49 protein-coding genes are annotated in these 57,671 nt (G+C 63.6%); 15 read left to right on the forward strand and 34 right to left on the reverse strand.

Features of this window, described 5'->3' with window-relative positions; translation table 11 throughout:
* Positions 1 to 26 precede the first annotated feature (26 nt).
* The 23 genes from FKM97_RS23660 to FKM97_RS23770 form a co-directional block, all read right to left on the reverse strand.
* A complete protein-coding gene (locus FKM97_RS23660; RefSeq protein ID WP_144294940.1) occupies positions 27 to 542 on the reverse strand; it encodes a hypothetical protein in 516 nt (171 codons plus the stop codon).
* A gap of 138 nt (positions 543 to 680) precedes the next feature.
* Positions 681 to 1,211 carry a hypothetical protein gene (locus FKM97_RS23665; RefSeq protein WP_144294941.1) on the reverse strand — a complete coding sequence of 177 codons (531 nt, stop codon included), beginning with the start codon at positions 1,209 to 1,211 and terminating at the stop codon, positions 681 to 683.
* Between the two features lie 28 nt (positions 1,212 to 1,239).
* Entirely contained in the window at positions 1,240 to 1,731 is a 492-nt protein-coding gene (locus FKM97_RS23670; protein WP_144294942.1) for a hypothetical protein, read from the reverse strand.
* Positions 1,732 to 1,882: 151 nt separating this feature from the next.
* The gene (locus FKM97_RS23675; protein ID WP_144294943.1) at positions 1,883 to 2,983 is read right to left on the reverse strand and encodes an LLM class flavin-dependent oxidoreductase; all 1,101 of its coding nucleotides are present in this window, start codon (positions 2,981 to 2,983) and stop codon (positions 1,883 to 1,885) included.
* 12 nt (positions 2,984 to 2,995) lie between these two features.
* The gene (locus tag FKM97_RS23680; protein WP_144294944.1) at positions 2,996 to 3,748 is read right to left on the reverse strand and encodes an SDR family NAD(P)-dependent oxidoreductase; all 753 of its coding nucleotides are present in this window, start codon (positions 3,746 to 3,748) and stop codon (positions 2,996 to 2,998) included.
* 11 nt (positions 3,749 to 3,759) lie between these two features.
* Entirely contained in the window at positions 3,760 to 4,509 is a 750-nt protein-coding gene (locus FKM97_RS23685) for an ABC transporter ATP-binding protein (RefSeq protein WP_205015292.1), read from the reverse strand.
* The gene (locus tag FKM97_RS23690; RefSeq protein WP_144294945.1) at positions 4,510 to 5,295 is read right to left on the reverse strand and encodes an ABC transporter ATP-binding protein; all 786 of its coding nucleotides are present in this window, start codon (positions 5,293 to 5,295) and stop codon (positions 4,510 to 4,512) included.
* Positions 5,295 to 7,028 (reverse strand): branched-chain amino acid ABC transporter permease, encoded by a 1,734-nt coding sequence (locus tag FKM97_RS23695; RefSeq protein ID WP_144294946.1) that lies wholly within the window; start codon positions 7,026 to 7,028, stop codon positions 5,295 to 5,297. The genes FKM97_RS23690 and FKM97_RS23695 overlap by 1 nt, the downstream gene beginning before the upstream one ends.
* A 45-nt stretch (positions 7,029 to 7,073) precedes the next feature.
* Positions 7,074 to 8,192, reverse strand: coding sequence for a branched-chain amino acid ABC transporter permease (locus FKM97_RS23700; RefSeq protein ID WP_246105245.1), 1,119 nt, complete (start codon positions 8,190 to 8,192; stop codon positions 7,074 to 7,076).
* A gap of 112 nt (positions 8,193 to 8,304) precedes the next feature.
* Positions 8,305 to 9,564: a branched-chain amino acid ABC transporter substrate-binding protein gene (locus FKM97_RS23705; RefSeq protein ID WP_246105246.1), complete on the reverse strand. Its 1,260-nt coding sequence runs from the start codon at positions 9,562 to 9,564 to the stop codon at positions 8,305 to 8,307.
* A 465-nt stretch (positions 9,565 to 10,029) separates the two neighbouring features.
* The gene (gene infA / locus FKM97_RS23710) at positions 10,030 to 10,305 is read right to left on the reverse strand and encodes a translation initiation factor IF-1 (protein ID WP_144294947.1); all 276 of its coding nucleotides are present in this window, start codon (positions 10,303 to 10,305) and stop codon (positions 10,030 to 10,032) included.
* Between the two features lie 38 nt (positions 10,306 to 10,343).
* Positions 10,344 to 10,550: a cold-shock protein gene (locus tag FKM97_RS23715; RefSeq protein WP_144294948.1), complete on the reverse strand. Its 207-nt coding sequence runs from the start codon at positions 10,548 to 10,550 to the stop codon at positions 10,344 to 10,346.
* A gap of 164 nt (positions 10,551 to 10,714) precedes the next feature.
* Entirely contained in the window at positions 10,715 to 11,491 is a 777-nt protein-coding gene (locus FKM97_RS23720; RefSeq protein ID WP_144294949.1) for an enoyl-CoA hydratase/isomerase family protein, read from the reverse strand.
* A gap of 119 nt (positions 11,492 to 11,610) precedes the next feature.
* Positions 11,611 to 12,525: a cupin-like domain-containing protein gene (locus FKM97_RS23725; protein WP_144294950.1), complete on the reverse strand. Its 915-nt coding sequence runs from the start codon at positions 12,523 to 12,525 to the stop codon at positions 11,611 to 11,613.
* A 1-nt stretch (position 12,526) separates the two neighbouring features.
* The gene (locus FKM97_RS23730) at positions 12,527 to 13,678 is read right to left on the reverse strand and encodes a GNAT family N-acetyltransferase (protein ID WP_144294951.1); all 1,152 of its coding nucleotides are present in this window, start codon (positions 13,676 to 13,678) and stop codon (positions 12,527 to 12,529) included.
* A gap of 100 nt (positions 13,679 to 13,778) precedes the next feature.
* A complete protein-coding gene (locus FKM97_RS23735; RefSeq protein WP_144294952.1) occupies positions 13,779 to 14,432 on the reverse strand; it encodes a MarC family protein in 654 nt (217 codons plus the stop codon).
* A 54-nt stretch (positions 14,433 to 14,486) separates the two neighbouring features.
* A complete protein-coding gene (rpmF, locus tag FKM97_RS23740; RefSeq protein ID WP_144294953.1) occupies positions 14,487 to 14,672 on the reverse strand; it encodes a 50S ribosomal protein L32 in 186 nt (61 codons plus the stop codon).
* Between the two features lie 425 nt (positions 14,673 to 15,097).
* Complete coding sequence (locus FKM97_RS23745; RefSeq protein WP_170241110.1) at positions 15,098 to 16,699, reverse strand: 5-guanidino-2-oxopentanoate decarboxylase; 1,602 nt, start codon at positions 16,697 to 16,699, stop codon at positions 15,098 to 15,100.
* 43 nt (positions 16,700 to 16,742) lie between these two features.
* Positions 16,743 to 17,753 carry a dipeptide ABC transporter ATP-binding protein gene (locus FKM97_RS23750; RefSeq protein WP_144294955.1) on the reverse strand — a complete coding sequence of 337 codons (1,011 nt, stop codon included), beginning with the start codon at positions 17,751 to 17,753 and terminating at the stop codon, positions 16,743 to 16,745.
* Positions 17,750 to 18,754: an ABC transporter ATP-binding protein gene (locus FKM97_RS23755; protein ID WP_144294956.1), complete on the reverse strand. Its 1,005-nt coding sequence runs from the start codon at positions 18,752 to 18,754 to the stop codon at positions 17,750 to 17,752. Before FKM97_RS23755 ends, FKM97_RS23750 begins: the two co-directional genes overlap by 4 nt.
* Positions 18,754 to 19,668, reverse strand: coding sequence for an ABC transporter permease subunit (locus FKM97_RS23760; RefSeq protein ID WP_144294957.1), 915 nt, complete (start codon positions 19,666 to 19,668; stop codon positions 18,754 to 18,756). The genes FKM97_RS23755 and FKM97_RS23760 overlap by 1 nt, the downstream gene beginning before the upstream one ends.
* Before the next feature lie 4 nt (positions 19,669 to 19,672).
* Complete coding sequence (locus tag FKM97_RS23765; protein WP_144294958.1) at positions 19,673 to 20,683, reverse strand: ABC transporter permease subunit; 1,011 nt, start codon at positions 20,681 to 20,683, stop codon at positions 19,673 to 19,675.
* A gap of 219 nt (positions 20,684 to 20,902) precedes the next feature.
* Positions 20,903 to 22,474, reverse strand: coding sequence for an ABC transporter substrate-binding protein (locus FKM97_RS23770; protein ID WP_428977937.1), 1,572 nt, complete (start codon positions 22,472 to 22,474; stop codon positions 20,903 to 20,905).
* Between the two features lie 214 nt (positions 22,475 to 22,688).
* On the opposite strand from FKM97_RS23770, the gene FKM97_RS23775 reads away from it, so the two are divergent.
* From FKM97_RS23775 to ispG, 3 genes are all read left to right on the forward strand, one after another.
* Positions 22,689 to 24,053 carry an alpha/beta hydrolase gene (locus tag FKM97_RS23775; RefSeq protein WP_144294960.1) on the forward strand — a complete coding sequence of 455 codons (1,365 nt, stop codon included), beginning with the start codon at positions 22,689 to 22,691 and terminating at the stop codon, positions 24,051 to 24,053.
* A 123-nt stretch (positions 24,054 to 24,176) separates the two neighbouring features.
* Positions 24,177 to 24,614 (forward strand): transcriptional repressor, encoded by a 438-nt coding sequence (locus tag FKM97_RS23780; protein WP_170241111.1) that lies wholly within the window; start codon positions 24,177 to 24,179, stop codon positions 24,612 to 24,614.
* 95 nt (positions 24,615 to 24,709) lie between these two features.
* Entirely contained in the window at positions 24,710 to 25,981 is a 1,272-nt protein-coding gene (gene ispG / locus FKM97_RS23785) for a flavodoxin-dependent (E)-4-hydroxy-3-methylbut-2-enyl-diphosphate synthase (protein WP_144294962.1), read from the forward strand.
* 149 nt (positions 25,982 to 26,130) lie between these two features.
* Here ispG and FKM97_RS23790 read toward each other — a convergent pair whose 3' ends face one another.
* Positions 26,131 to 27,021 carry a polyprenyl synthetase family protein gene (locus FKM97_RS23790; RefSeq protein ID WP_144294963.1) on the reverse strand — a complete coding sequence of 297 codons (891 nt, stop codon included), beginning with the start codon at positions 27,019 to 27,021 and terminating at the stop codon, positions 26,131 to 26,133.
* 168 nt (positions 27,022 to 27,189) lie between these two features.
* Here FKM97_RS23790 and mtgA point away from each other — a divergent pair, with 168 nt between their 5' ends.
* The 4 genes from mtgA (at position 27,190) to FKM97_RS23810 (ending at position 35,942) form a co-directional block, all read left to right on the forward strand.
* Entirely contained in the window at positions 27,190 to 27,879 is a 690-nt protein-coding gene (gene mtgA, locus FKM97_RS23795) for a monofunctional biosynthetic peptidoglycan transglycosylase (RefSeq protein ID WP_144294964.1), read from the forward strand.
* Positions 27,880 to 27,985: 106 nt separating this feature from the next.
* Complete coding sequence (locus FKM97_RS23800; RefSeq protein WP_144294965.1) at positions 27,986 to 29,287, forward strand: MFS transporter; 1,302 nt, start codon at positions 27,986 to 27,988, stop codon at positions 29,285 to 29,287.
* A 458-nt stretch (positions 29,288 to 29,745) separates the two neighbouring features.
* Complete coding sequence (locus tag FKM97_RS23805; protein WP_144294966.1) at positions 29,746 to 31,644, forward strand: autotransporter assembly complex protein TamA; 1,899 nt, start codon at positions 29,746 to 29,748, stop codon at positions 31,642 to 31,644.
* Positions 31,644 to 35,942: a translocation/assembly module TamB domain-containing protein gene (locus FKM97_RS23810; RefSeq protein ID WP_144294967.1), complete on the forward strand. Its 4,299-nt coding sequence runs from the start codon at positions 31,644 to 31,646 to the stop codon at positions 35,940 to 35,942. The genes FKM97_RS23805 and FKM97_RS23810 overlap by 1 nt, the downstream gene beginning before the upstream one ends.
* Positions 35,943 to 36,169: 227 nt before the next feature.
* Here FKM97_RS23810 and mdoH read toward each other — a convergent pair whose 3' ends face one another.
* Complete coding sequence (gene mdoH, locus FKM97_RS23815) at positions 36,170 to 38,041, reverse strand: glucans biosynthesis glucosyltransferase MdoH (protein ID WP_144294968.1); 1,872 nt, start codon at positions 38,039 to 38,041, stop codon at positions 36,170 to 36,172.
* The gene (locus FKM97_RS23820; RefSeq protein WP_144294969.1) at positions 38,029 to 39,570 is read right to left on the reverse strand and encodes an OpgD/OpgG family glucan biosynthesis protein; all 1,542 of its coding nucleotides are present in this window, start codon (positions 39,568 to 39,570) and stop codon (positions 38,029 to 38,031) included. The genes mdoH and FKM97_RS23820 overlap by 13 nt, the downstream gene beginning before the upstream one ends.
* A gap of 406 nt (positions 39,571 to 39,976) precedes the next feature.
* Here FKM97_RS23820 and FKM97_RS23825 point away from each other — a divergent pair, with 406 nt between their 5' ends.
* Positions 39,977 to 41,545, forward strand: a complete 1,569-nt coding sequence (locus tag FKM97_RS23825; RefSeq protein ID WP_144294970.1) for a bifunctional aminoglycoside phosphotransferase/ATP-binding protein — start codon at positions 39,977 to 39,979, stop codon at positions 41,543 to 41,545.
* Positions 41,545 to 42,891: an NAD(P)/FAD-dependent oxidoreductase gene (locus FKM97_RS23830; protein ID WP_144294971.1), complete on the forward strand. Its 1,347-nt coding sequence runs from the start codon at positions 41,545 to 41,547 to the stop codon at positions 42,889 to 42,891. The genes FKM97_RS23825 and FKM97_RS23830 overlap by 1 nt, the downstream gene beginning before the upstream one ends.
* A gap of 160 nt (positions 42,892 to 43,051) precedes the next feature.
* Here the strand turns inward: FKM97_RS23830 and FKM97_RS23835 are convergent, their stop codons facing one another.
* Positions 43,052 to 43,882, reverse strand: a complete 831-nt coding sequence (locus tag FKM97_RS23835; protein ID WP_144294972.1) for a universal stress protein — start codon at positions 43,880 to 43,882, stop codon at positions 43,052 to 43,054.
* 169 nt (positions 43,883 to 44,051) lie between these two features.
* Between FKM97_RS23835 and FKM97_RS23840 the strand changes: the two genes are divergently transcribed.
* Positions 44,052 to 44,780 (forward strand): pyridoxine 5'-phosphate synthase, encoded by a 729-nt coding sequence (locus tag FKM97_RS23840; protein WP_144294973.1) that lies wholly within the window; start codon positions 44,052 to 44,054, stop codon positions 44,778 to 44,780.
* Between the two features lie 221 nt (positions 44,781 to 45,001).
* Here FKM97_RS23840 and copM read toward each other — a convergent pair whose 3' ends face one another.
* From copM to hutC, 3 genes are all read right to left on the reverse strand, one after another.
* A complete protein-coding gene (copM, locus tag FKM97_RS23845; protein ID WP_144294974.1) occupies positions 45,002 to 45,358 on the reverse strand; it encodes a CopM family metallochaperone in 357 nt (118 codons plus the stop codon).
* Positions 45,355 to 46,380 carry a histone deacetylase family protein gene (locus FKM97_RS23850; RefSeq protein WP_144294975.1) on the reverse strand — a complete coding sequence of 342 codons (1,026 nt, stop codon included), beginning with the start codon at positions 46,378 to 46,380 and terminating at the stop codon, positions 45,355 to 45,357. The genes copM and FKM97_RS23850 overlap by 4 nt, the downstream gene beginning before the upstream one ends.
* A gap of 420 nt (positions 46,381 to 46,800) precedes the next feature.
* A complete protein-coding gene (hutC, locus tag FKM97_RS23855) occupies positions 46,801 to 47,574 on the reverse strand; it encodes a histidine utilization transcriptional repressor HutC (RefSeq protein ID WP_170241112.1) in 774 nt (257 codons plus the stop codon).
* 212 nt (positions 47,575 to 47,786) lie between these two features.
* Between hutC and FKM97_RS23860 the strand changes: the two genes are divergently transcribed.
* A complete protein-coding gene (locus tag FKM97_RS23860) occupies positions 47,787 to 48,512 on the forward strand; it encodes an SDR family NAD(P)-dependent oxidoreductase (RefSeq protein WP_144294977.1) in 726 nt (241 codons plus the stop codon).
* Positions 48,513 to 48,521: 9 nt separating this feature from the next.
* Here FKM97_RS23860 and FKM97_RS26595 read toward each other — a convergent pair whose 3' ends face one another.
* On the reverse strand, positions 48,522 to 49,022 hold the full coding sequence (locus FKM97_RS26595) for a BA14K family protein (protein ID WP_205015293.1): 501 nt from the start codon (positions 49,020 to 49,022) through the stop codon (positions 48,522 to 48,524).
* 270 nt (positions 49,023 to 49,292) lie between these two features.
* Here FKM97_RS26595 and FKM97_RS23870 point away from each other — a divergent pair, with 270 nt between their 5' ends.
* Complete coding sequence (locus tag FKM97_RS23870) at positions 49,293 to 50,507, forward strand: aromatic ring-hydroxylating oxygenase subunit alpha (RefSeq protein WP_144294978.1); 1,215 nt, start codon at positions 49,293 to 49,295, stop codon at positions 50,505 to 50,507.
* Positions 50,508 to 50,519: 12 nt separating this feature from the next.
* Here FKM97_RS23870 and FKM97_RS23875 read toward each other — a convergent pair whose 3' ends face one another.
* Both FKM97_RS23875 and FKM97_RS23880 read right to left on the reverse strand, forming a co-directional pair.
* On the reverse strand, positions 50,520 to 50,978 hold the full coding sequence (locus tag FKM97_RS23875) for a GNAT family N-acetyltransferase (protein ID WP_144295000.1): 459 nt from the start codon (positions 50,976 to 50,978) through the stop codon (positions 50,520 to 50,522).
* 116 nt (positions 50,979 to 51,094) lie between these two features.
* Positions 51,095 to 51,685, reverse strand: a complete 591-nt coding sequence (locus FKM97_RS23880; protein WP_144294979.1) for a 5-formyltetrahydrofolate cyclo-ligase — start codon at positions 51,683 to 51,685, stop codon at positions 51,095 to 51,097.
* A gap of 244 nt (positions 51,686 to 51,929) precedes the next feature.
* Here FKM97_RS23880 and FKM97_RS23885 point away from each other — a divergent pair, with 244 nt between their 5' ends.
* The 3 genes from FKM97_RS23885 to FKM97_RS23895 are packed head-to-tail and all read left to right on the forward strand — an operon-like array spanning position 51,930 to position 57,382.
* A complete protein-coding gene (locus FKM97_RS23885; protein ID WP_205015294.1) occupies positions 51,930 to 53,060 on the forward strand; it encodes an efflux RND transporter periplasmic adaptor subunit in 1,131 nt (376 codons plus the stop codon).
* Complete coding sequence (locus FKM97_RS23890; RefSeq protein ID WP_144294981.1) at positions 53,057 to 56,155, forward strand: efflux RND transporter permease subunit; 3,099 nt, start codon at positions 53,057 to 53,059, stop codon at positions 56,153 to 56,155. Before FKM97_RS23885 ends, FKM97_RS23890 begins: the two co-directional genes overlap by 4 nt.
* A gap of 39 nt (positions 56,156 to 56,194) precedes the next feature.
* The gene (locus tag FKM97_RS23895; protein ID WP_144294982.1) at positions 56,195 to 57,382 is read left to right on the forward strand and encodes an acetyl-CoA C-acyltransferase family protein; all 1,188 of its coding nucleotides are present in this window, start codon (positions 56,195 to 56,197) and stop codon (positions 57,380 to 57,382) included.
* A gap of 85 nt (positions 57,383 to 57,467) precedes the next feature.
* Here FKM97_RS23895 and FKM97_RS26435 read toward each other — a convergent pair whose 3' ends face one another.
* Positions 57,468 to 57,638: a hypothetical protein gene (locus FKM97_RS26435; RefSeq protein WP_170241114.1), complete on the reverse strand. Its 171-nt coding sequence runs from the start codon at positions 57,636 to 57,638 to the stop codon at positions 57,468 to 57,470.
* Positions 57,639 to 57,671 lie beyond the last annotated feature (33 nt).

The following is a 57,671-nucleotide window of genomic DNA, read 5'->3' on the forward strand; positions in this document are numbered from 1 at the left end:
GGACCCTTCTCTGCTTCGGCGCACCCTCACGCAAGTGGCCTGCTTTTACTCCGCCGCAGTGGCCTGGAATTGCTCCGCCGTTGACACTGCTCGGTCAGCCGTTGCGCGTCGATCGTTTGCGTGAGCTTCGTTGCGGCGTGTTCCAGGGTGCTGGTGAGATGGTCGTTCCCTGCCGCGGTGCCGAAGTGGTGGTTGGCCGTCAGAGACGCCGATCTGAGGAATGCGGTGGTCTCTCCGGGCGCGATGCCAAGATCATCGGACTGGGCGACAAGATCCTCTCGGATGTCGAGTGCCTGCTCCATGATGGCCGCCGCCGTCTGGCGGATGTCCTGAAGCTTGGCCAGCGAACCGGCGGGATCGGCAGCATCCGATGCCAGTCCGCGTTCCGCTTCGGCCACGGCGTCCAAAAGTGTTTTGCGATACTCGATCAGCTTCTGCGTGTAAGCGCCTTTGGTGAGTTCCAGGGCATGATGTGCGCGGGCTGAGTTCAGCAGCTCGACGGGCCAGCCAAGAGGGCTAGATGCAACAGAATTGATGTCCATCACTGACTCCGAGAAAAATTCCGCATCGGATACGGACTTCTTCCATCGGCTCCTGGTTGGCGTTGAATTCGGCGATACCGAGGCGATCGGCTCCAGATCTGCAACCTTGTCTCGCCGGAGGTGAGACCGGCTCCGCTCTCATCCCACTGCGTACAGCAGGTCCGAGGCCCAGTCCCTCGAGTCCAGACGGCCCTCGAGATGGGACCAGCGCCAATCCTCCTGCGGGAGAAAGTCCGGCCACATTGCCTCCACCGGACTTTGACCAGGGGGATTGAAGCATCCTGTCCCGCTCGTGGACGTGGTGGAGGGATCGCGGCCTGGTCGATGGACATGAAGATTGAAGAAGTTGTCATCCAGAAAGGCCTGAACGTCCTTTTCGTCTTCGCCGAGGAAGCGCGAGCGCGCCTCGACCTCCTTGGCAAGGTCCTGAAGTCGCTCACTGGCTTCGCTGAGCCGCCTGCCCAAATTGCCCGCCTCGCCGAGCGAATGTCCGGGTCGCGCGAGGTCTGCTCGTGCCGTGGAGAAACTGGCCGCGGTCACCAGGAAAATCGCTTTTGCAACAAAGAGATGATAGCGGCTTCCCATGTCCTCATACGGAGCATAGTCGCCCTCCGACTGCGCAGGCGACGCGGCTGTCTTGCGGGGAGAGGCATTCTCGTCGCCGCTCATCGGATGGTGCTCTTTGACATGCCGCAGCTCAGAAGAAGAACGCCACCGCATCATCGGCGATGCGATTGGCCGAGACCTGCAACCCACTGTCCGCACCACTGGCGGAAGCCTCAAGCGTGGCTTCGCCTCGATCGGCCACTGTTCCATCCGCCTCGATGACCGGCGGTGCCGGCGCGACTCCGACCGTTTGGCTCTCGTCAGCAGGGTTCCCCCTCAAAACCAGCAGGACGGTGTCGCTGCCAGCGCTGAAGAAGGCCTGAACCTGATAGTCCGATGCCCCTTCCAACGGCTTTGCCGCTGTGGAGCGATCATGATCCAGCCGCTCGGTGACCCCTTGTTTGCTGACTTTAGCGTCGGCCCCGACGCGTTCCATGGCACGACCAGCGTCTTCGGGGATCTGTGCCCGCTGCGGCTTCAAAGCGGCATAAGAGGCCTTCGCATCAGCGAGATCCTGCGCGCGCGGATCGAACGGCTCGAGCGCTGAAAAGCAAATGTCTTTCTTGCTGATGAATGCCGGCATCGAATCTCCCCTGAGTCGGAGAGAAGACGATCATTCTGCTTCTATGGCGACAGGACGGCGTCGATGTGACGGTCGTGATCCTCGCTTCAACCCCTTCCGCCGCATGCAGACAAATCCCTCTCAGCCTGCGGAGCTGCGAAGTGAAAACACGTCAAGCTGCGATCCTGACCGGTCTTTCGCGACCGCGCTCGGCATGGACCTGCGCCAACGGCATGCCGAAGTTTTTCTCCATGAGCGGGATGACATCCCGGCCAAAGCGTTCCATCGACGCCCGCGCCTTCGCCCCCGGCACCGTACCGATCTGCATGAAGCACGACAGATGCGTGGTGCCCAGCTCGCGGATCTCTGCGCATAGCCGCTCGGCCACCATATGGGCATCGCCGAAGATCAGATTGTCGCGAATCGTCTCGACCGGCGGCTCGTCCGGCATGGGCGGAGCCTTGATGAAATGTCCCTCGAGCTCCGGCACCCCGGCGCGCATCGCCGTGACGATCCGCGCCACCACCCGGGCGCGCTCCGCCATTTCGAGCGCTTCCGCCTTGTCGTCCGTGACGAAGACATATTGCTGCACGCCGAGCGGCACCCGCTCCGGCCCGATGCCCACCGCGGCATACTGCGCCCGCACCTGGGCCACCATCTCTCGCAACACCGGCAGGCCCTTCCACCCTGCGGTGATGAAGGGCACGTGCCCGCCGCGCGCGACCCGTTGCAGGATCCGGGGATCGAGACCGGTGACATAGATCTCCGGCCCTCCCTTCTGCATCGTCTGCAGGTCGATCGGCGAGTTGGGCACCTGGAAATGCTGGCCATGATGTTCGATGCGACCCTCGCGCATTCCCATCTCGATCATGTCCCAGATCTCGAGCATCAGGTCGGTCTTGTCGGCGAGCTTGCGGTTGAAGCGATCGAACTCATACTTTTGATAACCCGACCCGAGGCCGATGATGGCACGCCCGTTGGACTGAACGTCGAGCATTCCGATCTCTTGCACGAGTCGGACGGGGTTGTAGAGCGGCAGCACCAGCACCGCGGCGCCCACCCGGATCTGCTTCGTGACGCCTGCCGCATAGGAGGCCATCAGCATTGGCGATGGACAGATCGAGTAGTTCGAAAAGTGATGCTCGGCGAACCAGGCGACATCGAAGCCGATCTCGTCGGCAAGCCGCACCATGGACATCGTGTCTTCGAAGATCGTGCGCGCCGACGTCGAGGCGTCCCGCTGGGTCATTAGGTTGAAGAGGCCGAGCTTCATGGATGTGCTTTCTTAGGCGTAGATGTAGCCGCCGCTGACGATCACGTTTTCCCCGGTCATGTAGCGATTGGCATCGCTCAGCATGAAGACGATCCATTCCGCGATATCGTCGGGCTGCGCGTTGCGCCGCAGGGGCGTGTGCGAAGCGAGCTCGTCGAGGAAGCCGGCCCCCTTGGCTTTCTCCGTGGCGATACCGGCGGGTGCGACGGAGTTGATCAGGATCTGATCGGGCGCGAACTCGTCTGCAAAGGAACGGGTCAGGCTCACCACGGCAGCCTTCGTCGCCGCATAATGGGCATTTTTCGGATGTGCCTTGAAGGCGTCCACGGAAGTGATGTTGACGATCCGTCCGCGCACCGTCGTGACGATGTCCTGGCCCCGCATCAACTCCACGGCGGCCGCCATGATGTTGTAGGTGCCGCGCACATTGACCGTCCAGTCCAGGGTCCAGTCCTCGTCGGTGATCTCGAGGATCGGCTTGCGCGGATAGACGCCGGCGCAGTTGATCACGCCATCCACGCGCCCGAGCCGGTCCACCGCCTTTCCGAACAGCCCATAGGCCTCGGTCTTCGGCACGATGTCGCCGATCAGCCCGAAGACGTCGGCACCTCCGGATGTCAGACGCTCCACGACGGGGTCGAGAGACTTCGGATTGACGTCGATGATCGCCACCCGCGCACCCCTCGCCGTCAGCATCTCCACTGCGGCAAGCCCCAGCCCGTTCGCACCGCCGGTCACGACGATGCCTTTGCCTTCAACGCTCATGCGAAAATTCCTTAGCCGAGATAAGCTTCCTTGACCTGCGGATTGGCAAGCAGGTCGGCAGCGGGGCCTTCCAGCGTTATGGTGCCGGTTTCCAGCACATAGCCATAATCCGCAATCTGCAGGGCCAGGAAGGCGTTCTGCTCCACCAGCAGGACGGCCACGCCCTGCTTGCGGATTTCCACGACGGTCTCGAAGATCTGCTGCACCAGCAGCGGAGCCAGTCCCATGCTGGGCTCGTCGAGCAGCAGGATCTTTGGATTGGACATGAGCCCGCGGGCCATGGCCAGCATCTGCTGTTCGCCGCCGGAAAGCGTGCCGGCCACCTGCTTGAACCGCTCCTTCAGGCGCGGAAACATGTCGAGCGTCCGCGCTTCCGTCGCTTTGATCCAGCCTTTGTCCTTCTGGAGGAAGGCGCCGATGCGGATATTCTCGGCGACGGTCATGCGCGAGAAGACCCTCCGGCCCTCCGGCACTTGCACCAGACCCTTGCCCACGATGGCGAAAGGAGTGAGGGCGGTGACCGACTCTCCATTATAGATGACGTCGCCATCGGTCGCGGCCAGGATGCCGGAGATGGCGCGCAGCGTGGTCGTCTTGCCGGCGCCGTTCGCGCCGATCAGACTGACGATCTGGTCGCGGCCGACCGCAAGCGACAATCCTTGCAGCGCATGGATCTTGCCATAATGGACGTGGAGGTTCTCCACCTTCAGCAGCTCTCCGCTGCCTGACTTCTGAACCGCTTGTGCCTGCGCCAACGCCATTTACTTCAGCGCCTTTTCTGCCGATGCCCCGAGATAGGCCTCGATGACCTTGGGGTTGTTCTGAACCTCTGCCGGGCTACCCTCGGCAATCTTCACGCCGTGATCGAGCACGCTCACCACGTCGGATATTCCCATCACCACGCGCATGGAATGTTCGATGAGCAGGATGGTGACCCCGAGCTCGTCGCGCAGCCGCCGAACGAAATTCATCATGTCCACGCTTTCGCGGGGATTCATTCCGGCCATGGGCTCGTCGAGGAGCAACAGCCTCGGCCTCGTCGCCAGGGCGCGCGCGATCTCGAGCCTTCGCTGTTCGCCATAGGCCAGGTTCCGGGCGACCGTGTCGCCGCGGCCTTTTAGACCGACGAAATCGAGGATCTTGATGGCCGCTTCCTGTGCCTCCGCCTCGTCCCGCTTCGTCGCCGGGGTGTTGAAGATCGCCCCCAGCCAGTTCGACTTCAGGTGGATATGCATGCCCACCAGGATGTTCTCGATGGCCGTCAGGTTCCGGAACAGGCGGATGTTCTGATAGGTGCGGTTGATGCCCGCGGCCGCCACCCTGTCGGGTGTCACGCCGTCGATGCGCTCATCCTCGAACCAGATCGATCCGTCATCCGGAGTGTAGAACTCCATGATGCAGTTGAAGACCGTCGTCTTGCCGGCGCCATTCGGTCCGATGATGCTGTGAATGGCTTTTTCCTGGACGTTCAGGGTGAGGCTTTCGACCGCGATCAGGCCGCCGAACCTCTTGGTCATCCCGTCCAGTTTGAGGAGGCTGGTGCTCATCAGGCGCGAGCCTCCGCAATATCCTGGACCTGTTCTGCTTTAACCTCTGCGTCGATTTGCATTTCGCGCCGCTTTGCTGCCGAGGGCCAGAGGCCTTCGGGTTTGATCCGCATCACCAGGATGATGGCCAGGCCGTAGAACAGGTAGCGGAATTCGCCGAATTCGCGCAGCACCTCCGGCAGGCCGATCAGCACGGCGGCACCCACGGCGACCCCGGGCAGACTGCCCATGCCGCCCACGATGATCAGCGCCAGGATGTTGATCGAGATGATGAGCTGGAAGCTATGGGGATAGATCGAGCCCAGCATGACCGCGAAGATCGAGCCGGCGAGACCGGCAAAGGCGGCGCCGAGGCCATAGGCGAGGAGCTTCACCTGAATCAGGTTGATTCCCAGGGCCTGAGCGACGTCTTCATCGTCCCGGATCGCCTTCCAGGCTCGGCCGAGGCGGGAATCCTCCAGTCGCCAGGCGCAATAGGCGGCGATGAGGGAGGCGACCAGGGCCAGGTAGAACAGGGACACCGGCGTCGAGAAATGGAACTCCCCGATCTGCGGTCGCGGGATCTGCAGGATGCCCTTTGCGCCGGCCAGCAGAGGCGCAGCGGCGTCCGACAGCACGATCACCCGCACGATCTCGCCCAGTCCCAATGTCGCGACGGCCAGGTAGTCGCCCCGCACCTTGAGCACCGGGATGCCGAAGATGATCCCCATGCACACCGAGCAGAGCACGGCGATCGGCATCGCCTCCCAATAAAAGAGATGTGCCAGCGCGAAGGGGCTGTCGGCCATCAGCAGGCCGGTGACATAGGCACCCACGGCATAGAAGGCAACGAAGCCGAGGTCCAGAAGTCCGGCCAGGCCCACTTCGAGATTGAGCCCCATCCCCATCAGGGTGAACAGGGCGACCGTGAGCATGATCTGGCCGATGAAATTTCCGGCGAACAGCGGAAACAGCACCAGCAGGAGGGCGCCCGCCGCGAGATAGCCCCACCGGATGCGCTTGCGTGTGGTGGCGGGAAGGGCTTGGTAATTATGGGTCACCCGCCCGCCGATCATGCCCCAGATGATGGTGATCACGGCCACGAAGACGAAGATGATGATGGCCCCGTTCTGCGTCAGTCCGGTCCAGGTATAGATCAGATCATGCAGCGGCTTCGTTGTGGGGCTGTTCGCCAGGATGGGGCGAATGAGCTCTTGGAACAGGCCGGCGAGGCCGGCGCCGATCAGACCATAGGCGATGGGCTTCCGGATTCGGTCCGGCAGCAGCACCAGGATGGCGCCCACCGCGCCCACGATGGCGCCGGTCAGCAGCATGAGGCCGATCCCCAGACTGGCTGGCACCAGGGTGAAGGTCAACATCTTCAGCAGCGGCTGGTCGAGGGCCACGAAGATGTAGCGCAGGTTGACCAGGCTCATCACCAGGGCCAGGGCCGCTAGGAACGCGGACGCCAGCAGGCCGGCGAGCAGGCCGCCCAGGATGGTCTGCCCATTCGTGGGAAACAGGCGGCGGCGTGCCACCAGGACGCCGGCGCAGAGATAGATCAGCCCCATCGCCGCGTAGCCCAATGTGAGCTCCCCGACGATGATCGGCCGTTTGTTGAAGAGACCGAGAATGCCGACCATCGCCATGGCGAGGCACAAGGTGCCGAGCTGCAGGCCCATGTTGCGAACATAGCGCCATGGGCTGTGACTGACCCGTTCGATTCGGCTGGAGGCTACGACGTCGAATGACATGGATCTTCTTTCATGCCTCTTGATTGGCAGTCGACGGAGAGGCCGTCACGCGCGTTTCTTGGAAAGGGCCTCACCCAGCAATCCTTGCGGCCGGAACACGAGAACCATGACGAGGAGAGTGAAGGCGATGAGGTCGCGCATCTGATAGGGCGCCGGAATTCCGAGGCCGTCGAGGAACAGCGGCGGGCCAACCGATTCGATGACGCCGAGGAAGAACCCACCGAACATGGCCCCCGGAATGTTTCCGATACCGCCGAGAACGGCCGCGCTGAACGCTTTGATGCCCGGCAGGAAGCCCATGTAGAAGTAGATCTGCTTGTAGACCAGGCAGTACAGCACGCCGCCGATGCCGGCCATGCAGGCGCCCAGCACGAAGGTGAAGATGATCACCTTGTTGGCGTCGATGCCCATCAGGGCTGCAGCGTCCCGGTCTTCTGAGACGGCGCGCATTGCCGATCCCATCCTCGTCTTCTGCACGATGATGTACAGGAAGATCATGGCGGCGACGGCCGTTCCGATGAGCACGGGCTGAATGACGGGAAACGTCACGCCCAGGATGTCCACGGTCCCCTTCATCCAGTCTGGATCGGGATAGGAGCGGACATTGGAACCGAACATGCCCCGGAAGGCGTGCTGGATGACGAAGGACGCGCCGATGGCGCAGATGAGCGGGGCGAGGCTCGCCACGTGGCGGAAGGGTCGATAGCAGATCCGCTCCACGAGCAGGGCCGTGACGACGCAGACGCCCATGGAGAGCGACATGATGCCCAGCATGGCGGTGATCGGATAGGCGTCGATGAAGCCGGTTCGGTCGAAGCTTCTGGCGAGGAAATAGGCGGAGAAGGCGCCCGTCATGGTGATGTCGCCATGGGCGAAATTGATCAGCCGCAACACGCCGTAGACCATCGTGTAGCCCAGCGCGATCAGGGCATAGATTCCACCGATCGTCAGGCCGAACATGAAGAAGTCGAACCAGTGCGCGGTGTTGTAGGTCCCCTTGATCAGCGTCGCGATTGTGCCGACGACGACCAGGCCCAGCAGGCCGATCCGGAGGATCCAAAGCACGACATCGACAATGGTGATCCGATGTAGATTGCTCAATCGCTTTGACGCGGACTTCTGGACAGGCTCTGGTCGGTCGGCCACGTCGGATTGGACAGCCATGCGTAAGACCCCAATATGATTACGCTGAACAAGGATGGAGAGGGTGTTTCCGGCTGCTCATGGCAGTGCAGCCGGAAACAAGCATCGTCACATCGAAAGTCAAAGTGGATCTTTAGTTCTTGGGGAAGATCCGCTTCGGATTCTCGCCGACCTTGAACGTCGAGGGATCGCTGTCGGTAAATTCATAGACAGCGAAGTTGAACCCACCGCACTGACCATGCGCATCGCAATTGATCGGGCCGCTGATGCCGTCCATGCCCTTGGTGGCATAGAGAGCCTCGTTCAGCGCCTTCTTCCCGATATAGGTATTGCCGTCGGCATCGGTCTTCGCGACCGATTCGATGGCCTTGGCCAGCATCATGCCGGCGTCGTAGGCCTGAGCATGGAATGCGTTGACCGGCGCTTCGCCGTACTTGTCCGTGTACTTCTTCACGAAGTCTGGATACTTCTGACCCATGGCTTCGGGAGAAATGTCCACATTGGTGATGACGAAGCCTTCTGCAGAATCACCTGCCGCTTCCAGCATGCCGGGAGCCATCACGGCGCTGCCGCCGATGATCTTGGTGTCCTTGAGATCCGGAACGTCGGGAACCTGACGCAAAATCTGCGCTGAGGCCGCCACGAAGGTCGGGAAGTAGAGCACGCAGGGCTTCTTCGTGCCGATGCCGGTGAGAACCGGACGCATGTCCACATCCGTCGGCGTCACGGCTTCTTCGGCAACAACCTGTCCGCCGAGTTCCTTGAAGCGATTGCCAGCGGCCGCAGCGAGCTGGGAGGCGTAGGGACTGCCATCATGGATGGTCGCCAGCGTCTTGCACTGGAGTTCGTTGAAGAAGTACTCGGCGTCGTTCTTTCCCTGCTCTGCATCGCTGTAGATCGTCCGCAGGAAGCCTTGATAGTCGGGCTTGCGGTCGGGGGCGGTCAGCGACGGAGCCGTCGTAGCGGTACCGACATTGCTGATTCCCTGCTTCCACAGGATCGGCGCTGCCGTTGTTGCTGCGCTCGAACAGGCGGGGCCGATCACGGCGACGATGTTCGGAAGCGAGGCGAGTTTGGTAGCAGCCGTCTGGCCGCCTTCAGCGCCGCACGCATCGTCTTCGACGACGAGTTGCACGTCATGACCGGCGATCTTGTTTCCCAGGTCGTCGAAGGCGATTTCCGCTCCGCGCTGAGAGTCGAGGCCGAGGGCGGTGTCCGGACCGGAAATGACCCAGTAGCCGCCGATCGTAATGGGCGCGCCCTTCTCGACCATGACCACACCGAGATCGTCCGTGACCGGTCCCTTGGTTTCGGCATGTGCCGTCATGGCGCCGAAAGAGAAGACCGCGGCAGCAGCAATCGCGGATATGCCGTAAGATAAACCTCTTACCATACTTGAGCTCCCCTTAAAGATAACAGTGAAAGCAACCGGTCGGACACCCTAGGCAAGCAAAACCCTCCGGACACAGTTATCCCGTGTACGTACGAACGCGTCAGGCCTGCCAGGGCCTCCCCCGAGGGCTGCTTGTCATGGGTGTAAACCCTGTTTTTTCCCTCACTGGACCTATGCTGCACCCGCGATCATCAAGATGTCAACTTTGTATGCGTGGGCCCCCGAACTTTATTGTCGACACTATGCGTCCACCTCTCCGGACCAGGCTCAAAAAACGAGCGAATCTGCGGATTTCACGACCCACCTGGAACGGCACCGAAGGGTCTCCACTCGACGGTTTTTTAGTCTCGATAAAAGCAGGACGAGGCCGGGCGCGGTAAAAACCGGGCAAAAAAACACCGGGCGACGACACGGCGGCCGGCCCGGTGAAATAAACGTGATGATGGGAGGCCTTCGCCGACCCGGCTAGCGCCGCCTGAACGGTTGCCGCCGCTGGGGTCCAGCCCCCGTCCCGCCGCCTTCGATCTTGTGACGGAAGGTGATGCGGCCCTTGTCGAGATCGTAAGTCGTCATCTCGACCGTCACCCGGTCACCCATCAGCGTCCTGATCTTGTTGCGCTTCATGCGGCCGGCCGTATAAGCCAGGACCTCGTGATCATTGTCGAGTTTGACGCGGAAGCGTCCCTCTGGGAGCACGTCCACGACCGTTCCCTCGAACTCGAGGAACTCCTCTTTAGTCAAATCGATGTCCTTTCAGGATCCGCAGGCTCACGCCGGTCTCAGACCGCACGCAGATTGGTCGCGGACTGACGTCCCTGGCGGTCGCGCTCCAGTTCGTATGACAGCTTCTGTCCATCGCGCGGTGTGCCGATTCCGGCAGCTTCCACAGCGCTGATATGGACGAAAACGTCCTTTCCACCTTCATCTGGCTGGATGAAGCCGAAGCCCTTAGTTGCATTGAACCATTTGACAGTTCCCGTAGCCATAGACGAGTCTCCGTGAGATTTTCTAACCTTTGGCACGCGCCGAAAGGTGTTGAGACCTGAGGTGAGCGGCTTCAGAAACCGGGCGCGGATCGCGAGCGGATGGAGAGAAGCATGACGCGCCAGAAGGTCGACCGTCGCAATATAGTGCCGATGCTCTCATTCGTCTAGAGGGATGGCGCCGCAACCTGGCGCGATGGGCGGAAGCCTGAATTCCCCGGGGACCGAGCCCCCGCGCCACCCTCGATGGCAAAGGCATACGCATCTTCCAGCGTCATCGTGAGCTGTTTCTGATAGTCCTGCTTCGCCAGCCGAATGAGATGCGGCGCGGTCGTGGCGATCGATTTGGCGATTCGCGTCACCGTGTCGTCCAGCGCCTCCGCAGCCACCGCCTGGCTGATAAGCCCCATTGAAGCCGCCTCTCCCGCGGGCACCGGCGTTCCCCCGAGCAGCATGCGCAACGCGTGCTTTTGGCCCACGCTGCGGCTGAGCGGGACCATGGAGGTCCACTGCGAGCTGCCGCTTCCCTGCGTTGGTGTGCCGAAGCTCGCGTCATGGGAGGCAAAGGCCAGATCCGCGCCCAGCACCATGTCCAGCCCCAGCCCATGCGCCGCACCCCGCACCTTGGCGATCACGATCTTGGGATAGGCGCTGATCCTCTGCATGAGCTTGGCGGTCCGCGCTCGGAAGTGCCTCGCCATCTCCGGATCGTCGATACCTTCGCTCTCAGTTAGGTCCTCGCCGGCGCAGAAATTCGCCCCTGCGCCTTCCAGGATGAGGACTTTGATCTCGCCATCGGCCTCCAGAGCCTCCAGCATGAGCGAGATGGTGTCGATGCTGCGCGGCGTGAGCGCGTTTTCGGCATGCGGCCTGTTGATGGTGAGGGTGGCGATTTCGTCTTGAAGGGAAAGCTGAACAGGATCCTTGGCGGAGACGGCTGTCATGAATAGGCATTACCCGAACTGGGCGCGCCGGAGCGCGCAGGACCTCGTGTCGGGGCGGAATTTCGTTCGCCCTGACTGCTCGGCACTATGTGTTCCGATTGCGGCATCAATCCGACGCCTCAGCCTTTGTAAAAATAGTTCGCCTGTGAACCGGCCAGCACCTGCCGGATCATCCGGCGAGCGATTTCGAAGCGTCGCAATGGTTGGAGCGCCATCCGTCCGCAAGTGAAGGCGCCGACCTTGATGGCATCCAGCGCCGGCTTTTGCCCCGGCGGCTGCTGCGCCAGCCCGACCCGCCGCAGCAGGCCGTTCACCGTCCGGATCTTGTTCAGCCGAATAACGCGCGGGCTCTTCCACGTGATCGCCATGGACACCGCATGGCTCGGCCCGGTCGCGACCCAGTGCGGCCACAGATACGGGATGTGCACGCCGTCCCCCGGCTCGAGTTCGAATTCTCGTGCACGCGCTTCGAATTCCGGACGGTAGCTCTGGTTTCTGTGTTTGTCCGGCGACATCTCCATCGCTGCTTCGCCAACCAGGCTCCGATCCTCGTTGTCGAACACATGGACGCGCTTCTGCCCCCGGATGTGAACGAGGATGTTGTCCTCGCCATCGATATGGAAGGGCGTCGTCGAATGGGCCGAGGCGATGAAGATGAAACCGCGCACGTCGCTCATCTCTTCGGCCGCCGCACCCGTGGAACGCCTGATGTCCTCGATCGACCCCTGCAATAGGCGCCGATAGTCGGGATCCGTCTCCACATTCTTGATGACCAGCCAGGCATTCGCGCTCTCGATGCTGGCGATCACCTCTGCCGCGGGCAGGTCGATGCTCGGCGTGTCTTCGGGCCTCTGGTCGATCCCGACGGAACCGGCATTATACTCGATCCGGTCCCGGTCCATGCTTTGGGCCAGCCGCACCAGCCGCTCCAGACGGAACAGCGGATGTCTCGCCATGCTGTGCCGGATCTTGAAGGGCTCCCGCAATAATTGCTCGCGCGCTTGCGCCGGCGTGAGCGAAAGATGATGGCCCATGTCAATTCTTCCTGATCAATGAATGCTTTAACCGCCGCAATCGACATGCCGCGAGGGTCCGGCTCTGCTCCGCCAGCACCAGCAGCCGGTGCAGGAATTTGGAGAAGCCGGGTGGCGTCACCAGCACGTCCCCGATCGCAAGTCTGTCGCGCCACAGGTGATTGATCATCCCATGGTCGGGGGTGGCGCAGGAATCCACGAGGTCGACGGCTGTCTGCCGGTCGAGCGCCGCCGTCGCCTCCAGCATCAGCAGCACCCCCGGCGAGGAGCGGGCCAGGGTTTCGTCATAGGCGATCTTGCCGAGCCAGGCTCTGCGCCCGCTGATCATCGCCCACAGCATGGCCACGGGCCGATCGTCCAATGTAAGCGCCCAGAACATCAGCCGGCCCTCGGCTGCGAGTCGGTAGCCGGCCTCCCGCAGAAACAGGGCCGAGGGCTCGTCCTGGGCCAGCGCGCTGCCCCGTCTTCCCTTCCAGCCAGACGCCTCCAGGGCCTCGAACTGGTCGAACCAGGGATCGAGGCGATCCCCCTGGCACAGGGCGGTAAAGCGCAGATCTCCCTGCTCGGCAAGGCGCGCCCGAAGCCGCCGGAATTCCTTGCGGCGATGCCGCGATACGGTGGCCTTGAACCGTTCCTCGAAACGCCCGTCAGGACGATAGCAGGCACGTTCATGGCGATTGGTGACGGAAACTTGGGCGCCGCTGCCTTGGGCGGCGGCTTCGATCTGCGCCATGGCAGCGCCCTCCAGAGGCAGCCGTGTCCAGAGGACCGGCAATCCGCGGGAAAACAGTTTGGTGAAGCCGGCGAAACCGTCTTTCTCGTTCACCAGGGGTGTGCCCAGAAAGTGATGGGCATGGGACCAACTGGTCAGGACGGGGCAGGGGATGCCCCATCTCCACCGCGTCTTCCGGAGCACGGCGACGAAGCCTGGTGCGCCATTGACCATTTCGGTGGCGATGATGGCATCGCGGCGCGGGTCGAGATGGCGCAATGCCGGCAGGACCCATGCAGGATCCGCGGCAAGGCTGGGCTCGGCAGCCGATCGGACCAGCGCGTTCCACGCGCTGAGCGCAACCGGGCTTTCGGCGATCGTGCCGGCTGCTGCGGTTGCCGAAGCGGATGTTGACGCGGAAGCACTGCCGAAGCGTACCATCTCGGAGCGACTGGCCCTGTGTGACGATCAATTCCGCCGTCATCAGCAAGGAGCGGGCCACAATCGTCGAGGTCGGACGAGAGTGCCGGGCGAGGGGGTGTCAGAGCAGCAGCGCGAATTCCCGGACCCCGTCGAGGATGAATTGCAGCGCCAGCGCCGCGAGGATGACGCTGAGGACACGGGTCACCGCACGCGTCACCATCGGGCTGATGTAATGGCTGACGGCGCCGGCGATCAGGAACAGGACGAGCGTCAGCAGCATGATGCCGACCATCACGCCCATGACCATCGACTGCGCGCTGAGGCTCCCCTGCTGTTCGTTCATCAGGAGAATGATGGAGGTGATGGCGCCGGGTCCGGCGATGAGCGGTATGCCCAGGGGAAAGACGCTCACATCGTCCAGATCGTCTTGCGGCAAAGCCTCCGCTTCGGCGTCCGCCTGGTCGGTGACGTTGCGCTCCCGGCGCTCATGATGCTTTTCGAACAGCATCTCCAGGGCGATGACGAAGAGCAGCAGTCCTCCGGCCATGCGGAAGGCCGCCAGGCTGATGCCGAGAAAGCGGAGCAGTTCGTCGCCGAGGAGACCGAAGGCGAGCAGAATCACGAAGCCGACAAAGACGGCCCGGCCGGCGATGATCCGGCGTTGGGACTTTGTGGCGTTCGGGGTCAGGGCGAGGAAGAGCGGGACGAGGCCGATGGGATCGATCACCACGAACAGGGTGATGAAACTCGCGAAGATGGCCTCTGTCCACACTCTAAAAAGTCCGACTCGCTAAATGGACCGGATGGCAGTCGGCGGATCGGGCGCTTAGAAGTCTTCGCGGGGCTCGAGGATCTGCTTGCCCCGGTACATGCCGGTCTTCAGATCGATGTGGTGCGGCCTGTGCAATTCGCCAGACTGCTTGCTCTCGACATAGCTCGGGGTCTCTTTCGTGTGACCCGAACGACGATTGCCGCGCCGCATGGGCGAGCTTTTCTTTTTTGGAACAGCCATGATCTAATCTCCTCGCGACAACCAAAAGGCTGCGCGTCGCCAAATTCGACAGCCAAACGGCTGCGCGTCGCCAAAATTCGGCGAGCTTGATGTGGCGCGCCTTATACAGCCTCATTCTCAAGATGACCAGAGCAACCTTCGCTCGATCGTCATCTCTGAAGTCACGTCGCGTACAATGGTGTCTCTCTTACGAACCACGGCCCCTCTCTGAGCGAACCATGGCCTCTCTCTGCGTCATCCTCCCTCTCTTCGTCATCCTCGGGCTCGACCCGAGGATCCAGGGCCAAGACCTGACGCTTTCCCCCCGGACAGGGGGCCCCTCCGCTCAGACCGCGGTGCCCGCTCGTCCCGGCCGCAACGAAGCGCCCCCTCTCGTCATCCCGGCCGAAGCGCAGCGCAGAGCCGGGACCCCAGCCATCGCCCGATCAAGCCACGATGTCCGACTTCACCTCGATGACCGTCGGGACCTTTGCCGTCAACGCGTCCTTGATGGCCGTCTCCAGCTCGGCCAGCGACGTGACCCGCACCCCCAGACAGTTGAAGGCTCGGCCCAGGGCTGGAAAATCGGGGTTCTTGAGGGTCACGGCATTGGGCTTGATGCCCTTCTTGACCATGTCGTCATGGATTTCCGCGAGCGACTCCGAATTCCACACGATGATTGGTAGCGTCAGGCCCGCTTCCGCGGCGGTGCCCAGCTCCTGGCAGGTGAATTGGAAGCTGTAGTCGCCCGTGATGAGCACGACGGGTCGATCGGGCTTGCCCAACTTGGCCCCGATGGCTGCCGGGAGTCCGTAACCGAGCGTGCCGAACCCGATCGGATGGCACCAGCTTGCCGGCTTTCCCATGGGAAACACTTGATTGGCCGAATAGGCGAGCTGCGTTTCGTCGCTGACCACGATCGTATCCTCGGGCAGGGCGCTTCGCACCACCTCCAGGACCTTCCGGTGCATCTTGCGTGAAGGCGCTTCGTTGGCCTCCACCTCCGCCCGGAATGCCGACACCCAGGAAGGCGTCACCCGCGACTTCGGGGCCTCTCCATGCCGCCCGATGGCAGCCACCAGGGCTTCCAGCGCGGGCTTCGCATCTGCCAGGATCGGCAGCGCGGCCGAATGCGGTGAGGCGATCTTTTGCGCATCCACGTCGATCCGGATCAGGGCGCCCCGGAACTTGATGGTCTCCCCGTCCAGCCAGAAATCCGTCTCCGCCAGCTCCGATCCCACCGCCAGAACCACATCGGCCTCTGAGAGCAGCTTATGCGTCTTCGGATCGGGCAGGATGGCGCCCAGGCACAGCGGATGATCGTTTGGCACGATCCCCTTGCCCGCGATGGTCGTCACCACGGCAGCCCCGACCATCTCGGCGATGCGCCGGGCCGGCTCCGTCGCGGCGACGGCCCCGCCGCCCAGCACCATGATGGGGCGCTCGGCCTTGAGCAGGAACTCCGCGGCCCGGTCGATCAGCACCGGGTCGGGCTGTGGCCGCGAGGGCAGGGACCTCGGTTCCCAGTCTCCCTCAGCTTCCGACTTGAGCACGTCGATGGGGATTTCGATATAGGCCGGCTGCGGCCGCCCCGCGCGCATGAAGGCCAGCGCCCTCGCGACCAGGTCCGGCACGTCCTTCGAGGCTGTCGCCACGGCCGCAAATCCTGCGACGCTCGCCGCCGCGCCATGTTGATCGATCATGTCGTGCAGCCGGCCGCGGCCTTGGCCCAGGTCCGGAACATCGAGCGTGCTGGAGATCACCAGCATCGGCGCCGAATCCGAATTGGCCTCGCCCACCGCCGTCAGGATGTTCGTCAATCCCGGCCCTGTGATGGTGAAGCATGCGGCGGGCTTGCCGGTCACGCGTCCATAGCCGTCGGCCATGAAGCCGGCGCCCTGCTCGTGCCGGGGCAGCACGTGCCGGATCGAAGATCGCGGCAGGGCCCGGTACAGCTCGACATTATGTACGCCAGGAATTCCGAAGGCTTGTTCGATACCATAGCCTTCCAGCAGGGCGACCAGAGCTTCGCCCGTAGACTGCGCCATTGTCTTTATTTCCTCTGTGGACTGACCTGTTCCCCACACGCCGCTAGCTTGGTACAGCGGCTTCGCTCGGAATGCCAGGGCTGATGCGCCCCTCCTCCACCGCATGGCAGGCCACCAGGCTGGGACCGGCCGGGAGCAGCAGCGGCCGTTCTCCCGGACATCGCTCGAACACGGCGGGACAGCGTGGGTGGAACGGGCAGCCCGACGGCGGATCGATGGGCGAGGGGAGCTCACCGATGAGCATGATCCGGATCTTCGCCCGCTCGGGATCGGCGATCGGCGTCGCCGAGAGCAGCGCCTTCGTATAGGGATGCCGGGGGCGTTCGAAGATCTCCTCCCGCGGCCCCTGTTCCACCGGGCGCCCGAGATACATCACCATCACCTCGTCCGCGATGTGACGGACCACGGAAAGCCCGTGGCTGATGAACAGATAGGCCAGGCCGAACCGCTCCTGAAGGTCCGCCAGCAGGTTCAACACCTGCGCCTGGATGGAAACGTCCAGCGCCGACACCGGCTCGTCCAGCACCAGGACCTCGGGGTCCAGCATGAGCGCCCGGGCGATGGCGATCCGTTGCCGCTGACCGCCCGAGAACATGTGCGGATAGCGCTCGTAATGCTCCGGTCGGAGCCCCACCTGCCGCATCATCGACCGCGCCTTCTCGCGACGCTCCCGAGCGGGCATGGCGCTGTTGACCAGCAGCGGCTCCTCGATGGCGTCGCCGATCTTCTGCCTTGGATTGAGCGAACCATACGGGTTCTGGAAGATGATCTGCACCTTTGAGCGCATCGCCCGCAACTGCTTGCTGTCCGCCGTGCCGATTTCCACCCCGTCGATCGTCAGGCTGCCGCTGGTCGGCGCCTCGATCATGGTGACCAGCCGCGCCAGGGTCGATTTTCCGCAACCCGATTCCCCCACCACGGCCAGTGTCTTGCCGCGACGGAGCGTGAAGCTTGCCCCGGCCAGCGCCTTCACCGTTGCCGGCTTGGAGAAGAGGCCGCCGCCCACCTGATAGACCCGTGTGAGATCCCGTGCCTCCAGGATGACGTCGCTCATGCCGCCGCCTCGCGCCGCGCCGGATCGGGATGGCCCTGGGGCACGCCGTGGATCAGGGGATAATGGCAGAGGGCCTTGCCCAGCCCCATCGCACGGGGTGGCTCGACCTGATGGCATTTCGCTGTCGCAAACTGGCAGCGCGGCGAGAACAGGCAGCCGTCCGGCCGGTCGAAGAGCCCCGGCACCACGCCGGGGATCGAGGGCAGTCTGCGGCCGCGCGCCCGCTCCGGCAGGGCCGCGAGCAATGCCGCCGTGTACGGATGATGCGGATCGGCGAACAGCGACCGCACCGGCTGCTCCTCCACCTTTTGACCCGCATACTGCACGCTGACCCGCTGCGCCGTCTCGGCGACCACGCCCATGTCGTGGGTGATCAGCACCAGTCCCATATGCGTGTCGCGCTGCAGCGTGATGAGCAGGTCCAGGATCTGCGCCTGGATTGTCACGTCCAGCGCCGTGGTCGGCTCGTCCGCGATCAGCAGCTTGGGCCGGCAGGAGATGGCCATCGCGATCATCACCCGCTGGCTCATGCCGCCGGACAGCTGATGGGGAAACGCCTTGAGCCGCCGCTCGGGCTCCGGAATTCCCACCGCCTGCAGCATCTCGAGGGCTCTGGCCTTCCGCCCCGCCCGATCCAGGTCGGTATGTTCCTTCAGCGTCTCGGCAAGCTGATATCCGACCGTGAAGCATGGATTGAGGCTCGACATGGGCTCCTGGAAGATCATGGCGATGTCCTTGCCGATGATCTTTCGCCGCTGCCGCGCCGACAGCGACAGGAGGTCGGTGCCGCCGAAGCTCAGCCTCTTCGCCCGCACCGTGGCCGTCCACGGCAGGAGTCCCATCACCGCGAGCATCGCGACCGACTTGCCCGACCCCGATTCTCCGACGACGGCGACGATCTCTCGGGCATCGACGCTCAGCGAGACGCTGTCGACCGCCTTGAGGTCGCCCATCGCGGTCTCGAACACGACGGAAAGCTCCTCGATCTCCAAGAGTGCCATCACGACCTCTTCAGCTTGGGATCCAACGCGTCTCGCAACCCGTCTCCCATCAGGTTGATCGCCAGCACGGTGATGAGGATGGCCAGCCCGGGAAAGGTCACCACCCACCATGCCCGGAGGATGAACTCCCGGGCTTCCGCCAGCATCGTTCCCCATTCGGGCGTCGGCGGTTGCGCGCCCATGCCCAGGAAGCCCAATGCTGCCGCATCCAGGATCGCGGTGGAGAACGACAGGGCCGCCTGCACGATCAGTGGTGCCATGCAGTTGGGCAGCACGGTCCTGAACATCAATCGCGGCAGTCTGACGCCCGCCACCTTGGCTGCCGTCACATAGTCCTTGGGTCTTTCCCCCAGCACCGCCGCCCGTGTCAGCCGCACGTAATGCGGTTGCTGCACGATGGCGATGGCGATCATCGCATTGGTGAAGCTGGGACCCAGCAGCGCCACCAGGACCAGCGCCAGCAGCAGGCTCGGGAACGACAGGATCACATCCATGATCCGCATGATCGTGGCGTCGACCGCCCCCGGCGAGAACCCGGCGATGAGCCCGAGCACCACGCCCACCACCAGGGAGATGCTGACGACGATGCACCCGATCAGCAACGAGTACCGGCTGCCGTAGATCAGCCGCGAAAGCATGTCGCGCCCGACGGCATCCGTCCCCAACAGGAACCGCCATTGTCCTCCATCGCTCCACACCGGAGGCACGAGAAGAGCGTCGCGATACTGCTCATAGGGCGCGTGCGGCGCGATCAGCGGCGCTAAGATCGCCACCAGGATGATGAACACGAAGAAATACAGCCCCCAGACCGCACCCTTGTTCTCGCGGAAATAGGCCCAGAACTCCCGCAGCAGTGCCACTCGCCCCGTCCTGCGGAGGTCGACCGCGGGTTCCGTGCTGCTGAGATCGCTCATGCGCTCATCCTCCGTGCCGGATCTTGGGATTGACCAGCCCATAGGTCAGGTCGACGACCAGATTGACCACCATGACGATGGCCGCGATGAGCAGCAGCCCACCCTGTACGGCCGGATAGTCCCGGCGGAAGATGGAATCGATCATCCATTTGCCGATGCCCGGCCAGGAGAAGATTGTCTCCGTCAGAATGGCGCCGGCGATCAGCACGCCTGTCTGCAGGCCGATGGTGGTGATCACCGGGATCATCGCATTCCGTAGCGCATGCACACCCACCACTCTCAGCGGGCTCAGACCTTTCGCCCGCGCGGTCCGCACGTAATCGTCGCTCAGCACCTCCAGCATGGCCGATCGCGTCTGCCGCGCGATCACCGCCAGGGGAATTGTGCCGAGCACGATGGTCGGCAGGATCAGGTGGCTGACAGCCGAAGTGAAGGCACCCTTCTGCCCCGAAAGCAGGCTGTCGATCAGCATGAAACCGGTGACCGACGGAAAGAAGTAGAGCAGCGAGATCCGACCGGACACCGGCGTCCACCGGAGGATGCCGGAGAAGAAGATGATCAGCAGCAGCCCCCACCAGAAGATCGGCATCGAATAGCCGATCAAGGCGACCGTCATCGCCGTATGGTCGAAGGCCGAGCGTCGCTTCACCGCGGCGAGGACCCCGGCCGGAATTCCGATCACGACGGCGAAGATCATGGCACAGACCGTCAATTCGACGGTTGCCGGAAACAGCGTCAGGAATTCCGTCAGCACCGGTTTCCGGGTGATGATGGAGACCCCCAGGTCCCCATGCATCAGATTGTTCATGAAGGTGAGGTACTGCTCCCAGATCGGCCGGTCCAGCCCATAGGCGCGCATCACCTCGGCATATCTCGCAGCGGTGAGCGATCGCTCTCCTGCCATCATCAGCACCGGGTCCCCCGGCAGGAGACGGATGAACCCGAAGGCGATGATCGTGACCCCGATGAAGGTCGGGATCAGCAGCAGGGTCCGTCTGATGAGGAACCAGATCATCGCCGACGCCAGGCGTCTGGGTCTCGACCCCCGCACCCCTCATCCTGAGGAGGCCCGAAGGGCCGTCTCGAAGGATCCTGAGGGGCCACCCCGTACCCCTCATCCTGAGGAGGCCCGAAGGGCCGTCTCGAAGGATCCCGAGGGGCAGCCATAGGCTGCGTCTCGAAGGACCCCCCGAGTTCCGCGGTGGCTCCCGATGCGATCAGGAGTGGCAACTCGCTATTCCGTGATGTCGACTCCGTCGAACCTGTGGCTGCCCAGCGGATCCATCTTGTAGTTCATGACCTTCTTGCTCATCGGCATGAACACGACCGAATGCGCCAGCGTGGCCCAGGGATCTTGCTCCTTGAACACCACTTGCGCCTGTTCATAGAGCTTCGTCCGCTCCGCCTGGTCGCTGACCACCTTCGCCTTCTGGATCAGGTCGTCGAACGGCTTGTAGCACCATTGTGCGCGATTGGCGGACCCCACCGCATCACAGCCCAGGAGCACCGCCAGGAAATTGTCCGGATCGCCATTGTCGCCCGTCCATCCCAGGATGACCGCGCCGTCTCTGTCCTTCTCCGACGACCGCTTCAGATACTCGCCCCATTCGAAGGTCACGATCTCGGCCTTCACCCCGATCTTGGCGAAATCCGCCTGGATCATCTCTGCGGTGCGGCGCGCATTCGGCATGTAGGGCCGTTGCACCGGCATTGCCCAGACCTTCATCGACAGATCCTTGACGCCGGCCTCTTCCAGCAGCTTCTTCGCGGCCTCCGGATCATAGGGATCGTCCTTCACCGCATCATTGTAGCTCCACATCGTCGGCGGGATGGGGTTCTTCGCGACGGCCCCGGAGCCTTCGAAGACCGCTTCGATGATCGCCGGCTTGTTGATCGCCATGTTCAACGCCTTGCGCACCCGCGCGTCATCGAAGGGCTTCACCAATGTATTGTAACCGAGATAGGCGACGTTGAGCCCCGCCTGTTCCTGCACTTGCAGGCTGGCATTTTCCTTCATGCTTTTGACGTCGGCTGGTGCGGGATATGACGCGACGTGGCACTCGCCCGCCTTCAGCTTCTCGTACCGGACGGCCGGATCCAGCGTGATGGCGAACACCAGATCGTCGATCGGCTGTTTGCCGCCAAAATAGTCAGGATTGGCCTTGTAGCGGATCGCTGCGTCCTTCTGATAGGCCACGAACTGGAAGGGGCCGGTGCCTACGGGCTCCTGGTTCAACATCTCCATCTTGCCGTCCGCCTTCAGCTTGTCGGCATACTCCTTGGAGACGATCGAAGCGAAGTCCATGGCCAGATTGGCGACCATTGGCGCTTCCGGACGATTGAGCACCATCTTGACCGTCTGGTCATCCACCTTTTCGATCGATTTGATCAGGTCAGGCATCGACATGGAGGCGAAATATTCCCAGTTGCCGCCGCCATAATTGTACCAGGGATCATCCTTTTTGAGCTGCCGTTCAAAGGAGAACACGACGTCGTCGGCATTGAGGTCCCGCGTCGGGGTGAAGAAATCCGTCGTGTGGAATTTCACGCCCTTGCGCAGCTTGAAGATGTATTCTTTGCCGTCATCCGAGACCTCCCAGGATTCTGCCAGTCCCGGGATCACGGATGTCTCTCCGCGCTCGAATTCGACGAGACGATTATAGATGGGCTTTGCCGATGCATCGAATGTTGTGCCGGCGGTAAAGAGTGCCGGGTCGAAGCCTTCGGGGCTTCCTTCGGAACAATAGACCAATGTTTTGGCATCTGCCGAAACGGCTGCTGCGGCGAGCAGCGACACACCGATCATGGCGCTCAGAAAGGCATTTTTTCTCATTTGTGACCTCCCATTCGCTCCGGGATCCCTCATCCCAGGCGTTTCTTCCTATCCACTATTGCAGCAATTCATTCTCGTGGAAACATCGCCGAAAGTGGCAGGAGATTGCGTCACTGCGGAGTTTCGGTTAATCGCCCTCTCGCGGGCCGGGCTTTTCTCCCGATGATGAATCAGGCAGCGTGAGTGAATGGCCGGTGACGCCCTATTGAGGATCATCCGCGGCCCTCTTGGGCCGTTCATAGCGCGTCCATGGTTCGATGAGCTGGCGCTGCTGGCGCTGAAGCGCTGGTTTCTTCCGGCCTCTCGCCAGTGGGCCGTCGCGAACGCGACCGGGACCGACCTTTCCGCTTTTCTCTCCACCCTGGGTGCCGGCGAGATCACCCGGGGCAGGTCGGAGATTGACCGGCTCCTGCATGATGTAAAGGAGGCGCGGGCTCGCCGCTTCGATGCCGAGGTTCGGTGGGAGGCGCATTTCTTCGGTCATGAGAGGGCACCGCCGGGTATCCTCGCCACCTATGAGAATGAACGGCTCGAGAGGGCACGGGCCCACACCGCGCTCTTCCGCCGGTTTGGCGGTTTTCGCTACAAACGGCCTTTGGAAAGCGCCACGTGGCGCATCCCGACCCCTGAGCAGGCGGAGATGATCTCGGGGCCCGAGGAGCTCGATCCCGCCGTCGTCTATAGCTTTCCACCCGAGGACATCATTCGCCAATCCGTCGCCCTTGACGATGCGGGTGGCCGCCAGTTTTGGATCCGCTTCCGATCTCCCTATGCCGTCGTCGGGGATCGGGTGACGGCCTGGGTCTACGAGCCGCGTGGCATCGCGAATCCGCCGACTTTGATCTTTGGCCACGGTCTGGGCATGGATTTCGACCATTGGCCGGGCATGAAGGCCGACACCTCGATCTTCACCAAGGCGGGCATCCGCGTGATCCGTCCGGAGGCGCCCTGGCATGGCCGTCGCGTTCCTCTCGGCCACTATAGCGGCGAGGTCTTTGCGGCGACCCTTCCCCTCGGCGCCGTTCACGGCCTGGCCGGATCCGTGCTCGAATGGTCGGTTCTCATGCGCTGGGCGCGTGCCACCTCCTCTGGTCCTGTCGCCGTCGGCGGCATCAGCCTGGGTGCCTTGACGGCACAGCTCTTGGCGGCGAAAGCCCGGTACTGGCCGCGCGAATACTGGCCGGATGCGCTCCTCTTGATCAATCATTGCGCCAGCATTTGGCACATACTGGCCAAGGGACGTCTCCCGGACGCGTGGAAGTCCCGCGACCGGCTCACCAAGGCCGGCTGGAACCGTGTGACCATCGCCCCCTATCTGCCGCTGATGGATCCCTGGGAGGAGACGGTGGTGCCCGCCCAGGCGATGGTGACGCTGAACGGCCGCTACGACAATGTTACCCCCTATGGCAGCGCCGAGCTTCTTCTCCGCCACTGGCAGGTCCCCGAAGAGAACCGGTTCCTCTGGCCCGGCGGTCACTTTTCCGTGCCGCTCGGCTTGATCCGCGATCAGCGGCCCCTCATTCGCTTCTCTCAGATCCTGAAAGGCCTGTGATGCCGGGTGTCTGGGACATGCGTGCATCTCCTGCCATTGAACCTGCTCTCGCGAAGTAATACTATAACAACAATGAAAGCCGCCTCATCCCCCATGGACCACGATCACGACCACGAGAGCTGCATGGGCGCGACCATTGCCCGCGCCGAACAACGCTGCGCCCGTGAGGGTGCGCGCCTCACGCCCCTGCGCCGCGAGGTGCTGGAGATCATTGCCTCCGGCCATGAGGCGGTCGGCGCCTACGACATCATCGAACGCATGGGCACCGCTGGCGACCGTCCGGCGCCCATCACCGTCTATCGCGCACTGGACTTCTTGCGCGCCCGCGGCCTCGTGCACAAGGTCGAGAGCCGCAACGCCTTCATCGTCTGCACGCAGGATCACGCCCATGCGCAGCGGTCCCTGCTGCTCATCTGTGACGTCTGCGGCCTCGTCGCCGAACGCGAGGCGGCCGGCGTTTTCGATGCCGTGGAGGGCTGTGCCCGCGCTGCAGACTTTACCGTGAACCGCCCCATCATCGAAGTGAATGGCACCTGTGCCCAATGCGCAACGGCCTCCTGAGGCAGCATTGCGGTCCCATCTGCGTCGCCGCACCCGTCTTGAAACCGAGATCCGCTCGTGCCAAAGACTGGGGATTAGGGTATGAGAGATGGATCATGGCTGATTTTCCGGATCTTCCGCGCCACAAGACGGTAGGCGTTATGGTGGGCGACGTGATGGTCGGCGGGGGCGCCCCTGTCGTCGTCCAGTCCATGACGAATACCGACACCGCCGATGCGGAAGGCACGGCCCGTCAGATCGCTGCACTTTGGCGCTCGGGCTCGGAGCTGGTTCGCATCACCGTCGACCGCCCCGAGGCGGCCGCGGCCGTTCCCCATATCCGCGACAAGCTCGCTCAGCGCGGCGTCGACGTACCGATCATCGGCGACTTCCACTATATCGGCCACAAGCTTCTTCACGATTATCCCGCTTGCGCCGAGGCGCTGGCGAAATACCGGATCAATCCCGGCAATGTCGGCTTCAAGGACAAGCGCGACAAGCAGTTCTCCATGATGATCGAGACGGCCATCCATTTCGGCAAGCCGGTCCGCATCGGCGTCAACTGGGGCTCTCTCGACCAGGAGCTCCTCACCAAGCTGATGGACGAGAATGCCCGCGCCGGCAGCCCCATGACCACCCGTGAGGTCATGCATGAGACCATGGTGCAGTCCGCGCTGGTCTCTGCCGCCCGCGCCGAGGAGATCGGACTGCCGCGCGACAAGATCATCCTGTCCAACAAGGTCTCCACGGTTCAGGATCTCATCCGCTGCTACGAGATGCTGTCCTCGCGCTGCGATTATGCCCTCCACCTCGGCCTCACCGAAGCGGGCATGGGGTCCAAGGGCATCGTCTCCTCGACCGCCGGCCTAGCCGTCCTTCTGCAGCAGGGCATCGGCGATACCATTCGCATCTCTCTCACGCCCGAGCCGGGCGGCGACCGGTCTCAGGAGGTCCGCGTCGGCCAGGAGATCCTGCAGGCGCTTGGCCTCCGGTCCTTCTCACCCCAGGTCATTTCCTGCCCGGGCTGTGGCCGCACCACCTCCACGGTCTTTCAGGAGCTCGCCAAGGACATTCAGGACTACATCCAGGTCCGTGTTCCGGAATGGCGCGACACTTATAAGGGCTTCGAGGAGCTGCAGCTCGCCGTCATGGGCTGCATCGTCAACGGCCCCGGCGAATCAAAATATGCCGACATCGGCATTTCCCTTCCCGGCACCGGCGAAATTCCCGCAGCTCCGGTTTTCGTCGACGGCAAGAAGATCATGACCCTCCGCGGCGAGGACATCGGCGACCAGTTCAAGCGCCTGCTCGAAACCTATGTCGACCGCCGCTACGGCCAGGGCTTCCCCCCCGGCGAGCGCGTCGAGATGGTGACCGCCGCCGAATAGCACCGGCCGAAGCTCCACTCCCGTCATCCCGGGCGCGCTGCAGCGCGAAGCGGTGCCGTGCAGACCCGGGACCTCGTGCCGCAGAGGAAAGCCCCTCATCCTGAGGAGCTGCCTTCAGGCTGCGTCTCGAACGACGCCCCCACTGCGCCTCAGCTTTTCCGCTCCACGATGAACCGTGCGGCCTCCCGCAGCGTCTCCGCCTTCTTCCCGAACGGCTCCAGCGCCGCACAGGCGTCCTCCACCAGCGAGCGCGCCTTGGCCCTGGCCCCCTCGAGCCCCATCAGGCTCACGAAGGTCGCCTTGCCCGCTTCTGCATCCTTGCCGGTGCGCTTGCCCGTCGTCTCGGCATCGCCCTCCGCATCCAGGAGGTCATCTGCGATCTGGAACGCCAGCCCGACGGTCTCCGCATAGTCCACCAGCGCCAGCCGATCCGCCTCCTTCGCCTGTGCCAGGATGGCCCCACTTTCCAGTGAGTAGCGGAACAATGCGCCGGTCTTCATCGCCTGCAGCGTGATGATCTCGTCCAGGGTCAGCGGTCTCGAAGCGGTCTCCGCGGCCAGGTCCAGCATCTGACCGCCGACCATCCCGTCCGCCCCGGCAGCCTTCGCCAGGGCGAGGACCAGATTGGACCGAACGGCACCGTCGGGATGGGTCTTCGCATCGCCGAGGATTTCGAAGGCGAAGGTCAACAGCCCGTCCCCCGCGAGGATCGCCGTCGCCTCGTCGAAGGCGATATGGGCGGTGGGCTTGCCCCGTCGCAGATCGTCGTCATCCATGGCGGGCAGGTCGTCATGCACCAGCGAATAGCAATGGATGCATTCCAGCGCCACGCCGACCCGCAAGGCTTGTGCCCGCTCGACGCCGAACAGGCTTGCGCTCTCCACCACGAAAAACGGTCTCAGGCGCTTGCCCTGGCCCAGGCTCGAATAGCGCATCGCGTCGATCACTCGCGGAGCGCGGGAACCGCTCGCCGGTAGCAACTGTTCCAACAGCGTGTCGACGTCTTGGGCGATGGATTTGAGTCGGGTCTCGAAGCTCATGGAAAATGGTCCGTGGAAAGCGCGATATGATCGGCGGCGAGGCTGATCATATGATTGTCTCGGTCAGGCGAACCCCTTAGGCTCCTGTCATACGGGGAGAGGAGCGACCGCGCAATGCACAGGCTGGGGGCGAGTTAAAGGAAGGTGACGAGCGAGGTCGAAACTGCCATGCCGCAACGGCGAGCCGTTTTCCAGCGCCCGCTGTTCCGGCGTTTGGTTTTCAGTGTCGGCGCATTGGCGCTGCTGCCCTTCCTGCTCACGCTGCTCTATGCGGTGATCCCCCCTCCCGCCAGCGCGCTGATGGTCCTGCGGCTCGTCGGGGGTACCGTCCCTCATTACGATTGGGTCCCCCTGGAAGACATCGCGCCCACCTTGCCGTTGGCGGTGATCGCCTCGGAAGATCAGCGTTTCTGCGAGCATGACGGTATCGATTGGGTTGCTGTCAACCAGGTGATTGAGGACGACGCCTCCCGCGGCGCCAGCACCATCACCATGCAGCTTGCTAAGAACCTGTTCCTCTGGCCGGGCCGCTCCTACATCCGCAAGGCCCTTGAGGTCCCCTTGGCCTACTGGCTGGATCTTGTTCTGTCGAAGCGGCGGGTGATCGAGATTTATCTCAATGTCGTCGAGTTCGGCGAGGGGATCTATGGTGCGGAGGAGGCGGCCCGTCGCCACTTCGACAAGAGCGCCAAACAGCTCACGCGTCGCGAATCGGCCCTTCTGGCGGCGGTCTTGCCCGATCCTCTGGGGCGCAATGCCAGCAAGCCCGGCCGGCTCACCAACCGAATGGCATCCCTCATTCAGCGGAGGATGTCGGGCATCGGCCCTTACGCAGCCTGCGTGACCGGCGCGGATTAGGGGCCGCCGGCGCGAAACGGAAAGTCCTGCGGGACGCTGCACTGTTGCACGCCTGTGGCCGAGCGCGCATACAGGGGTCGGACACGGTGATTGAGGGGGAAGGGGCATGGCGTCGGGTCAGTTCCAGCTGCTGGCGACCAGGCGCTTCGTGCCGCTTTTCGTCACTCAGGCGCTCGGCGCCTTTGACGACAATGTCCTGCGGAACGCCATCGCCATAGTCATCACGTTTCAGCTCACTCAGACCCAGGATCTGAACGCACCCCTCTTGGTCAACATCGCCGCGGCCCTGTTCATCGCGCCGTTCTTCCTCTTCTCTGCCCTGGCCGGGCAGCTCGCCGACAAGATCGAGAAGGGCCGCATGACCCGGGCGATCAAGATGGGTGAGATCGCCTTCGCCCTCATTGCCGCCGCGAGCCTGTTCTCTGACAACGCCTACTTCATGCTCTCCATCCTGTTCCTGTCCGGCACACTCGCCACCTTCTTTGGCCCGATCAAATACGGCATCCTGCCTCAGCACCTTCGCGAGGACGAACTTATCGGCGGCAACGCCATGATCGAGACGGGCACCTTTCTGGCCATCCTTCTCGGCCTCCTCTTCGGCGGCCTTGTCATCGGCCTAGAGCATGGCCCGCTCATTGTCTCCGCGACAATGATCGGCTCGGCGATCATCGGCTATCTCGTCGCCCGTGCCATCCCGAATGCGCCGCCTCCCGCCCCGGATCTCGTCATCGACTGGCACTTGTATCGTGCGACAGCCGCGATCCTGCGTCAGGCGGCCACGGACCGGATCGTTCTGCGGGCGATCATCGGCATCTCCTGGTTCTGGGCCATTGGCGCCGTCTTCGTGGCCCAGTTCCCGGCCTTTACCTTTCAGATCCTGGGGGCTGACGCCGCCGTCTCGAATCTACTTCTCGCAGCCTTCACCGTCGGCATCGGCCTGGGCTCCTTGCTCTGCAATCTTCTGCTCAAGGGCGTTGTTTCCGCCCGATTGGCCCCGGCTGCGGCCCTGGGCCTCACGCTCTTTGCCCTGGATTTGGTCTGGGCCTCCTCCGGCCTGCCGCCTGTCGTCAGGACGGCGCCCTTGATCCCCATCGGGGAGTTCCTCTCGCAGCTTTCCAACTGGCGCATCCTCGGCGACCTGATCGGCATGGCCCTGTGCGGCGGAGTCTTTGTCGTCCCCCTCTACGCCTTGATGCAGGCCCAGAGCGCCGAGGCGGTCCGCTCCCGCATCGTGGCGGCGGCCAATGTGATGAACGCGGTCTTCATGACGGTGGCAACCGGCGTCGCCGCAATTCTCATCGCCACGGGTCTGACGATCCACGGCGTCTTCTTCGTTTTTGGCATCGTTAATCTCGCCTTCGCCGTCAGCGTCATCACCATCGCCCGCCGCAGGGTCTCCCCGACCTGAGGATGAATTGTCCGCCCGGGCGACCTCCGGCCCAACTGGTGAGGAAAATACCCATCATGGTTGATGAAACCTTAAATGGGGGCCGCGACTCGCGTCCGTGATTCTCTTCCCGCCAGTCTAAGCGCCACAATTTATGGTTGATAATCCCTTGCTGGCTGCGGATTTCCTCACGCCGCACTCTGCAAACGAACAACTGACGAACACGCGCGAAGCCACATCGCCGCGTCGGTCCGCAAGGGGTTGCCATACCGTGTCTTAACCGGTCCAATACGTCCGTGCGCGATTAACAGGCTTAAAATTTAAGGCAATTCTTACATCCTGCGCGGCAGAATTGATCGAGAGTATTGCTGCGGCGCGCGGCATTGACATGGAAATTGGGTTGACGCATGCAGCCAGGAGGCACGCTCGGGGGAGAGGAAGCCCGCTTTGAGAGGCACATCGGTCAGGTGGGCCAGTAGATGCGTATTGTTTGTAAAAGTTTGGCTGCCGCATTGGTGGCTGGGGCGGCAATTTTATCCGTTCCGTCTGCGGCCTACGCCATTGATGTTTTTGGCTATAAGTTTTTTGAACCCGATCCACCGGCCGGGTCCGTTGTCTATGAGACGACATTCACGGTCACGCCTCCGGATGATGACCTCGCCGATCAGTTGAAGGCAGCCTCCGTGCTGGAGAGCCAGAGCGATACGCCGCCGGGAGATCCGGCCTCCTTCGTGGCGCGCGTTCAGGCCGATGAGCAGCGACTGATCGGTGCCCTCTATGCCGCCGGCTATTATGGTGGCTCCATTCACACGCTCGTCGCCGGCCAGCGCATCGGCGATCTGCCGCCTGGCACCTTGCCGAGGCTGCCGCCCAACCCGGTCCCGGTCGAAGTCCAGGTGCAGCCGGGTCCTCGCTTCGAGTTTGGCCGTGTCAGCATCACCCAACCTGCCGAAGGTCCAGATCCCGTCAGCAGCAATCCGGCTGATTATGGAATACGTTCCGGCCGGCCGGCGCGCTCGTCATTGGTTCTGGCGGCCGAGTCCCAGCTGATGAATGCTTGGCGCCAGCGCGGCCATCCGCTGGTCGAAATCATCGGGCGTGAGATTGTGGCCGACCATGCAAAGCTTCAGCTCAACGTCGCTTTGCGGGTCGATCCGGGGCCCCGTGCCCTGTTCGGCGAGATCACGATTGAAGGCACCGAAGCCGTTGACGTCGACTTCGTTCGGCGCATCGTGAACATCGAGCCTGGAACCGTCTATTCGCCCAAGGAGGTCGCCGATGCCCGCGACCGGCTCCGCGCCCTGAACACGTTCCAGTCTGTGCGCCTGATCGAATCTGAGACGCTGACCCCGGACGGTCGCCTGCCCATCATCGTCTCCGTGGCGGATCGAAAGCCCCGCTATGTCGGTGCCTCGGCCAACTGGTCGAGCATCGATGGTGCTGAGATCAACGCCTATTGGGGCCATCGCAACCTGTTCGGCCAGGCCGAGCGCCTGCGCATCGAGGGTACCGTCAGCGAACTCTCCTCCTTCGACGCCGGCGATTATCAATATGAATTGAAGGCGAGCTTCGTGAAGCCCGCCATCATCGACATCGACACGGATTTCTTCACGGAGGCGACGCTCTTTCGCGAGCATCCGGACACCGATAACTACCGCACCTACGGCGCCAAGGCGCAAGTCGGCCTGACGCATCGCTTCAGCGAAGCCTTGACCGGATCGATCGCCGTGGAAGGTCAGGTCTCCCATGCCGATGACGCCTTCGGGGAGCGCGACTACACCCTCGTGGGCTTACCCGGCACCATCACTTACGACAAGCGCGACGACCGGATGAATGCCACCGAGGGCTATCGTGTGGCGGGGTACGTCACGCCGATGGTGGATGTTGATCGCGGCCATGCCTTCGTCATCAATAAAGTCGAGGCCTCGGCCTATTATCCCATCGATGCCCGCCATCGCTATGTTCTCGCGGGCCGCGTCGCCCTGGGCTCCACCTTTGGCACGGACCTCCCGGGCATCCCGCCGGAGCGCCGCTTCTATGCCGGCGGTGGCGGCTCCTTGCGCGGTTATGCCTACCAGAACGTCGGACCGCGCGTGAATGGGGACGTTGTCGGCGGCCGCGGCCTGGCCGAGGCATCCTTTGAGTTTCGCGCCCGCGTCACCGAGACCATCGGCATCGTCCCCTTTGTCGACATGGCCACCGTCTCTCGCGGTTCGATCCCCGGAAGCGGTGAGACCGTCAACAAGATCGGGGTCGGATTGGGCCTGCGTTACTACACCGCCATCGGTCCGGTGCGCCTCGACGTCGCCCTGCCGCTGTCGCCCGAGAAGGATGATCCTGATTTCGCCATTTATATAGGCTTAGGTCAGTCCTTCTGATGATACGCAAGCTTCTCAAAATCGGACTGATCTCCCTGGGCAGCCTCGTCGGCGTGGCGATTCTGGCCGTGGCTCTGCTTATCTTCACATCGCCGGGCCGGAACGTCACTGCCCGAATCGCCTCCGATATGCTCTCAGGTGAGACCTTCGCCATTGCCATCGGCGATATCGGCGGCAGTTCCCTCGCCGATCTTCACTTCGATCAGATCTCCATCGGCGATGCTCAGGGCCCCTGGCTTCTGATCGACGATGCCGTGCTCGATTGGAGCCCCTGGTCCCTGTTCGCCGGCCGCTTCCAGGTCAGCCGCCTGACGGCCGAGAAGATCGTCGTGCTCCGCACTCCCGTCTCGGCCGAGACCGAGGAGCCCTCCACCACCACTCTGCCGCCCATCGGCATCAAGCTCGATGAGCTCTCCATTCGCCGCCTCGATCTCGAAGCACCGGTTCTCGGCGCTCCCGCGGTGCTGGCGGTGGATGGGACGCTGGCCCTCGTCGACCCCGGCGACCTTCTCTCCGGCACCCTCGGCATTCAGCGGCGAGACGGCGCCGGTGGCGTATTGAACGCGAAGTTCTCCTACGGCCCTGCGACGCAGCAGCTTGCCGTCGATGCAAAGTTCTCCGAGCCCCAGGACGGCATCGTCTCCACCTTGATGGGTGTGCCCGGCGCTCCCGCGACCGCGGGCGAGATCGTCGGCACCGGCTCCCTCAACGACTGGAACGCCACCATTTCTCTCGATGCCGGCGCGCAGCGCCTCGTCGCGGGCACGGTCCGCATCGAAGGCTCCGACACCGGTCGCCGCATCACGGCGGGCCTTGGCGGCGAACTGGCCTATCTCGTGCCTCAGCGTTTCCAGTCATTGTTGGAGGGCGAGAGCAGGCTCCAGGCCATCGTGACCTGGCGTCCCGGCGGCCTCATCGATGTCGACCGTGCCGAGCTGGCCTCTCGCACGACCCGCATGGCTCTCACGGCTTCGGGCGATCTTGATCTGAACATCACGAGGGCGCGGATCAATGCGGAGATCGTTTCCTCCGAAGGCGGCATGGTCACGATCCCCTTGGACCACGGCAAGAACTTCGTCTTTCAGGATGCCAAGCTCACGGCCGAGCTGGGAGCTCAGGAGGGCCCGGCCCCGATCACGGCCAATCTTGTGGCACGCGGCCTCGCCACGGCAGAGGGCCAGATCGGCACGCTGACCGCGGCATTTTCCGGCGCCCGCGCCGATGCGGCACTGTCCTCCTTGTGGACGTCGTCGCGCGGCCATCTGCGGATCCAGGCTGCCAATCCGAAGCTGGCCGATCCCAAGCTGCAAAGTGTCCTGGGCGAAACCGTCTCCCTCGACGCTCGCTTGGGGCTGAACCCGGATGGCCTCACCATCAGCGAATCCTCTCTCAGCCTCGGCACCGGCGTTCTGCGCTATGCCGGCACCCTTCGCGAAGGCACCGCTGAAGGCAGCGCCTCGGTCGCGGTCCAGAACCTTGGTGCCTTTGCGGCTTTGACCGGAATGCAGCTGAAAGGGGCTGCAACCCTCAGCGCCACCGGCAAGGTCGGTCTGGCCGATCAGCTGTTCGCCCTCTCCCTGGACGGCACCGTGAAGGACCTCGGCATGACCGGCGAGGGCGCCGCGCGCCAGGTCCCGGGCGCCATCAAGCTGACTGGATCCGTCGCGCGCCAAGCCGGCGGCGATATCGCCATTTCCGGCCTCAAGCTCCAGGGCGAGGGCTTGTCCGCTGCCGTCGATGGCGTGGTCAACGACGCCCGCGCCGACCTCAACGCCACCGCCCATATCGGCAACCTCTCTCTCTTCAACCCGCGTCTGGCGGGAGCCGCCGACATCGTCTTCACCGCCAAGGGCACCCCTGAGAATGCCAGTTTCGATGCCCGGGTGACCGGCAACGGCTTGGCCGTCGAGGGCCGGCCCTTCGAGAATCCCGTCATCACCTTCACCGGCGCCGGCCCCATTGCCGCACCCCAGGGCAAGCTCACCGTCGCAGGCCGGTTCCAGGGCCGCGATCTCTCCGGCAGCACGAACCTGGCGCGCGCCTCCGATGGCGCCATCGCCTTGGACGATCTCACTCTGGGCTTCGGCGCTGCCCGGGCCGCGGGCGGCATTCGCATTGCTGCGGACGGCACCCCCGACGGCTCCCTCTCCATCGATGTCGATGACCTCGGTGCCTTCCAGGCGCTCGCCGGCATGCCTCTGGCAGGCCTGTTCAAGGGCGACCTTCGCTTCCAGCCCGGCAATGGCGACGTGGTCGCCAGCCTGAAGGGCGTGGGCAACGGTCTCCGTCTGGACAGCCTCTCCGTGGCCTCGATCGCCATCGACGCCCGCGTCGACGCGCTCATGTCGGCTCCCGTGGCCCAGGGCACCCTGCGCGCCTCGGGAGCGAAGTCCGGCGGCATGGATTTTGGCGTCATCAACGTGAACGCCCGGGCCGACGGTCAGGCGACCGAGCTGGACCTGACCACCTCCGTTGCCGGGGCCGACCTCGCCGCCACGGCCCGCATCGCGGCCTCGTCGGGCAATGTCGCCGTCGGCCTTCAAAGGCTCCGCCTCGCCTCCCGGGGCGAAGTCGCGACCCTGGCCTCGCCCGTGACGGTCACCATGGCCAACGGCGTTCTCACCATTCCGCCCGCCACCTTCACCTCCCGCGGCGGCCGCCTGGCCGTGCGCGGCACGGCGGGGCAGACCCTTGATCTGCGGGCCGAGCTGAACAATGTCCCGGCCAGCCTCATGGCTGTCGTCGCGCCGGACCTCGACCCGGCCGGCACTATCAGCGGCACGGCCGCTGTGTCTGGTCCCGCATCCACGCCGAACGTGTCCTATCGTCTCGATTGGCGCGGCGCAGCCGTCGCCGCCACCCGCGCGGCCAATCTCCCGCCCCTCTCCATCGTGGCCAATGGCGCGACCCAGGGGAACCGTGTCACCCTCGACGGCACGGTCAGCGGCGCTGCGGATTTCTCCATCCGGGTGACGGGGTCGGCACCCATGGGCGCAGGCAACCTCGCACTCGACGTGAAGGGCGCGCTCCCCGGCAGCCTCTTGAACCAGATGCTGGCCAGCAGCAGCGCCGCCTTTACCGGCACCATCAACGTTGATCTGAAGGTGGCGGGCAGCCCCGCCGATCCTCAGATCACCGGCACCGTCATCACCAATGGTGCGCGGTTCACGGCCGTATCCGCCGGTGTCACCCTGGAGGCGATCGTTCTTCGTGCCCGCCTGAACGGCAAGCGGGTGGTGATCGAGCAGTTCAACGCCAAATCCCCGGAGGGCGGGACGATCCAGGTCTCCGGCGACCTCAGCATCGATCCCGCAACTGGCATGCCCGCCAACCTGCGCATCCGTGCCGAGAGCTTCCGCATCAACGACCGCCGCATGGCCGAGGGCGCATTGGGCGCGGACCTCACCCTCACCGGTCCCATGGCGACCCGGCCCGTCTTGGGCGGCCGCGTCAACATCGACCGCCTGAACATCACGATCCCGGAGAAGCTGCCGCAATCCATCGCCCGCCTGAACGTGAAGCATGTCAATGCCCCCGCCGAGATCCAGGCTCAGGTGAAGGCGCGCCAGGCCCAGGAATCCTCAGCCGCACTGCCGATTGTGCTGGATCTCCGCCTCGATGCCGGAAACCAGATTTTCATTCGCGGACGAGGCCTCGATGTGGTTCTCGGCGGCTCGATCCGGGTGACCGGCATGGCCGACAATCCCGTCGCCGTCGGTGCCTTCGAGATTCGCCGCGGAAATCTGGCAATCCTCGGCAAGCGGCTGACCTTCAGCCGCGGTCTGCTCGACTTCCAGGGCTCCTTCGATCCCGAGCTTGATTTCGCCGCCCAGTCCAGCGCTTCGGGCGTCACCGCGACCGTTCTGGTCACGGGAAAGGCCTCTGATCCAAAATTCTCCTTCGAATCGACACCCGCTTTGCCCCAGGACGAGGTTCTCTCGCGGCTGATCTTCGATAAGCCTTTGGATCAGCTGAGCCCGCTCCAGGTCGGTCAGCTCTCTCTCGAAGTCGCCCGCCTTGGTGGTCTCGGCGGCTCGGGTCCCGGTCTCCTCGACCAGCTGCGCACGAGCCTGGGTGTCGATGTCCTCGAGGTGACCGGTGAGGAAGACCAGAGGAACGCCGCGGTCTCAGCTGGCAAATACGTCAACGACAACGTCTATGTCGGTGTGAAGCAGACGACCAGCGGCACGTCCAGCGCAGTTGTGGACCTGAATGTCACGAAGAACATTCAGCTGAAGGGCGAAGTGGGCTCCGACGGCTCGAGCAAGCTCGGCGTCGGCGTCGAGTGGGATTACTAGACCCCACCCCACGCCCACATTCTCCCATCAACCTCGGGCCTCCCTCCAGCCGTCAATCTCAGGCTTCCTTCCAGCCGTCATCCTGGGGGCTCCTCCAGCCGTCATCCTCGGCCCCCATCTTCGTATCCTCGGGCCCCCACTTCGTCATCCTCGGGCTTGACCCGAGGATCCAGGACCACAGGGGAAAGCGTCTCCCCGCGGGCTCCAAGCAACCGACCCGCGACGCCTCAGCGTGGTGAAGCCGGCTCCACTTCTTCCGGGATCAGGAAAAGCCGAGCCTTGCGGAAGGCAAGCCCTGCCCAGGCCTGGGCCGTCAGCCACGACAGGAACGCGGCGAGCACCAGGCCGAGCGTGACCGGCGCCAGCCAGAGAAAAGTGTCGATCGAGACTGCGAAGGCGGCCGCAGCCATGGCCAGCCCCAGGATCATCTGTCCGTAGTGATTGCTGAGAATGGCGCCGAAGGGCATCGAGCCGTCGTCGCGCCGTTGGGCATTCCAGCCGCTGTCGCGTCCCATGACGATTTCCATGACCCACCGCGTTTGCAGGATCATCATCACGGGCGCGATGAGCGCCGACAGCAGGGTCTCCGCGATCATGCCCAGGACGATCGCCAGGCCGCCGCCGCAGGCTTGCCGGGCCTTCGGATCCAGCAGCATCGCCACCACACCGAGCACCTTGGGAAACAGCAGGATCCCCATGGTGAAGCCGAAGAGCTGCAGCGCTCTTTCGCTGTCGAACACCGGCCAGTGGGGAAACAGCGAGAAACCCTCGGGGAAATAGTCCGGATGGGTGAAATGGGCCTGTGTCGCCAGGATGAGTCCGATGGTGAGCATCGCAAACCAGAGCGGTGAGGCCAGGTACGACATGATTCCGACCAACAGGTGCACGCGGCTCATGGTGGCCAGCCCCTTGGCGCCGATCACCTTCATGTGCTGCAGATTGCCTTGGGCCCACCGCCGGTCTCGCCCCGCCAGATCGATCAGCGATGGGGGGCATTCCTCGAACGATCCCTTGAGCTCTGGGATCATGTAGACCGCCCAGCCTGATCTCACCATCAGCGCCGCCTCGACGAAATCATGGCTCATGATGTGCCCGCCGAAGGGCTTCCGCCCGGGCAATTCCGGCATGCCGGCGGATTCCGCGAAGGCCCGTGTGCGAATGATCGCGTTGTGTCCCCAGAAATTGCTTTGCCGCCCATGCCAGGCGGCCAGTCCCTCGGCGATGATCGGACCATAGACCCGGGTCGCGAATTGCTGCATCCGCGCAAACAGGGTGCTTCGTCCCGCCAGCATCGGAACAGTCTGGATGATGCCGGCGTCAGGGTCCAGAAACATCCGTCGTGCCAGGTAGATCAGCGTCTCGCCGCTCATCATGCTGTCTGCGTCCAGCACGATCATGTGATCGTAGCACCCGCCCCAGCGCCGCACGAAATCAGCGATATTTCCGGCTTTGCGTCCCGTATTCTGCGCCCGGCGGCGATAGTAGACAGCGATGTCGGGAGAGAGCGCCGTCCGCAACTGATAGAATGCCGCCTCTTCCTGGCGCGCCACCTTGTCGTCGCGCGTATCGCTGAGGATGAAGATGTCGAACGCCTCGCTTGCGCCGGCATCGTCCAGCGCCCGCCCCATCTGCCGCAGCGCATCGCAGGTTCGCGTCGGGTCCTCGTTATAGACCGGCATCACCAAGACGTTGCGACCGAGCGGCCCGGGTGTGACCGGAGGCGCTCCGGCGCCCCCGCCGCGCACGAGCCGGATGAAACCGAGGATCGCGCTGGCGCAGGGCAGGGCGATCCACAGGAAGGTGATCGCGAACAACGCTGCAAACAGCATCTGCAGCCACGTGACGCTGGTGACCGCCACGACATTGATCATTTCATAGGTCGCGAACACCGTGAGGGCGATGGTCACCAGGGTCACGAAAGCCCGCGCGGCCAGCGTGGATTTCGTGGGCTTTTGTGGTTTTCGCTTGGCTCGTTTGCGGCTCCATCCGGTGAGCGACTGGATGGGCATGAGCAGAGGCCGCTCAGGCGGCACGATGGGATCGTCGAAATCGACGGCGCTCGATCTCGTCGCAGCGCCATCGCCCATCAGCTGGTCCATCGATAGAGCCACGTTTCGGCCACGGGCTTGTTGTCCTTGAGCATTCGCAGCCGAAGCTCGATCAGGTCCTTGTCCGTAGTGTCGATTTCAAAGCTCACCCGATGGGTCTTATCATCGGGATTGTCGCGCCCCACGATGTTGGAGACCGGAGCCCCCGCGCTTGCTGTGACCTCGGCGACAGCGCCCTCGAGCTCTGGAGTCTTGGTGATGTCGATCACGAACAGCCGCCGGTCGTGATTCATATTGAGCCCGACCCGCGTCGCGTGGATCGCAGCGATCGGCTCCGATCTCGGGATCGTCGCTCCCCAATGCAGCCGATAGGTCAGCGTGAACGCGTCGCCGGCTTTGAGGGCGGTCGCCGGCCGCCAATAGGCGACGATATTGTCGTTCACTTCCTTGTCTGTGGGAATCTCGACGAGTTCCACATGGCCCCGGCCCCAGTCGCCCACCGGCTCGACCCAGCAGGTCGGCCTCCGCTCGTAATGGGCTTCCGTGTCTTCGTAGCTGTCGAACACCCGGTCTCGTTGGACCAAGCCGAAGCCCCGGGGATTGCTGTCCACGAAGGCGCTGATCTGCAGCAATGTTGGATTGGCCAGCGGGCGCCAGATCCATTCTCCGTCGCCGGTCCAGACGGCCAGGCCGTGATTGTCGTGCACGGCGGGCCGGAAATCGTCGAACCGGCTCCGGTTCGTCGCATCGAACAGGAACATGCTCGTCAGCGGGCCAAAGCCGACATGGTCGAGCTCGACGCGCGGGAACAGGGTCATCTCGACGTCGATGAGTGTCGTGTCCCCAGGGCGTATCGTGAAGCGATAGGCGCCTGTTGTGCTCTGTGAATCCAGCAGCGCATAGACGACGATCACCCGCGACTGCGGACCCGGCCGTTCGATCCAGAACGATCGGAAGAAGGGAAATTCCTCCCCCTTTGGCGATCCTGTCTGAATGGCCAGGCCCCGGGCCGAAAGCCCGTAGAGCTGGTTTTTGCCGATCGCGCGGAAATAGCTCGCGCCTTGGAACACCGCGAACTCGTCCATGAAGTCTGGCCGGTTCAGCGGATAGCGCAGGCGGAAGCCCGAATAGGAGAGTTGCGTGCCCTCTGGCGGCGGCGTGACGGCCGGTCCGAACGTGAACAGGCTCGGATCATACAGGACGGTCCTCGCCTGGCCGTTCTCGACGAAGAAGACGTCGACCGGCGTCTTGAAGATGGATCCTGAATGCTGCAGATCGACGGCGAAGCCTCGTCCATCCCCGCGCCAGATCGACGCCTCGGGTTTGAACCGGATGTCGCGATATTGGTCGTATGAGAGCCCCGAGAGCTCATTGGGGAACTGGATCTCCCGGGCCTTGAACGGCTCCTTTGCCAGGTTCATCGCTTGCTGTCGGACGATGTCGGCGGTGAAGTCCGTTGGATCGCCCAGACGCACCGCTTGGTTCGCATCCTGCGCAGACGCAGAACTCGACAGCAGCCCGAAGGGTCCGCCGAGCACGGCGAGCCCACTGAGCAACTGCAAGACGTCGCGACGCTCCATTGTCAACGCACCTCGCCTCCCCGCATCGCGGCGTGTCTGCCGCCCATGACCCATCATTTCCGAAAGCTCGACTAGGAAGACTTTACGTTAAAACTATGATGCTGCCCGCTTATTCCAAGCTGCCAGCTGGTTTAACATTGCGCCGTACAAACGCAAGAGACACCGCCTGCAGTGATGCAAATTTTGGACAAACGCGTGTTGCGCACCGCCCCTTCCCCAAATTCCGGGAGTCCCCAAATAGTTCCACCCCGTCTGCATCTGACGGTCCATGCAGCGAATCTACCCTCACTTCTCTGTTTTTGCACTGCAAGATATGCGATGAGCAAGCCCGATAGCGATCGCAACTTTACTTGCCAATGGTCCAAGCTTGGCGTGACATGCATTGAGGCTCGGGTTGGCAACAGTGATGTCTGATAGAATGGATGCCAGGTTTCAGCGGCTGCTGGCGCAGCTTCAGCTTCCGAGCACCTATGGTGCTGGCGTGAGGGAGGTCCAGCGCATCGACACCCACGGCGCTGTGGTCTTCCTGGCGGGAGAGAGCGCCTACAAGCTGAAGCGCCCGGTAAAGCTGCCTTACATGGACTTCTCCACCATCGAGAAGCGCCGGGCCGTCCTCCTGCACGAGCTTGAGATCAACCGTGAAAACGCGCCCACCCTCTACCTCGACGTCTTGCCGGTGGTGGCGACGGAGGACGAGGGTCTTGCCATTGGCGGGCCCGGTGAGCCGCTCGAATGGGTGCTGCACATGCAGCGCTTTCCTGATTCGGCGCTGCTGTCCAACTATGTGCGCGCCCATGGCCTGAACAATGCTTTGATCTTGCAACTGGTCGAGACCATCGGCCGCTCTCACGATCGGGCTCCCATCAGCGATCTGGGTGACGGCCGTGATCGCATTGCGCGTGTGGTCGAGCAGCTCGACTTGGCCTTCGCGGCGGCACCCGACCTGATATCGGCCGACCTCCAGCGGCGCTTCTCCCACCGGTGCCATCACGCCCTGGATCGGGCCGCCAAAAGCTTGGAGATGCGCAGCACCCGAGGCTATGTGCGGCGCTGCCATGGCGACCTTCATCTCGGAAACATCGTCATGCTGGAGGGCCGCCCAGTCCTCTTTGATGCGCTCGAATTCGACGACGAGATGGCGACGATCGACATTCTCTACGACCTCGCCTTCCTGATCATGGATCTCATGCAGCGAGGTCTCCGGCCGGCGGCTCAGCTCCTGCTCAACCGCTATGCGCTGCGCACCGCGGACCCCTCTGCGCTCTATGGCCTCGCGGCACTCCCGCTCTTTCTGGCCGCACGAGCGGGCGTGCGCGCCCTGGTCACCATCGATCGCTCCCGTCAGGTCACCGACAATGGCCGGGCAGGCTCTCAGCGAGAGATCCTCACCTATCTGAATGCAGCCATCGGCTATCTCACGCCGCCGCCGGCGCGCCTGATCGCCATAGGCGGCCTGTCGGGCACCGGCAAGACCACCCTGGCGGCATCCATCGCCCACCAGATCGGGGCTGCTCCAGGCGCGCTCCACCTGCGCAGCGATGTCGAGCGCAAGGTGCTCTGCGGGGTCGACGAGCACCAGCGCTTGGGTCCGGAAGCCTATACGCCTGAGGTGACCGCCAAGGTCTACGGTGAGATCCTGCAGAAATCGAAGATCGCACTGCATGCGGGACACTCCGTCGTCGTCGACGCCGTCTTCGCCAGGCCCGAGGAGCGGCACGCCATAGCGCAGGCGGCCGAGCGCCTGGAGATACCCTTTGTCGGTCTGTGGTTGACCGCGCCGGCCGACAAGATGAAGCGGCGCGTGGAGACCCGCACCGGCGACGCGTCCGACGCCACCCCGGAGATCGTCGAAAAGCAGCTCTCCTATGGCACCGGACCGATTTCCTGGACGCCTGTCGACGCCGGCGGCTCCCGCGAGGAAACCCTGCGCGAGGTGCGCCGGGTTCTGTCGCGCAAACTGGGCTCCCTTGCCTGATGCCCTCGACGGCTCACCCCGATGCCTTCCATTTCGATCGGCCTGTCCCGAGCTATTGGGAGGCGACGGCGCCACCCCTCGATGCCAGTCTCGAGCACCTGGAGGGCGACGTCCAGGCCGACATTGCCATCATCGGCGGCGGCTATACGGGACTGTCTTGTGCCCATGAGCTCGCATGCGCCGGCGCAGGCCGGGTCATCCTTCTGGAAGCGGGCGAGCCGGGATGGGGAGCCTCGGGTCGCAACGGGGGCTTTTCCTGTATCGGCGCCGCGAAGCTGCCATGGTCGACCATGATCAGGCGGTACGGCCTCGCGGACACGCAGGCCTTCTTCGCCATTCAGCGTGAAGCGGTGCTCGGCCTCCGCCAGACCGCAATGGAGCTCGGCATTGACGCCGATGTCTCGGGCCATGGCGAAATCTCTCTCGCCCATCGGCCCAACCGGCTCGCCGAGCTGGCCGCCGAGGCCGAATTTCTCCGGCGCACCTTCGATCATCCCACCGAGCTTCTGTCACCCGCGGCGTTGCGGGAGCGCGGGCTTGGGCCGTCATCCTTTCACGGCGGGCTCTACAATCCTCTGGGCTATGCCGTGCATCCCCTGAAGCTGGTCCGGGGACTGGCTGCCGCCGCCATCGCCGCAGGCGCCGAGGTCTACAGCCACTCGGCTGTCCGCTCCATCGTCAGTGAAGCGGGCCGTCACCGCCTCGTTACCGACCGCGCCACGGTGACCGCGCCGCATGTGGTTCTCGCCTGCAACGGCTTCACCCAGGAACATGTCCTTCCCGTCTTGTCTGGCCGCATCATGCCGGTCCTGTCCAACATCATGGTCACCCGTCCTTTGACGGAGGAGGAGCGGGAAGGGCAGGGCTGGACGTCTCCGCTGATGGCCTTCGACACCCGCAATCTCCTGCACTATTTCCGGCTTCTGCCGGATGGTCGCTTCCTCTTCGGCGGCCGTGGCGGAACCGACGCCTCCAGCGCCGGCGCGGCACCGCGCGAGGCGGAATTGCGGGCAGAATTCGAACAGCTGTTCCCGGCCTGGAGGCATGTCGAGCACACGCATTTCTGGCGTGGCCTTGCCTGCCTCTCCAATGACCTCGTTCCCTATCTCGGTCCCTTGGATGACCACCGGAGTCTGTGGACTGCGCTGGCCTATCACGGCAATGGCGTGGCCATGGCCAACTGGTCGGGCCGCAGACTGGCGAACATCATCCTGGGCCGGGAACGCCTCCAGGACCTGCCAAGCGTGATGACGCGCCGCTTGGCGCGTTATCCTCTGCCCGCGCTGCGCCCCCTCTATCTGAAATCCGCCTACGCCTACTTCACCATCCGCGACGAGTGGCTATAGCCCCCCACACCCGTCATCCCGGACGCGCTGCAGAGCGAAGCGGCCTAACCCCCCATTGTCATCCCGGACGCGCCGCAGCGCGAAGTGGTGCTGCGCAGATCCGGGACCCCATGCGGCTCGGGGAACCTGGCGGCCCCCCAAAAAAACCCGACACCAAGTCTCAGTGCGAGATCAGCACCGGAACGGTCATGTGCTGCAGGATGTCCCGGGTCGCCCCGCCGAAGAACAGCTCTCGCATCCGCGAATGCCCGTAGCCGCCCATGACCACGAGATCCGAGCCATAGTCCGAAATCCGCGACAGGATTTCATCGCCGACGCTGATATGCTTGGCGACCGACCGGTGATACTCCGCCGTCACCCCATGACGTCCCAATGTGGTCGTGATCTCCGATCCGGAGGTGCTTTCATCCTCGTCCGGGTTCACGCGCAAGACCACGGTCTGCTTCGCGCCCTTGAGCAGCGGCAAGGCATCGAACAGCGCCCGGGTCGATTCGCGGCTATGCGCCCAGGCGACCGTCACATGCGTGCCGAGCTCTTCGAAATGTCCGGCCGAGGGGACCGCCAGCAGCGGCCGCCCGGTTTCCATTAGGATGCGCTCGCACAAATCGACTTCGACGAGGGAATCACTGTCCGGATCCACTTGGCCCGCGACGATGAGATCCGCATTCCGGCCCAGGGCGATGACCTCGTCCGCGATCAGTGACCCCAGCGCGTCGACCTGCCGCCATTCGTGGCTCAATCCCTTGGACGATGTCGCCTGCTCGAACAGGGCTTTCACCTCTGTGGCGCGATCCTCGTAATACTGCCTCTGGCTGTCCATGATCTCCGGCGTGATCTGCATGGCGATCGCTGGATAGACTTGGACAGCAGGGATGACATAGACGCCGATGACATGGGCATCGAAGCGGGCGGCCACATTGGTGGCGACGCCGAGTACGGTGCCTGCACGCTCCACATCATTGAGCGATACGACGATGGTTTTATACCCCATGAAACTCTCCCGGATATCATTCGGCCGGACCAGCCCCCCGCCGCGGCGGTAACCTGCCCACGCTGCGCCTTGCTGGTCAAGCGTCAAGTCGGGACTCGGCTGCCTTGAGCGAGTTGACCTTAATGGTCTGCAAATCTATGGTCCGCCACGAAATCGGAGCGGTAAGCCCATGGCCACGAATCTCAGCGTCAATCTCAACAAGATCGCTCTGCTGAGAAACCAGCGCGATCTGCCTTATCCGAGCGTGACGGGCATGGCCCGCATCTGCATCGATGCCGGGGCTCACGGCATTACCATCCATCCCCGTCCGGACGAACGTCATATCACCCGCCTCGACGTCGATGATCTCGCAGCTTTTCTGCCTGAATTCCCCGAAATCGAGTTCAATATCGAGGGCTACCCCTCGGAAGATTTCCTCGAGCTTGTCGAGCGCATTCGCCCCCATCAGGTCACGCTTGTGCCGGATGCGCCCGATCAGCGGACTTCCGATCATGGCTGGGATATACCGGACCATCGGGCTTTCCTGTCCGACGTGATCGGGCGCCTGCAGACCCATGGATCCCGGGTGTCCCTCTTCATCGACGCCGATCCCGCCATGGCGTCGGAGGCGGCGTCTGTCGGGACGGACCGTGTTGAGCTCTACACCGGTCCCTATCACTTCGCCTTCATGAAGGGCGAGGACATCCTTCCCGACTATCGCGCCGCCGCCCTTGCCGCCCACGCGGCCGGCATAGGTGTGAACGCTGGCCATGATCTCAATCTCGACAACCTGGCCCGCTTCCTGGCCGCGGTGCCTCATGTGCAGGAGGTCTCCATCGGCCACGCCATCACCGCCGACGCTCTGGTCATGGGGATGTCCAACGCTGTCGGCGCCTACCTCACTCTGCTGCGCGCCTGACGTCACCGCTGCAGGCGGGCTGATCCCCACGGTTTCTATCCGGAACCGTAATCCCGCCCCAGCAGCCATCCGGCCCCAGCAGCCATCCCACTCCCCGCCGTCATCCCTAACCCCCCAACCGTCATCCCGGGCTTGACCCGGGATCCCGGCAAGCAGCAAAACTCACTTTGGCCGAGGGCTACCGGATGCCGCACCGTAACTCCGATCCGGACCTCACGATCTCATCCGCCATTCTTCTTCAGCCACGCCTTCATCCAGTCGATCTCGGCCCTCTGCGCGGTGATGATGGCCGCAGCCAGCGCCTTCAGCTCGGGATCGGTGCCGTATTGCAGCTCCACGCGCGCCATGTCGATGGCACCCTGATGGTGGGCGATCATCCCACGGACGAAATCCACATCGACAGTACCGCTTGGCTTGATGTCCATGTCCTGGTGCATCTTCGTCATCGCCTCGCGAAAGGCTTGCTCCGCCTCGCTCCCGGCAGTGGTGCCATGCTGATGGGTCGTATCCGTCTGCGCAGCAGCCGGCGAGATCAGCCCTGCTGTAACGATCAGAACCGCTATGAACCCCGTCCTCATCCCAAGAATCCTTCCAGCACGTTGACCGTGTTGATGCCGATCTCGTCGATCGCGTAGCCGCCTTCCATGACGAACAAAGTCGGCCGTTTCAGGGCTGCGATCCGGGCCCCGTAGCGGGTGAAGTCCTCCGATTCCAGTTTGAAGAAGCTGATCGGATCTTTTTTGAAGGTGTCCACCCCGAGGGAAATGATCAACGCGTCCGGCCCATAGGCCTCGATGCGTCCGCAGGCATTCTCCAGCGCCGCGGACCACTGGGCGTACTCGGTCCCGCGCGGCAACGCGTAATTCACGTTGAACCCCTCACCCTCGCCGGACCCGCGCTCATCCTCATAGCCGAGGAAGTAGGGATAGGCCTGCTTCGGCTCACCATGCAGGGAGAGGAACAGAACGTCTCCCCGGTCATAGAAGATGTCCTGCGTTCCGTTGCCGTGATGGAAGTCGACGTCCAGGATCGCGATCCGCTGGGCTCCTCGGTCCAGGAAGGCCTGCGCTGCGATCGCCGCATTGTTGAGGAAGCAATAGCCGCCATACATGTCCCGGGGCGCATGATGGCCCGGCGGCCGGCACAGGGCGAAGGCTGCATCCCTGCTGCCTTGCACCAGTTTCTGCGCGGTGAGCGCGACGGCTGCACTGGATTGGACCGCCTGCCATGTCCCCGCTGTGATCGCCGTCTCGCCTGCCAGCGCATAATAGCCGGCCTTGCCGTCGATGAAATCCGGCCGGCGCCACTGCATTCGCCGCGCTGGCCAGGCATTCGCGATCACCTCTCCGCGAAATCCGGCGGCCACCCATTCCGCATAGGCCGTCTGCAGAAACTCGATGTAGTCCGCATCATGTATGCGAGCGACCGCGCTTGCATCATAGGCGCCCGGGCCCGAGATATCCGAAAATCCCCGCATCTTGAGCCGCGCCAGCACGAACTCCACGCGCGATGGCCGCTCGAAGGGTGTCACCAGTTCCCCTCCCGAAAGTTCTCCCTGTGGGAAATGGCAGCGGTGGTCCTCGGAATAGATGATTTTCATGGAAACCTTGATGTGGAGGCAGGCGAAGCAGGAGCTGCGAAGGCTATCGGAAGCGGTTCGTGCTCGCAACCGGCCGGCGGCGCCGGCGCCGATTCAAATCCTATCGATCGCATTCATCACTTGCTGACGCTAAGTTGATCCAGCCTAAATATTACGAAACCTTAAGATGACCTTTCCTGTGAACCGGATATAGTCCTGATCGTCGGCTTGAACCCCGCACCTTGCTTCCCCTCGCAAGCAAGCCGACAAGTTAAGCGGGCGGCCTTCCCCGGGGCCGCCCGCCCCCCATTCAAACAGAGCCCGAACCGTAAAGGGGAGGGAGATCACGACCTTGACGGCGTCTGTCTCAAGCCACGTGATCCCGCGCGGGCACGTCAGCGATGGCGTGCCCGTTGTCGCGTTGGCCGCGTCTCTTGCAAACTAGACTTGGTGGTTGCGTTCGGTGGAGGTCGACGGCCGTCCGGTCGGTGTGTTCGCGATGCGCGTCCGCAACTCGTGTCGGCTGCCGGGAGAGAGCAGGTTGGTGCACGACGCGACGAGCCCCTGCGACCAGATCCGTCGCTCCACCAACAGGCACGGCTCGTCTTGATGCACGATCAGCTGCCGTTGCTGGGTCACGTCCGGAAGCACCGCCCGAACCACATGCTCGACCTCATCGACCGGCGCGGTCCGAATGAGATATTCGCTCGGGGACTCTGAGGCGAAATCCTGCTCGAGAAACCGGGGGGCGGCGCGCGGATTGCACCAGAACTCCTCGATCTGCAACGGCAGCTCGTCCTCGCAATGAACGATCAGCACCCGGAATAACGGTGCCGGACGGGGCATCTCGAAGCGCTCGACGAGGTCTGCGGTGGCACGCACGCTGTCCTTGGCCTCCAGGATCGCCCTGTGCTCGTGTCCGCGGTCGCGGATTTCCTCTGCCACGTTGCGCAATTCGATCAGGCTGGCCCGGCCCGGATTGCCTCGCACGAAGGTCCCGACCCCTTGCACGCGCGAGAGATAGCCTTCATCTGTCAGCTCGCGTAAGGCGCGGTTTATGGTCATGCGGCTGACATGGAGCTCGGCGACCAGTTGGTTCTCGGACGGGATCTTCAGTCCTGCCGGCCACGCGCCCCTGCGGATCCTGTCCGCGATATGGCTCTTGATGCGCCGGTAGATTGGCGCCGGCACGCTGGTTCCGGGCAGGTCGCTCATGCTCACACCAGCTCCTCCTCCAGGGACACCGCGCCTGCTCGCCATTGCTTGTCTATGGTTGTCTATACGATCTGTGCCGCCCGTCGACAAGAATCTGGCATCACAGCCATGGGGGAGCTCTGCACCGGATTGTCACAAAGGTGCTCTTGCGCTTGCCTCCGATCCGCTCTCTATAGTCTTGTATCTGCGGGTTGGTCGGCGTGAGGTGTTACATGGGTGGGTCGCGGGATGTTGATCCGCTACGCTTTCTTGAAGGCAAGACCGCATGGGTCACCGGCGGTGCGAACGGTCCCGGCCGCATCGCCGCCATTGCTCTGGCCAAGGCGGGCGCCGACATCGCCATCGGCACGCTTCTCGATCTGCATCACCACTGGACCCCGGCCGACCTGCGGCGGGCCAGCACCGACGACCTCGACAATGTCCTCGACGCCATCGCCATCACCGGCTCCCGAGGAATAGGCGGCCACCTCGACATCCGCTCCGAGGAATCCGTTGAGCGCTTCCGCAGCCACGTGAATGGGGAAGTCGGCCCCGCCGACATTCTCGTCAACGCCGCACGGGTGTCGTTCCCGCCGCAGCGCCCGGATCATCGTGTCGATGAATGGCAGCTTGTGTTGGATGAGTATCTGAACGGCACCCTGCGCATGATCCGCAGCTGTATTCCCGTCATGTCCGAGCGTCGCTGGGGCCGCATCATCGGCATCCCGTCGCTCGTCAACGAAAGCGTCGTCGACGAAGCTGCGGTGCGCTCGCTTCAAGGGGGCCTTCAGTCGCTCACCCGCGGCATAGCCGTCGAGGCGACACCCCTTGGCATCGGCTGCTTCACCATCAGCCTGGACCAGTCGACCCCGGACACCCTCGGCGAACTCGTCGCCAGCCTCTGCCAGGCCTCGGCCATGCCGTTGAGCGGCGAGGAGGTTACCCTCTCCGCCGCCTGAACGTCGCGATTACTGGCAGAACTTGTAGCGACCGCCACCCGCGTTGAAATAGCCGGTCTGCGGGTTGAACGAGCGGTAGCGCTGCTGGCAATACTGATACCATTCCCGCGACCATGGCTCATATCCGCCGCCGCGATACACCGGCTGCGGAGCCGGCGCCCGGACATTCTGAGCCATGCAGTCATTATAGGCGGCATAGTAATACTGGTTCCACTGGCCGCCCTGATTGGCCGCCCCGCCCACGGCACCGACGCCTGCTCCGATCGCCGCGCCGCGTCCGGCTCCCTTGCCGCCGCCCAGGATCCCGCCCAGCGCTGCACCGCCGATGGCCCCGGCGACCGCGCCGCCCAGGACGTTTCCGGCCGGATTGGTGTATTGATTGGCATAATCGCGGGCATAGCGGTCGCACTGCGCGCTCTGCGCCGCAGCTTCCCCTGTCCCCACGGTGACGAATGCGCCGAGCACGGCCACAACCAACGACGCGCTCTTCACCCTTGCTGCAATGCTCATTGCTCTCCTCATGTGCCTTTGCACGGCGGCGATCTCGCGAACGCGGGGCCATGCTGGAATATACCCTCATTAAACCCACGAACACGTGAATGGTCGCTGAACCACTTCAGGACCGATCGGCGACGCAACCTGAACGGACGTTTTACAAGCGCCGAAACGATGGGGATCAGGACGCCAAACCACCCGAATCTTGCATAATTTCCAAGTTTGTGTTAAATACTCATTCGATAATTGTTTTTCATCATCGTCTTATAGAAGGGGAGCTTGGCCATGAACGCGTTCTCAGGAGCCCCGGATTTCGGTGCGAAGCGGGAATTGGCCTTTGGTTTGCCCGCTTGGACCTATCGCAGCAAGGAGCTGCTGGATCTCGAATATAAGCGCCTGATCCTCACCTCCTGGCAGTTTGCCTGCCACGTCAACCAGCTGCGCGCCCAGGGCGACTATGTCGTCCTCGATCTTTTGCGCGACAGTGTCATCGTCATGCGCGACCGCAAGAATGAGTTGCGCGCCTTCCAGAATGTTTGCCGCCACCGGGGCGCACGCCTCCTCGAAGGGACCGGTCGCTGCAAGGCGACGATTGTCTGCCCCTATCACGGCTGGTCCTATGGCTTGGACGGCAGGCTCGCCGGCGTCCCCTCGCGTGAGAGCTTCCCCGGCCTCCAGAAGGAGGATTACGGCCTGAACGAAGTCGACCTCGAAGTCTTCCATGGCCTCGTCTTCGTCCGCATCGCCGGCGATGGTCCCAGCGTGAAGGAGATGTTCGGCCCCTATTCCGATCTCCTCGAGCCCTATCGCATCGAGGACATGGTGCCGGTCGGTGACATCTATTCCGAGACCTGGGCCGCCAACTGGAAAGTCGGCGTCGACAACAATCTGGAAAGCTATCACGTGCCGATCGGCCACCCCGGCTACCACCGGATGCTGGACAACGACCTGATGGGCTTCATAAACGAGCACGGCGTAGCCGGCGCCAAGAGCACCCTGCGGGCCCGACCCTCCTCGAACTGGGTGGAGCGCATGTATCAGGAACTCGCCCCCGATGCCTTCATGCATCTCCCCGAGGAGGTGCGCAGCACCTGGATGTTCTTCACGATGCCGCCGAACCTGGGCATCGACATCTATCCCGATTCCATCGACGTCCTTCAGATCCTGCCGCGCACCGCTGAGACGAGCCAGGTCCACATGCCGGTCTTCGTCCGCCCCGGAGGCGGCCGCGAGGAGCGCATCCTTCAATATCTGAACGGCCGCATCAACATGCAGGTCACCCATGAGGATCGCGAGCTGAGCGAGCGCGTCCAGCTCGGCCTCTCCGCCCACGGCTATACGCCGGGTCCCCTGTCGGCCATCGAATCCTGCATCCTCGACTTCCACGACCGCATCCGCAAGGCGATCCCCGCCACCATGCTGGAAGAGGAGCCGGCAGCCGGAACCCTGGCGGCTGTCGACGCCGAGCTGCAAGCCGAATCGGGCACCCTCGCCGCCTGAGAAGGGGCCCTGTTAAATCGGCATTTTATATCCAAGATGGCTGGCGGTGAACCCGAGCTGCTCGTAGAACCGATGTGCGTCGGGGCGTGCCTTGTCGGTGGTGAGCTGCACCAGCACGCATCCTCGCGCGCGGCATTCCTTGATGGCCCATTGCAGCATCTGCCGCCCGGCCCCCGTACCGCGCAGGCGTTCCGCGATCCGCACCCCTTCGATCTGACCGCGCCAGGCCCCCATCCGGGACAGCCCCGGGAGGAAGCTCAGCTGCACTGTGCCGACCACGTCTCCCTCATGGGTCGCGACCGCGAGCAACTGGTTGGGGTCGGCGTCGATGGCGGCGAAGGCCGTCATATAGCTCTCCCGCAGTGGCAGGCTTGGATCCTCTCGCGACTGGCCCAGCGCGTCATCGGCGAGAAGGGCCACGATGGCCGGCAAGTCCGCTGAGGTGGCCCGCCGAAATCCGATCTCTGGCATCATCTTCCTTTCCCCTAACCCTGAGGTGCGAGCCCGGCCGGGCGGCCCGCCTCCCTCATCCTGAGGTGCGAGCCAAGCGAGCCTCGAAGGATCCCGCCCGGTGTCACCCGCCACTCTCACCTGATCCCCAGAAGCCCCTCTTCTGTCACGATCCGATCCATCCGAATATCATGCGGTTGCGGATAGATCGTATCGATCTGGAATGAGCTTAAGCCCACCCCGATGGCCAGCGGCGCCTCTTTCAGGCTTGCCAGCGTCCGGTCGAAATAGCCGCCCCCATAGCCCAGCCGATAGCCCTCCCGGTCGAAGGCGAGGAAGGGCGCGATGGTGACGTCGGGTGTCACCAGCCGGCTTCCGCTCGGGATGGGAATTCCCAGGACTCCCCGCTCGAGCTTCGTCTCCGGCGTCCATTCCCGGAATTCCATCGGCTTGTTTTTCTCCGCGACGACGGGCAGGGCGACGGTGACTCCCCGGTCCACCAGGCTGGACATCCACGGTCGCAGGTCGAATTCCCCGCGAAACGGAATATAGACGCTCACCACCGTTCCGGCATCGGCCTCTGCCGCGCGGTCGAGACCGGCGATGATCCTCGCTGCCAGCGCCTGGCGGTCCTCTGCGAGGATGGCCAGTCTCTGTGCCACCAGCCTTTCGCGCTCGGCCTTGCGCCAGGCCCGGACGGCGTCCCAGTTTCCTGCATCGATGACCATGGGCGCCAGCCTCTCGCTTTTCAGTAGCCTTTTCCTTCTATGCCACGAGTGGAGTGGCTGGCCCAGCCGCTGTGCGACGCTCCGCGGTTCCTTCTCGACGGGCGTCCTCTTGCACTGCACCAATCACGCTCTTTTGAGCCTTTCCAGGCGCATTGCCGCTGTTCTTGATGGTCGCGAGCTTGCACAAACCACGCCGTGGGCACACACTGCCCCGAATTGCGGTGAGGATGCGGCGCTGAGACGATTGTTGACCCGATTGGAGCAGAGGCGCTTCCCCGCGTCGCGTGCGGCGCTGGTGCTCGCCTGTGTCGCGGCGATGTCTTGTATGGCAACCGCCGTCTCGGCCCAGACGCCGGGGCAAATTGTTCCCGTGGACGCGGCGCGCGTCGAGATGCGGCAGGTCACAGAGGCTCTCTCCGCGGTGGGCGAGCTGACGGCGAACGAGTCGGTCGTGATCCGACCGGAAATTGACGGCCGAATCGCTGAGATCCACTTCGAGGAGGGGCAGAGGGTCGGCGTTGGCTCGCTGCTGTTTACCCTTGATGATGCCCTGTATCGGGCGCAGGTCGCGGAGGCGGAAGCCAACCTCGCCTTGTCGAGGCAGAATGATGATCGCGCCGAGCAGCTGTTCAAGTCCCGAGCCGGCACGGAACGCTCCCGCGATGAGTCGCTGGCTCAGCTGCGCATCGCCGAGGCCCGCCTGCAGATCGCTCAAAAAAACCTGGGCGATACGAGGATTTTGGCACCTTTCGACGGCATCCTTGGTCTGCGCAGCGTCTCGGTCGGCGCCTATGTGACCAAGGGGATCGATCTGGTGGATCTGATTCAGACGGATCCCCTGAAGGTCTCCTTCCAACTGCCGGAGCGATTTCTCGCCCATCTGAGTGTGGGGCAGGGGGTGGAAGTGACGGTTGACGCTTTGCCCGGCGAGAAATTCGGTGGCCGCGTCACGGTGATCTCGCCCAGCATTACCATTGCCGGCCGGTCCTTGAGTCTGCGTGCCGAGATCAGCAATCCCCAGGACCGTCTCAAGCCCGGCCTTTTCGCCCGTGTGAACCTCACGGTGGCGCAGCGCGAGCAGGCTATGCTTATTCCCGAGACGGCCCTCATGCCCCGGGGCTCCGAACAGTTCGTCTACCGCGTTGTCGATGGCAAGGCCCAGGAAACGGCGATCAGGATCGGAGTGCGCAGGGCGGGGGCCGTTGAAGTCGTGGGTGGCCTGAACCGGGAAGACGTTGTGATCACCGGCGGCCAGCAGAAGCTCCGCAACGGCAGCGCGGTGAAGGTCGTCGGCGGCTCCGCGGCCAGCCCGCCGGTCACCACCGGCGGCACCCAGGGCACCACTGGCTCCCCCACCGCGGCGGCCAAGTCATGAAACTGTCCGATACCTGCATCCACCGCCCCGTCTTCGCCACCGTGCTGAGCCTGGTGGTGGTGCTGATCGGTCTCGTTTCCTACGACCGCCTGACCGTCCGTGAATATCCGAACATAGACAATCCTGTCGTCAGCGTGTCCACGAGCTACCCGGGTGCCAGCGCCGGTATCATGGAATCGCAAGTCACCAAGATCCTTGAGGAGAGCCTCGCGGGGATTGAGGGGATCGACTTCATGACGTCCATCAGTCGGCAGGAACGCAGCCAGATCACCATCAACTTCAAGCTGGATCGCGATGCCGATGGGGCGGCCGCCGATGTCCGCGATCGAGTGAGCCGGGTGGCGCGTCGCCTTCCCGAGGAGATCGACCCGCCCGTCATTCAGAAGGTCGAGGCCGACGCCCAGCCGATCATTTTCCTGTCCTTCGCATCCACGAAGCACAGTCGCCTCGAGCTCAGCGATTATGCTGATCGTTACGTGAAGGATCAGCTTCAGACCCTCTCGGGCGTGGCTGAGGTCCGCATCTATGGCGAGCGCCGCTATGCTATGCGCCTCTGGCTCGATCCGATGCGCCTCGCCGGCTACAATCTCACCGTCCAGGATGTCGAGGATGCTCTGCGTCGGCAGAATGTCGACATCCCGGCCGGTCTGGTCGAGGGCAGGGACCGCGAGTTTACCGTTCTGTCGCGCACCAACCTGGCCACGGTTGAACAGTTCGATGATTTGATCGTCAAGCAGGCCGAGGGCTATTCGGTTCGCCTCAAGGATGTCGGCCACGCCGAGCTCGCCGCTCAGAACGAGCGCATGTTCGCGCGCTTCAAGGGCGACAATTCCGTGACCCTTGGCGTGGTCAAGCAGGCCGTCGCCAACCCGCTGGACGTCTCCAACGAGATCCGGGAGGTCTTGCCCCACATCCGCGAGGGCCTCCCCGACGGGATGACCGTCAACATCGGCTACGACAAGTCGATCTTCATCGATAAATCCATCGAGAACGTCTACCACACCATCGCCGAGGCCGTGGTCCTGGTCGTTCTCATCATCTTCTTCTTCCTGCGCTCTCTGCGCGCCACGCTGATCCCCATCGTCACCATTCCGGTGTCCCTCATCGGCGCCTGCGCCCTGATGCTGTTCTTCGGCTTCACCATCAACACCCTGACGCTCCTGGCGCTGGTGCTGGCCATCGGTCTCGTCGTCGACGACGCCATCGTCATGCTGGAGAACATCTATCGCTATATCGAGAAGGGCCTGACGCCCACCGAGGCGGCCCTGAAGGGCTCCCGTGAGATCGCCTTTGCGGTCATCGCCATGACCCTCACCCTCGCGGCCGTCTACGTGCCCATCGGCTTCATGAGCGGCAAGACCGGCAAGCTCTTCACCGAATTCGCCTGGGCTCTCGCCGGTGCGGTGCTGATTTCGGGTTTCGTGGCGCTGACCCTGTCGCCCATGATGTGTGCCAAGCTGCTCAAGGCGAACCACAATCCCAATGTTCTCTCTCGCGGGATCGAGCGCTTTCTCGACGGTATGACCAATGGCTACAGGCGGCTGCTGACCGCGTCGCTCAATGCCCGCTTCCTCGTCGTGCTTCTGGGCCTCGCCGTCTTCGGATGCGGCGTCTATTACTACACCATCCTCCGCGCCGAGCTGGCTCCCTATGAGGATCAGGGTGTCGTCATCGGGATCATCCAGGGTCCCGAAGGCGCCACCATCGAATACATGGACAACTACGCCCGCCAGGTCGAAGCCATTTATGAAAAGGTCGGCGAGGCCCAGAGCTACTCCGTCATGGGCGGGTTCCCCACCGTCTCGGAGGGCAATTCCTACCTCGTCCTGAAGCCCTGGGACGAGCGCCTCCGCACCGCCCGCGAGGTGTCGACCCAGCTGCGCGGCGAGATGTTCGGCATTCCCGGCATCAACGTCTTTCCGGTCCTGCCGCCCCCCTTGGGCCAGCGTGGTGGCTCCAAGCCGCTGGAGGTCGTGATCCAGACCTCGGCGACCTATGCCGAGCTGGACAAGATGGTCCGCACCGTCCTCGATGCGCTGGCCGACTATCCTGGCCTCAGCAATGTCGAGACCGACATCGAGCTCAACAAGCCCCAGGTCGAGGTCTCCCTCGACCGCGACAAGGTCGCCGATCTCGGCATCGAGGTCGACACCATCGGCCGCACCCTCGAGACCATGCTCGGCGGCCGCCAGGTCACCCGCTTCGAGCGCGAGGGCAAGCAATACGACGTCATGGTCCAGCTTGCCCGCTCCGACCGCTCCGCTCCGCAGGATCTGGAGAACCTCTACGTCCGCACCTCCACCGGCGAAATGGTGGCCCTCTCGAATATCGTGACCATCACCGAGGTGGTCGCCCCTCGCGAGCTGAACCATTTCAACCAGCTCCGCTCCGCCGAGATCACCGCCAATCTCGGCGAGGGCGTGAGCCTCGGCGAGGCTCTGGCCCATGTCGAGCAGGTCATCCGCGACACGCTCCCCGCCAACACCCAGATCGACTATTCCGGCCAGTCCCGCGACTTCAAGCAGGCTGGCGCTGACATCTATCTGACCTTCGCCCTCGCCCTGCTCTTCATCTACCTCGTCCTCTCCGCCCAGTTCGAGAGCTTCATCGATCCCTTCATCATCCTGCTCACCGTCCCCCTCTCCATGACCGGCGGCCTCGTCGCCCTCTATTACGCGGGAGGGACGCTGAACATTTACAGCCAGGTCGGCTTGGTCACGTTGATCGGCCTGATTTCCAAGCACGGCATCCTCATCGTCGAGTTCACCAATCAGATCCGTGAGGAGGGCAAGTCCGTCCGCGACGCCGTCATCGAGGCCGCCACCCTCCGCCTGCGCCCCATCCTGATGACCACCGGCGCCATGGTACTCGGCGCCATCCCTCTGGCGCTGGCCAGCGGTGCGGGCGCCGAGAGCCGCCATTCCATCGGCTGGGTCATCGTCGGCGGCATCTCCGTCGGCACCCTCTTCACGCTCTTCGTCATCCCGGCGGTCTATTCCCTATTGCGGCGTGACAAGCAGACCGCCCATAGGCTACATGGCCGGCAGGAACTGCACGGGGCCGGCAGTCACCACGGCGTGCAGCCTGCGGAGTGATCGCCCGGCTCAGCCTCTTGGCAAGCGAGGGAGATCGAAATGATTGGGCGCGAAGTAGTCATCGTCAGCGCGGTAAGGACCGCCATCGGAACCTTCGGCGGCACGCTGAAATCGGTGCCCCCGACCGAGCTTGCCGCCACCTGCACCCGGGAAGTTCTCTCCCGCGCCGGTGTCGCCCCCACTGAGGTCGGCCACGTCGTCTTCGGCAGCGTCATCCAGACCGAGCCCCGCGACATGTATCTTGCCCGCGTCGCCGCCATCGATGCCGGCATCCCCGTTGAGGTTCCCGCCCTCACCGTCAACCGCCTCTGCGGCTCCGGCGCCCAGGCCGTCGTCTCCGCCGCGCAGTCAATCATGCTGGGCGATGCCGATGTCGCCATCGCCGGCGGTGCCGAGAGCATGAGCCGTTCGCCTTACAGCCAGACGGGAGCCCGCTGGGGCGCCCGCATGGGTGACGTCGCCGTCGTCGACATGATGCTCGGCGCCCTGAACGATCCCTTCGGCCATGGCCATATGGGCGTGACCGCGGAGAACGTGGCCCAGCGCTACCAGATCACCCGCGCCGATCAGGATGCCTTCGCCGCCGGCAGCCATCGCAAGGCCGCCCACGCCATCAAGGAAGGCCGCTTCAAGAGCCAGATCGTGCCTGTGGAGGTGAAGACCGGCCGTGAGGCGGTGCTCTTCGATACCGACGAGCATGTCCGCGCCGACGCCAATCCGGAGCAGATGGCCAGCCTGCGCCCGGCCTTCAAGAAAGACGGGACCGTCACGCCCGGCAATTCGTCGGGCATCAATGACGGCGCCGCCGCCTTGCTCCTGATGTCGGCAGAAAAGGCCGCCGCTCTCGGTCTGAAGCCCATGGCCCGCATCATCGGCTATGGCCATGCCGGCGTCGAGCCTTCGGAAATGGGCCTGGGCCCGATCCCTGCCGTCCGCAATCTGATGAAGTCGACGGGCATGACCATCGACGATTTCGACGTCATCGAATCGAATGAAGCCTTCGCTGCTCAGGCCTGTGCCGTGTCCAAGGAGCTGGGCTTCCCCGCGGAGAAGACCAATCCCAATGGCGGGGCGATCGCTTTGGGTCATCCGGTCGGCGCCTCGGGCGCCATCATCACCGTGAAGGCCCTCTACGAGCTGGAGCGCGCCGGCGGCCGCTATGGCCTGGTCACTTTGTGCATCGGGGGCGGGCAGGGCATCTCCCTGGCCGTCGAGCGGTTGAACTGAGCTCCGCCTGGCGGCAAGGTCGCGGCATGATCCCCGGCTCTGAACCGGGTATGATGCCGCGTCGCGAGGCGAAGGCGCGTGCCCGCTACAGGCCAGGCACCAGGCACCCGATGGCCAGGAGCACATAACCTCCCAGCAGCATCCACAATGCGTAGGGCGAAAGCATGGGTATGGCCAGGAAGACGGCCAATACCGCCAGCAGCGTCAGCAGCAGGGACGCGACGAAGATGATGAAGGTCGGCGGGTTGAGATGCATCGGATCCTCTCGGGAAAGGTGAACGCCTAAGGA

The sequence above is a fragment of the Rhodoligotrophos appendicifer genome (assembly GCF_007474605.1).
GTDB lineage: Bacteria > Pseudomonadota > Alphaproteobacteria > Rhizobiales > Im1 > Rhodoligotrophos > Rhodoligotrophos appendicifer.

Coding starts and splice junctions, on each gene's coding strand:
- FKM97_RS23660 (WP_144294940.1), bottom strand. CDS start 542: ATGGACATCAATTCTGTTGCATCTAGCCCTCTTGGCTGGCCCGTCGAG.
- FKM97_RS23665 (WP_144294941.1), bottom strand. CDS start 1,211: ATGAGCGGCGACGAGAATGCCTCTCCCCGCAAGACAGCCGCGTCGCCT.
- FKM97_RS23670 (WP_144294942.1), bottom strand. CDS start 1,731: ATGCCGGCATTCATCAGCAAGAAAGACATTTGCTTTTCAGCGCTCGAG.
- FKM97_RS23675 (WP_144294943.1), bottom strand. CDS start 2,983: ATGAAGCTCGGCCTCTTCAACCTAATGACCCAGCGGGACGCCTCGACG.
- FKM97_RS23680 (WP_144294944.1), bottom strand. CDS start 3,748: ATGAGCGTTGAAGGCAAAGGCATCGTCGTGACCGGCGGTGCGAACGGG.
- FKM97_RS23685 (WP_205015292.1), bottom strand. CDS start 4,509: ATGGCGTTGGCGCAGGCACAAGCGGTTCAGAAGTCAGGCAGCGGAGAG.
- FKM97_RS23690 (WP_144294945.1), bottom strand. CDS start 5,295: ATGAGCACCAGCCTCCTCAAACTGGACGGGATGACCAAGAGGTTCGGC.
- FKM97_RS23695 (WP_144294946.1), bottom strand. CDS start 7,028: ATGTCATTCGACGTCGTAGCCTCCAGCCGAATCGAACGGGTCAGTCAC.
- FKM97_RS23700 (WP_246105245.1), bottom strand. CDS start 8,192: ATGGCTGTCCAATCCGACGTGGCCGACCGACCAGAGCCTGTCCAGAAG.
- FKM97_RS23705 (WP_246105246.1), bottom strand. CDS start 9,564: ATGGTAAGAGGTTTATCTTACGGCATATCCGCGATTGCTGCTGCCGCG.
- FKM97_RS23715 (WP_144294948.1), bottom strand. CDS start 10,550: ATGGCTACGGGAACTGTCAAATGGTTCAATGCAACTAAGGGCTTCGGC.
- FKM97_RS23720 (WP_144294949.1), bottom strand. CDS start 11,491: ATGACAGCCGTCTCCGCCAAGGATCCTGTTCAGCTTTCCCTTCAAGAC.
- FKM97_RS23725 (WP_144294950.1), bottom strand. CDS start 12,525: ATGGGCCATCATCTTTCGCTCACGCCGGCGCAAGCGCGCGAGCAATTA.
- FKM97_RS23730 (WP_144294951.1), bottom strand. CDS start 13,678: ATGGTACGCTTCGGCAGTGCTTCCGCGTCAACATCCGCTTCGGCAACC.
- rpmF (WP_144294953.1), bottom strand. CDS start 14,672: ATGGCTGTTCCAAAAAAGAAAAGCTCGCCCATGCGGCGCGGCAATCGT.
- FKM97_RS23745 (WP_170241110.1), bottom strand. CDS start 16,699: ATGGCGCAGTCTACGGGCGAAGCTCTGGTCGCCCTGCTGGAAGGCTAT.
- FKM97_RS23750 (WP_144294955.1), bottom strand. CDS start 17,753: ATGAGCGACGTCATCCTGGAGGCACGGGATCTCACACGGGTCTATCAG.
- FKM97_RS23755 (WP_144294956.1), bottom strand. CDS start 18,754: ATGGCACTCTTGGAGATCGAGGAGCTTTCCGTCGTGTTCGAGACCGCG.
- FKM97_RS23760 (WP_144294957.1), bottom strand. CDS start 19,668: ATGAGCGATCTCAGCAGCACGGAACCCGCGGTCGACCTCCGCAGGACG.
- FKM97_RS23765 (WP_144294958.1), bottom strand. CDS start 20,683: ATGATCTGGTTCCTCATCAGACGGACCCTGCTGCTGATCCCGACCTTC.
- FKM97_RS23770 (WP_428977937.1), bottom strand. CDS start 22,474: ATGATCGGTGTGTCGCTGCTCGCCGCAGCAGCCGTTTCGGCAGATGCC.
- FKM97_RS23775 (WP_144294960.1), top strand. CDS start 22,689: ATGGCCGGTGACGCCCTATTGAGGATCATCCGCGGCCCTCTTGGGCCG.
- FKM97_RS23780 (WP_170241111.1), top strand. CDS start 24,177: ATGGGCGCGACCATTGCCCGCGCCGAACAACGCTGCGCCCGTGAGGGT.
- ispG (WP_144294962.1), top strand. CDS start 24,710: ATGGCTGATTTTCCGGATCTTCCGCGCCACAAGACGGTAGGCGTTATG.
- FKM97_RS23790 (WP_144294963.1), bottom strand. CDS start 27,021: ATGAGCTTCGAGACCCGACTCAAATCCATCGCCCAAGACGTCGACACG.
- mtgA (WP_144294964.1), top strand. CDS start 27,190: ATGCCGCAACGGCGAGCCGTTTTCCAGCGCCCGCTGTTCCGGCGTTTG.
- FKM97_RS23800 (WP_144294965.1), top strand. CDS start 27,986: ATGGCGTCGGGTCAGTTCCAGCTGCTGGCGACCAGGCGCTTCGTGCCG.
- FKM97_RS23805 (WP_144294966.1), top strand. CDS start 29,746: ATGCGTATTGTTTGTAAAAGTTTGGCTGCCGCATTGGTGGCTGGGGCG.
- FKM97_RS23810 (WP_144294967.1), top strand. CDS start 31,644: ATGATACGCAAGCTTCTCAAAATCGGACTGATCTCCCTGGGCAGCCTC.
- mdoH (WP_144294968.1), bottom strand. CDS start 38,041: ATGGACCAGCTGATGGGCGATGGCGCTGCGACGAGATCGAGCGCCGTC.
- FKM97_RS23820 (WP_144294969.1), bottom strand. CDS start 39,570: ATGGAGCGTCGCGACGTCTTGCAGTTGCTCAGTGGGCTCGCCGTGCTC.
- FKM97_RS23825 (WP_144294970.1), top strand. CDS start 39,977: ATGTCTGATAGAATGGATGCCAGGTTTCAGCGGCTGCTGGCGCAGCTT.
- FKM97_RS23830 (WP_144294971.1), top strand. CDS start 41,545: ATGCCCTCGACGGCTCACCCCGATGCCTTCCATTTCGATCGGCCTGTC.
- FKM97_RS23835 (WP_144294972.1), bottom strand. CDS start 43,882: ATGGGGTATAAAACCATCGTCGTATCGCTCAATGATGTGGAGCGTGCA.
- FKM97_RS23840 (WP_144294973.1), top strand. CDS start 44,052: ATGGCCACGAATCTCAGCGTCAATCTCAACAAGATCGCTCTGCTGAGA.
- copM (WP_144294974.1), bottom strand. CDS start 45,358: ATGAGGACGGGGTTCATAGCGGTTCTGATCGTTACAGCAGGGCTGATC.
- FKM97_RS23850 (WP_144294975.1), bottom strand. CDS start 46,380: ATGAAAATCATCTATTCCGAGGACCACCGCTGCCATTTCCCACAGGGA.
- hutC (WP_170241112.1), bottom strand. CDS start 47,574: ATGAGCGACCTGCCCGGAACCAGCGTGCCGGCGCCAATCTACCGGCGC.
- FKM97_RS23860 (WP_144294977.1), top strand. CDS start 47,787: ATGGGTGGGTCGCGGGATGTTGATCCGCTACGCTTTCTTGAAGGCAAG.
- FKM97_RS26595 (WP_205015293.1), bottom strand. CDS start 49,022: ATGAGCATTGCAGCAAGGGTGAAGAGCGCGTCGTTGGTTGTGGCCGTG.
- FKM97_RS23870 (WP_144294978.1), top strand. CDS start 49,293: ATGAACGCGTTCTCAGGAGCCCCGGATTTCGGTGCGAAGCGGGAATTG.
- FKM97_RS23875 (WP_144295000.1), bottom strand. CDS start 50,978: ATGCCAGAGATCGGATTTCGGCGGGCCACCTCAGCGGACTTGCCGGCC.
- FKM97_RS23880 (WP_144294979.1), bottom strand. CDS start 51,685: ATGGTCATCGATGCAGGAAACTGGGACGCCGTCCGGGCCTGGCGCAAG.
- FKM97_RS23890 (WP_144294981.1), top strand. CDS start 53,057: ATGAAACTGTCCGATACCTGCATCCACCGCCCCGTCTTCGCCACCGTG.
- FKM97_RS23895 (WP_144294982.1), top strand. CDS start 56,195: ATGATTGGGCGCGAAGTAGTCATCGTCAGCGCGGTAAGGACCGCCATC.
- FKM97_RS26435 (WP_170241114.1), bottom strand. CDS start 57,638: ATGCATCTCAACCCGCCGACCTTCATCATCTTCGTCGCGTCCCTGCTG.